This window comes from Sphingobacterium sp. NPDC055346 (assembly GCF_053645235.1).
This window is the reverse complement of the sequence record NZ_JBSHMI010000001.1, coordinates 616,847-674,517: the sequence shown is the minus strand read 5'-3', so window position 1 is coordinate 674,517 and position 57,671 is coordinate 616,847. Positions and strand designations below refer to the sequence as shown.

Here is a 57,671-nt window from a genome sequence, read left to right as displayed (position 1 = left end):
TTCATAAAGCTCCAATGGAAGCCCATCTGGATCGGTGAAAAAAGTAAATTTCTTATTGCTTGTTTCATCAATACGGATGGGCTCTGTTTTTATACCCGCCTTATTCAATTCTTCCACCTGTTTTTCTATATCCTCCACCTTGAAAGCGAGATGTCTCAGTCCTCTTGCCTCTGGATAACTTGGCCTTTCCGCAGGATTGGGGAAAGAGAACAATTCAATGATATATTCGCCCTGAAGGGCTAGATCCAATTTGTAGGAATCTCGCGCCTCTCTATAGGTTTCCTGTAAAATGGTCAGGCCTAACACTTCTGTGTAAAATGCCTTGGAAATCGCATAGTCGCTACAGATAATGGCAATATGGTGAACGCCCTTAAGCTCTAGCATTAGAGTACCTCCATTAATTTTTCAAAGGCCATACCTCTTGATGCCTTCAACAGAATCATAAAGTCTTCCAAAGGATGTTCCTGAAGATCTTTTTTCAGCTCATCTGTGCTAGCAAAGTAACTCGCTTCGTCATCCTTCAAAGCATAAAAGGCCTTGCCGACAAAGATCAAACGATCTAATTTCAGACTCTTTGCCTTTTCGATTACCTTTCGGTGTTCGATTTCACTCTGATCTCCCATTTCAAACATGTCACCTAAGATTGCAACTTTACGGTCAGCCTGGATAACATCCAGATTGCCCAATGCTGCAGCCATGCTGCTGGCATTTGCATTGTAATAATCTGCAATGATGGTATTCTTGTCTGTTTTGGTAATCTGCGAACGGTTATTCTGGGGAACGTAGTTTGCCAAACCATCATTGATCTGTTCGGTGCTCAACCCAAAGGTTTTTCCAAGCGCCACAGCGGCCAGCATGTTCTCTATATTGTAGGCTCCGGTCAGATGTGTCTTTACTTCCTGTCTATCCTCTTCCCCTTTCTTGTTCCAAAATATGGTCAGGTAAGGGTCGGCAACGACCAAACCACCCTGAACATCATTCCCTTCGGAAAAACCATAGTGGATGACGTTCTGAAGGCCTCTGTCTGCGGCCATCTGCATCAGGTATACATTATCGCCCTGAACGTAGATCTGGCCCTGATGGTCGCGAAGAAAATCATAGAGTTCACCTTTGGCTTTCATGACTCCTTCGAATGAGCCGAATCCTTCCAGGTGCGCTTTGCCGACATTGGTAATGAAACCATGGGTTGGTTGGGAAATCCCACATAAAAAGGCGATTTCACCCACATGGTTTGCTCCCATCTCCACGATGGCGATTTCAATATCTTCAGTAAGCGAAAGGATGGTCAAAGGCACACCGATATGGTTGTTCAGGTTGCCCTTAGTGGCATAGCTGTTGAATTTCTGCGAAAGGACACTGTTCAACAGTTCCTTGCTCGTTGTCTTGCCGTTGGTACCTGTGATGCCGATGAATGGTATTTTTAAATGTTTCCTGTGGAACCTCGCTAAATCCTGCAAGGTGCTCAATACATCATCTACCAAGATATAGGCCGGATCTTCCTTGTAAAAATTGCTGTCATCAATGATCACGTATTTTGCGCCAGCAGCCAAAGCTTGGTCCGCAAAACTATTGCCATTGAAGTTGTCGCCCTTCAGCGCAAAAAACAGACAGTCCTTGCTGATAAGACGGGTGTCTGTACAAACTTTTGGGAATTCTTTATAAATCTGGTAGAGTTGAGCTATTTGCATCACATTTAAATTTAAACAAAGGTAAGCATGCAGTTTTAAAATAAAATAAGGAATTAAAAATGAATATTAGACTTCGGGATTTCTTTTGGTCTTATTCGAGACACATTCGGAAAATTCGGAATGTGTCTCGAATAAGACCAAAGGAATACTTAAATAAAATTGCAGGTTTGTGCAAAAAAGAAGGGGTAGCTGTTCAAGCTACCCCTCTATTTTTTAGAATCATATCTTATAGAGATAGGATCTCTACGATACGAGTAAGATTCTCGTTTACTTTATCGATATGCTTGATGGCCTTGTTGAACGGTGTAAATTGGACGTTTCCGCAGATTAAGCCCGCCATTTCAGCCTTACGGCCTTCAATAAGCCCCTCTACGGCAGCAACTCCTAAGCGGCTTGCCAATACACGGTCCATACAGGTTGGTGAACCACCACGCTGGATGTGGCCTAAGATCGACAGACGTACATCGTAGGCCGGAAAGTTCGCTTGGATCTTTTCCGCTACGACCATTCCACCCTCTTTATCCCCTTCAGCAACAATGATAATTCGGGAAGATTTGTTTTTTCTGGTTTTGTCAAGGCGCTTCATGATCGCATCATAATCTACCTCCAACTCAGGGATTAGAACTGCTTCGGCACCTGTACTGATACCTGAACGCAAAGCGATCAGTCCAGAGTCTCTACCCATTACTTCCACGACAAATAGACGGTCATGGGATTCTGCTGTATCTCTGATTTTATCGACAGCCTCTACCACTGTATTGATCGCTGTGTCATATCCGATGGTAAAATCTGTACCGTTTAGGTCATTGTCGATCGTGCCGGGCATTCCGATGATCGGAATGTCAAACTCTTCGATAAATTTGGAAGCTCCGGTAAACGTACCGTCACCACCAATAACGACCAAAGCGTCGATATTATGTTTCTTAAGGTTTTCATAAGCTTGCTTCCTACCCTCTACGGTACGGAATTCATCGCTTCTTGCAGTTTTAAGGATGGTGCCACCACGTTGGATAATGTTGGCAACGGATTTAGCGTCCATTGGAGTAATATCTCCTTGTACCATTCCGTCATATCCTCTACGGATACCAAACATATTTTTACCGTGATAGATTCCTGTTCTGATAACTGCACGAATTCCTGCATTCATGCCGGGGGAGTCTCCTCCGGACGTCAATACTGCGATGTTGTTAATGTTGCTCATAGTTCAAATATACCGAAATACTTATTTTTTGTGTATTAAATTGTTAGAAAGCCTATTTCTTTGCCTTATAAGCATCAATTGCCGATTGCAGATATGCTCTGTAGCTTTCGATGTTATAGTTGGCACCACTGGTAGGAACCAATAGTTCTTCATTGTTATCTAACATTGCGTATAACGGTTGTGAGTTTGAGTTGAATTTAGAAATCTGGAAATCCGTGTTCTTTCTGCCGACGGTGTTGATTTTCTTACCTGTAGTTTCAGAAACGAACTGTTCAGCTTCAGGTAATTTCAAATCGTAGTCATCCACATAAAGTTCGGCAAGGATAAAGTTTTCATTGATCATTTGCTTGATCCCTGGGTCAGACCATACGTCAGCTTCCATTTTTCTACAGTTTACACAGTTCCAGCCTGTAAAGTCTACCAATAAAGGTTTGTCCTGCGCTTTTGCTGCGGCTAATGCTTCATCGTAATCATAATATGGATCCATTCCCTTGATTGTAGCACGGTCATGGAAGTGGTTGAAATATTTACGGCTTGTGGCATCTGCTGAAATAGCATGTCCTCCTCCAGCTTGTGTTCCAGCGGAGATGTCAAAATCCTGCGTACCGATTGGAGGTAAGAAAGCGGCGATTGATTTCAATGGCGCTCCCCACATGCCTGGGATCATATAGACCACAAAAGAAAAGACCAGGATGGAAATGACCGTCCTCGGAACGGACATGTATTTTAGATCGCTATCATGGGCAAACTTGATCTTTCCAATCAGGTATAGTCCCATCAATCCAAAGATCACGATCCACAGTGCCAGGAATACCTCGCGGTCAAGGAATTGCCAGTTGTAAGCTAGGTCGACATTTGAAAGGAATTTCAAAGCCAGGGCCAATTCCAAGAAACCAAGTACCACCTTTACGCTATTTAACCAACCGCCAGATTTGGGCATGGATTTCAATAGGGCAGGGAACATGGCAAACAATACAAATGGAATCGCCAATGCGAATGAAAATCCAAACATGGCAATGGCAGGGCCTAAGCGGTCGCCTTTAACGGCAGCATTTACCAATACCGTTCCGATGATCGGACCGGTACAAGAAAAGGATACCACGGCTAAACTGGCTGCCATAAAGAAGTAGCCGATCATACCACCTTTGTCGGATTTTTCGTCAATTTTATTGACAAACTTGCTCGGCAAGGTGATTTCAAATGCTCCAAAGAATGATGCTGCAAAGAAGACGAGCATCAAGAAAAAGAAGAAGTTGAACACCCCATTGGTCGAAAGGGCATTGAGTGCCTCAGGACCGAATGCGATGGTAATCAACATTCCTAAGGCCACATAGATGACAATGATAAACAAGCCATAGGTTAGGGCTTGGGATACTGCCTGTAATTTAGAGGCTGATTTTTTCGTGAAGAAACTAACGGTCAAAGGAACCATCGGGAAGATACAAGGCATCAAGAATGCCAAGAAACCACCTAGGAGCCCTTCGATGAAAATCCCCCACAGGGAAGTGCTTTCGGATTGTCCGTCTGAAGATACCACCGTTGGACTAACAGCTGTGCTATCCGTCGCAGATGCAGAAGTGTCAGTTCCATCGGAAAACTCTACATCACCTAAGTCCGTGATCAAGCTATCGCCTGAACTGCTTTCTTCTTGGCCAGAGCTAAATTCAACGTCTTCAATATTGATAAGTGTATCTTGGGAAATTCCTTTTAGGGGAGTTATTGCTATAAGAAATAGCCAACTTAAGGCTATTAAGGCATTTTTTAAGCTAAACATATTTGATTATTATCGGGATAAATTAAGAAAAAGGCAGGGGTTATCCTGCCTTTTGGTTTCTTTCTTTATTGATTTGTTACTTGATTGTAACTGCAAATTCGTACTCATCTGGTGGTAAACAACGCTCTTTATCACAAGCCATAAATGTTGCTACACCTTTAACCGTCGTTGGTTTGTTGTTTGCCAATTTTACTTTTTGTTGGAATACAACTTCTCCGTTATAGTAAGGGACATTCATTTTGAATACGTCCTCAAACTTCGTTTTTGGCTCTTTAGCTGCTGGTTTTCCAGTGATCTTTGCTCCATTTGCAGGAGTAAAGGTAAAGGAAGTAGAAATTGGGCCTCCGGAAGGTACGTTCAATCCGTAAATATGCCAGCCTTGTTCTACATTGGCTTTTAATAAGATAACAGCTTCATTGTTAGGAAGTTTCTTAAAGCCTACTGACCATTTTACAGGGTTTACCACCTGAGCAAATGTCCCAGATACGGCAAACACTAAAAATGCAATTAATAGATTTATTTTTTTCATAAATAACCGTTTTATTCTTATGTATGACTAATTTATGTCCATAAAGTTTAATTCAAAGTTAGTATTATCTCCAATATTTAATGTAGATGTAATGATTTTATTGCATTATAAATACAACTTCCTTGAAATAATAACGACGTTCTTCATCTTCGACATTCAGGATTAATCCGCCGTTTTCTTCCACCCTGAGTAAGGTGGCCTCAAAAACCTGATTATGGGCGGCATATTTTGCGGGCACTGCCCGTCTGAATAGCTGTTGGTTATATGCTTCCAATAGATCCGCATCCGTTATCTTATTGGATCGATACTCTTCCACTCTTTGCTGAATTTGTAACAAGAGGTTAATACATGCTGTTTTTAGGTCAGGAATAAATAGCCCGGTCTCATTAAATATAGAACTGGCGCTGTCCATGAGTTCGCCAAAAAATTGCTTTTGGTTGACATTCACGCCGATGCCTATTACTGACTGCTTGATTTCATGGCTATTGCTGCTGTTTTCTATTAAGATCCCTGTTACCTTTTTATCTCCTATCATGATATCATTTGGCCATTTGATACTGGCCTTGACCGAAAGGGATTTTAGCCAATCGACTATTCCTAGGCTGATTAACATGTTCAGTATGAAGTATTTTTGAAGATTTAGGAAGGTTGGGTACAGGACGAAACTGAAGGTGATATTGCTGTTTGGTTCGGATAACCAAGAGTTGTCGCGTTGACCACGGCCTTGGGTCTGGTTTTTTGCCATAATGGCAGTCCATTCGGCTAGTGGCTTGAAATTTGACAATTGAGATTTCAAATAATCATTGGTAGAGCCGATCTCGTCCAAAACAATTAGTGTTTGGCGTAGTGATTCTCCCGAAAATGTGTTATTTTGCAAAAGATATTATATTAAAAAATAGTTTGAAACAATTTATTAGTCAAAAGTATAATAAATCTTAATGAGTAAAAACAAAAAATCTTTGTTGTCAGAGAAGCTAGCAGATGTGGTGATCCATGGGATGCAGGAGAAAAAAGGCAACGAAATCGTGAGGATGGATATGCGAGAGGTGAACGGCACCTTGTCTGACTATTTTGTAATCTGCCATGCTGATTCTACGGTTCAAGTAAACGCGATAGCCAAGAGCGTTGAAGATGAAGTTTATAAAGCATTTGGCCAAGACCCATGGCATAAAGAAGGCCAGGGCAACGGCGAATGGATTCTGCTTGATTTTATCGATGTAGTAGTTCATATCTTTAAAACAGATAAGCGGGAGCATTATAGGATAGAGGACCTGTGGGGGGATGCGCACATGAGCAAATACCAGAGCGCATAATAATTGTTGTGAAACGTAGAATAAGAGTAATAAATGAAGAAAGTTCCGAGTAAGAAGATTACGCCAATGCCACCGAAATTTAATATGATCTGGCTTTGGATTGCGATGATCGTAGGGTTTTTTGGACTTCAATACTTGTTTAGTGGAGAGTCATCGAAGAAAATTACCTACAAGGAGTTCGAACAAACCATGCTTATCCCTGGGGATGTTGAAAAGCTCGTTGCCTATAAAAGCAATGACCTGATCGATGTCGAAGTTTATATAAAAAGCGATAGATTAGACCAAGAGAAATACAAAAACATTTCCAGTAGTCCTAACAACCTATCTTTTTCTAATTCGACAGGACCCCAATTTCAATTTACAGAACCATCAGCAGAGATTCTTGAGCAGAAGTTAAAAGCTTCTCAAGACAGTTTGGCAGTTGGTCAACCAAAAATTGGTGTGACCTATGAAGATAGAACCAATCCATGGGCAGGATGGTTTATTTCATTCATGTTGCCATTGCTGATCATTGTTGTGATTTGGATCTTCCTGATGCGCCGTATGAACGGTGGAGCAGGAGCTGGTGGAGGTGCCATTTTTAATATTGGTAAATCCAAAGCCCAATTGTTTGACAAAGAATCGCAGATCAATATCACCTTTAATGATGTAGCCGGATTAGAAGAGGCTAAGGAAGAGGTGATGGAGATCGTGGATTTCCTAAAGAATCCTAAAAAATATACTGATTTGGGAGGTAAGATTCCGAAGGGAGCCTTATTGGTAGGCCCTCCGGGAACAGGTAAGACTTTATTGGCGAAAGCAGTAGCCGGTGAAGCACAAGTACCTTTCTTTTCCTTGTCAGGTTCAGACTTCGTAGAAATGTTTGTCGGAGTAGGTGCATCTCGTGTACGCGACTTGTTCAAACAGGCGAAGGAAAAGGCTCCATGTATCATCTTTATTGATGAGATTGATGCAATTGGTAGGGCCCGTGGAAAGAATTCCATTATGGGTGGGAATGATGAACGTGAGAATACATTGAACCAATTATTGGTGGAAATGGATGGTTTCGGTACCAACGTAGGGGTTATTATCCTTGCTGCAACCAACCGTCTGGATGTATTGGACTCGGCTTTATTGCGTCCGGGACGTTTCGATAGACAGATCTCTATCGACAAACCAGACTTGATAGGTCGTGAACAGATCTTTAATGTTCACTTGAAACCATTGAAACTTGCCGAAGAGGTAGATGCGAAGAAATTATCGGCGCAGACTCCTGGATTCGCAGGTGCTGAAATTGCCAACGTTTGTAATGAGGCCGCTTTGATCGCTGCACGTAAGAACAAAAAAGCAATTGAAATGCAAGACTTCCAAGACGCGATTGACCGTGTTATCGGTGGTCTTGAGAAAAAGAATAAGATTATCTCTCCTGAAGAGAAGAAAATCGTGGCTTACCACGAGGCTGGACATGCGATCGCAGGTTGGTTCTTGGAACATGCAGATCCTTTGGTTAAGGTATCTATCGTTCCTCGCGGTGTTGCTGCGTTGGGATATGCGCAATACCTTCCAAAAGAACAGTTCCTATACACTACCGAGCAATTGATTGACAGTATGTGTATGACCATGGGTGGTCGTGTTGCTGAGGATATCACATTTGGTAGGATCAGTACCGGTGCGCAGAACGACTTGGAGCGCATTACTAAATTGGCCTATGCCATGACTGCGGTCTATGGTATGAACCATAAGGTAGGTAATGTATCTTTCAGGGACAGTTCTGGCGATAGCCAATTCCAGAAACCTTATTCGGATCAAACAGCTGAGCTGATCGATGATGAAGTAAGGGTATTGATCTCAGAAGTTTACGACAGAACGAAGCAGTTGTTGTTGGATAAACAAGATGGCTTAGTGAAGATTGCCGAGAAACTATTGGAGAAAGAGATCTTGTTCCAGACTGATTTGGAAGAGATCTTAGGAAAACGCCCTTTCAGCAATAAAACGACTTATGACGAGTTTGTCAATGGCGGTGCTGATGGTGGTGGGGTTCCACAGACTGATTTGCCGATTCCTACAACCGATAGAGAAGATGTTCAATCGTCTAACGAGGAGCCGAAACAATTAGATTCAGAATAAAAATTATTAAAATAAAGTAACAGACAGGACTTTCAGTCCTGTTTGTTTTTATAATATGAATATCAGGAATACGACAGCGAAAGAGAAAATGCTGAAGAAAATTCGGCAGGCACTTCTTCAAAAAAGGGAGAACCCTCATCCTATGTTTGAAGAAACGGCTTTGTACAAAGATGAAGAAGATTCATTGGATGTGACTTTTGCTAGGGAGTTCACCCAGATGTCCGGTAAATTCATTTACTGCGATGGGGAAATCAACTTGATCGAAAACCTGATTATCTTGGTGGAAAAGATCAATATCAGTAAGATCTTTGTTTGGGAGAAGCCGCTTCAACAGATGTTGGATCAATACGGATTCCCTTTCCGGAAGTCGCAGCAGGCTTTGGATGAAATTGAAGCGAGTATCACTACCTGTGAGTCTTTGATTGCCAGAAATGGAAGCATCATGATCTCCAATGCATCAGAGTCAGGCCGTAGACTGAGCGTATACCCTCCAGTACATATTGTCATTGCCAGGGCTTCCCAATTAGTTATGGATGTTAAACATGCCATGGCTCAAATCAAGGAAAAGTATGGCGATGAGCTACCAACCATGATTACCACCATTACAGGGCCAAGTCGAACCGCTGATATCGAGAAGAGATTGGTGTTAGGCGCACATGGACCTAAAGAGCTCTATTTATTTTTACTAGAAGACCGTTTTTAGATGATACTACATTCCCTTACCGCTACTCCTGTGGCTAGTTTGATTTTTGCCCTTACTATCGGTTTAAGTATTTATGTCTTTTCTAATCCGCAGTGGTTTGGAAAACTGATGTTACATCCCTATTCGGTTTCTCGAGATAAAAGTAAATGGTACCTGATCCTGACCAGTGGATTGATCCATAAGGATTGGATGCACCTGATCTTTAATATGATCACCTTCTATTACTTTGGATTTGGACTTGAGCAGATCTTTGTAGAAATAAGTGGTCCTATGGGGCACTTATTATTCGCCTTGCTCTATATTATATCATTGATCTTGAGCGATATCCCTACGGTCATTCGCCAAAAAGATAATTATGGCTACCATAGCCTGGGAGCATCTGGCGCAATCAGTGCCGTGCTGTTCAGTTATATTCTCTTCAATCCAAAGATGATGCTTGGTATCTTTATGATTATTCCAATGCCAGCCTATATTTTCGCTTTTGTGTATTTGGGATATTGTATCTGGGCTTCCAAGAATTCTAACGATGGAATCAACCATGATGCTCACTTGTTTGGGGCTCTAACGGGATTGCTGTTTACCATAATTGCCTATCCTTGGATCATTAAACATTTTATAGCACAGTTCTAAGGGTTTCTTCTACATGTTGTCCATCAATAGGACATTAAACTTGTGCCCATCAGGATCTGAGAATGCAAATCCATAATAGTTGTTTTCATCTCTTATAAGCGGTTGGATAATCTGTCCGCCAGCCTCCTTTACCATCCCTTCGAATTCCTGTACTTCTTTCTCCGTATCAGCCGAAAGTGTAAAAATAATACCATCGGTATTGGTTCCTGATGGGATATATTTGTCAATTTGACCGGTCCCCTCCTCGAAAAAATGTATGACAAAATTGTTCTCTCCAAAAAAGAAGCTGGCCAATTTAAGGTCCGTGCTTTTGGGAGGGGTATTGGATACAAAGCCTAGCCTGTTATAGAATTCATGCGTGCGTTTTGCGGACTTAACACTATAATTTGCCCATATAAGTTTTGGATTCATGGTTATGTTTTATTTAGGAACACATGGGAGGATTTTTCGTTTTTCACTATCCTAAATTCTTGTCATAGGGCAAGTTTTAGAAAGGATTAATCTGATAAATTAGATCATTAAATAAAAGAAGCTATGAAAGATACATTGGAAGCTAAGGTAAAGGTAAAAGGGAGTAAGGAGAAAGTTTGGGAGCTGTGGACAAAAGATGAGTATGTAAAGATATGGAACGTTCCATTCCAGGATTGGCATTGTCCCAAGGTAATCAATGACGTGCGAACAGGTGGGACTTTTGATTTCAGAATGGAGAAGAAAGATGGTTCGGAAGGATTTAATTATAAGGGCAGCTATACTTTGGTCATTCCATTTGGTCGGATTGAGCTCTTGCAGGTGGATGGCCGGAAGTCGACAGTGCATTTCACGGAGCAGGACGGGGATACTACTGTCATAGAGCAATTTGAACCAGAAGAAAAAACCGAACTAAGATTGCAACAAGAGTTTTGTCAATCCGTTTTGGACAAGTTTAAGGCTTTTGCGGAAGGGAATCTAAAGGGATAGGCTGGATTGGCCTAGCCCGTCCAATTTTCTCTATCCAAACTTCTTAACTGAATGGCTTCAGCTAGATGTTCATTACTGATTTCGATAGCTCCTTCGAGGTCAGCTATGGTCCTAGCGACCTTTAGGATTCGGTCATAGGATCTCGCTGAGAGATTGAGCCTTTCCATCGCCATTTTTAGGAGCCGTCTGCCGCCTTCGTCAATAATGCAGGTTTCTTGGATATTCCTAGCTCTCATCTGGGCATTACTATGGATATTGGGTTGCTTTTTAAAACGCTGCTCTTGAATTTTACGAGCTTTGATGACCCTTTCCCTTACATCCTCACTTTTCTCAGCAGATTTATGGCTACTCAGTTCATTAAATTCGACTGGGGTGACTTCAATATGGATGTCTATCCTATCCAATAAAGGTCCGGATATTTTACTGATGTATTTCTGTACAGCATAAGACCCACAAATACAACGTCTGCTGGGATGGTTGTAAAAGCCACATGGGCAGGGATTCATGGAAGCAATCAGCATGAAGGAGGCTGGGTAATCAACGCTGAACTTGGACCTTGAAATGGTAATAGACCTGGATTCCAAAGGCTGACGCATGACTTCAAGTACAGAACGCTTAAACTCTGGCAATTCATCCAGGAATAAAACCCCGTTATGCGCCAAGGAGATTTCTCCAGGCTGCGGATGCGATCCACCGCCAACAAGTGCGACATCGGAAATAGTATGATGAGGTGATCGGAAGGGACGGATGGTCATCAAAGAGGTTGAGCTAGGTAATTGACCTGAAACGGAATGAATCTTGGTGGTCTCCAGGGATTCATCAACGGTTAATGGTGGTAGGATCGTCGGCAACCTTTTTGCAAGCATCGTCTTTCCAGCCCCCGGAGGACCAATCAATATGACATTATGACCTCCGGCAGCAGCGATTTCCAATGCCCTTTTAATGTTTTCCTGACCCTTGACGTCCGCAAAATCCAAATCGTAACTGTTCATTAGCTTCTTAAAGCGATCGTTGATATTTACAAGGGTGGGGATGATAGGCAGGGTTCCTTGTACAAACTGTACAGCTTCATTAAAGGAACTTATTCCATAGACCTCGATTCCAGCAACAATTGCAGCTTCTTCTGCGTTTTCGATGGGTAAGATGATACCATGAAAGCCATCTTGCTTTGCCTGAAGGGCGATTGATAAGACCCCTTTAACCGGATGTATCTTTCCGTCTAAAGATAATTCCCCAAGAATGACATATTTATTAAGACGATCAGAGATTACTTGCCTTGAGGCTGCTAATACGCCCATTGCAATGGCTAGGTCATAGGAAGACCCTTCTTTGCGGATGTTTGCGGGGGCTAAATTGATGATGATCTTTTGCCGAGGCATATAGAAACCATTTGACAATATGGCGCTTTCTACTCTTTGAATACTTTCTTTGACAGCGTTGTCAGGAAGTCCGACGATATAGTAATTAATTCCTGGGGTAACATTGACTTCCACGGTTATGCTCGTTGCATTTATCCCGAAGACAGCACTGCAGTAGGTTTTTACCAACATTTTAGCGATATTTAATATCACTAAAAGTAAATAAATTATATATAAAACAAATGATGTTTGGTTAATGCTAACAATTTCTTAAATTTTACTGAATTACAATAGGTGTAATGTAGCCTGAAATTGACGGGATTGGCTAAATTTTTAATAAATAAAACGATTCGGTCTATTTTTTGTTATAATAGTATTAAATGAAATAGAAATTGGTTTAACAACTAAATTGCAGTATAAAATGAAGGATAACGGTAAAATTGTAACAGCGCTGTTGGCTGGACTAGCCGCAGGTGCAGTTTTAGGTATTATTTTCGCACCTGAAAAAGGAAGTGAGACTAGAGAGAAATTGAATGAATCATTAGCTGATTTAACGGATGCAATCAAAGAACGCGCAGAAGAACAATTCGATCAGTTGACTGATTTTAAAGATAAAATCGTTGCGGCGGTAAAATCTAAGCTAGGCAAAGCAGAAGACGCGATCGATGAAGAGATCGAAGAACACGCTTAGTGCTACAGAGCAAACCTTAGATTATTAAAAATTTTTAAATAATAGTTCCAGGACTATCTCCCGATAGTCTTGGAATCTATGATATGGAATTACGTGCATGGAAGAACAAAAATTTTCGTTTTCTGAAGTATTCGATAAATCTAAAGAATACATTGAGACCCAGATTGAATTAGCTAAACTGAAAGCGCTATCTAGATCCTCCAGGATCGTGGGCTCGCTGATTGTGGATGGCAGTAAGGTTTTATTGTCATTGCTGATTGTGTTTTTTGTTTCCCTGGCCTTAGGGTTCTATTTGGGGGAATTACTGGGGAGTTATTCCTTAGGGTTTTTAGCGACAGGAGGGATCTTTTTTGTTGTTCTGTTATTGATCAAGGCATTTGAGCCAAAGCTCGAAGAGAAGTTCATGAACATCTCCATTAAGCGCATTATGTCTAAGTGGGATGCCGATGATCATGACGATGAGATCGAAGAGATCAAGGAAGAGGTGCGTGAAGCCGTAAATGAAGTTGAGGAAGAATTAAAGGAAGAAAAAGAACGAGTTTAATCAGGATATGAGAACAAAGGTTACGAATTTTGATGAGTTGACAGCAGAGATTGCTCGCCTTAAGGTACAGAAAAAGGAGCAGGAAGCTTTTTTGTTGAATCAATACGAATTACTGAAACATAAGGTAGAAGCTCCGGCACGTATTGCGAATATGATCTTCAACCGTGTTCCTGGTGTTTCCACCGTAAAAGGGTTGTTTTCTGGAATCAGCCAAGTGACCAATAAGAACAACAAAGCGGATTGGTTGACCAAGACCCTGCAATTGGGACTTCCTTTAGTGTTAAACCGTACTTTATTGAAAAATGCAGGTTGGTTGAAGAAAGGTCTTGTGCTGTTCGGTTCCGAAACGGTGGCAAGCCAAGTGAACCAAAGCAAGATTACTGCGGTTATCGATAAGCTAACCTCTTTGATCAAACCAAAAAACAAGAAGAAGAAAAAGAAAAATGAAGAGCTAGTGGAAGCCGTTGCTGCGAACCCTATTCCTCCCAATCATCCTCCAATGATTACGGCAGAAGAAAGTGTTCAGGACAATGTATATGGTATTCCAAAGGACAGTGAAGCCTATTAATTGCTCTTAAGCTTCATTCTTTTTCAAGAAATCCCCATAAGCTAATTTAATGCCTTCTTTCAGGTTGGTCTTTGCTTTCCATCCTAAGCTGGTCAATTTGCTTACATCCATTAATTTTCTTGGAGTACCATCAGGTTTGCTGCTGTCGAATTCCAGTTCACCTTGGAATCCTACGACCTCTTTAATCAATTCTGCAAGCTCGCGGATACTGATGTCTTCACCTACGCCTATATTCACAAACTGAAGGTCATTGTAGTTTTCCATCAGGAATACACAGGCGTCTGCCAAGTCATCTGCAAACATAAACTCACGCATAGGCTTTCCTGACCCCCAGATATTTACAGTAGGACTGTTGTTGACCTTTGCTTCATGAAACTTTCTGATCAAGGCCGGCAATACATGGGAGTTCTCAGGGTGATAGTTATCGTTGATGCCGTAAAGATTTGTAGGCATGACAGAGATGTAATTATCATCGTACTGCATTCGATAGGATTCGACCATTTTGATGCCCGCGATTTTGGCAATGGCGTATGGCTCATTGGTCGGTTCAAGCGTCCCGGTCAATAAATAATCTTCCTTCAAAGGTTGAGGAGCCATCTTTGGGTAGATGCAGCTCGAGCCAAGGAACATCAGCTTTTTGACATCATTTTCATGGGAATAATGGATGACATTGTTTTGGATGGCTAAGTTCTCATAGATAAAATCAGCTCTATAGACGTTATTGGCCATGATGCCTCCAACTTTGGCCGCTGCAAGGAAAACATACTCGGGTTTTTCAGTTTCAAAGAATTCTTTAACGGCCTTTTGGTCACGAAGGTCCAATTCCTTGGAAGTCCTAACTATGATATTTTCATAACCTAACTCTTTTAACTTGCGGTAAATAGCCGATCCGACCATACCTCTATGCCCTGCTACGTAAATTTTCGCTTGTTTTTCCACCTGAAGTATTATTTATACAAATATAAGGTTAATTTTGCGACTTAATTATCAGCTATGGGTAAGGATAAACTAAGAAAATTCGCTGAAGTATCCACTTTTAAGAATGTGGTACAGCTGGATGCAGGAAAAGAATATAAGGGTAAATGGGCAAAGGATTTCTTCCAGAATGAGAAGCCTTTGATCTTGGAGTTGGCGTGCGGTAAGGGTGAATACACCGTAAACCTTGCGAAATTGTTTCCTGAAAAGAATTTTATTGGTATTGACTATAAAGGGAACAGGATCTGGCGTGGTGCTAAGACTGCCCTAGAAGAAGGCATTGATAATGTTGGTTTTCTGAGGATTCAGATTGAGACCATATTGGAACATTTTGAAAAGGGAGAGATCTCGGAGATCTGGATTACCTTCCCTGACCCGCAACCTCAGGATAGCCGTGAAAAGAAGCGCTTGACAAATCCGGTATTTTTGGAAAGATATAAAGAGATCCTGGTGCCAGAGGGTATCATGCACCTTAAAACGGATAACGATGGCTTCTTTGCTTATACATTGGAACAAATCGACCTACAGGGCTTGCCAAAACTGAAGGAAACCAAGGACCTCTATCATTCAGATTTAGTGGATGAGGTGCTGTCCATCAAGACCTACTATGAGAAAAAGTATTTGGCGGAAGATAAAAACATCAATTACGTGCAATGGAAATTCGCAAAATCATAGCGAATTAAGAATGATTTCGTAAATTCATTTATTATGAAAAGAATTTACCTAATCTGCCTTTTATTAAGTTATCAGTTTGCATCAGCACAAGATAATCTGAAAACCGACTTCCAGCGTATTTATGAAGATATCAATACCAATTCGGAAGCCTATGAACGTTTAAAATACAGTACCGAAAACCTAGGACATCGCTTAACGGGTTCTGAACAGGGCAAGAAAGCCGAAGAGCATGTGTTCAACCTCCTGAAGTCCTATGGTTATGAGGTCCAATACCAACCGTTTTCCGCGCAGAGCTGGGCTCGTGAATCGTTGCACCTCAAGCTCAACAACAGCGAGGTGCCGACCGTTTCTTTGGCGCATTCTCCTGTCAAGGTCGATATCACCGCGGATTTAGTCGATCTAGGCAATGGGCTGGAGGCCGACTATCAAAAGGTTGGCGATCAAGTCAAAGGGAAAATTGCCTTGGTCTACCTGCACATTCTCCCTAATTCTGGAGAGAACCTAAAAAACCTACACCGTTCCGAAAAGACAGCCTTAGCTGAGAAATATGGTGCTAAAGGGATTGTATTTATCAACAGTGTCAAGGGCAATGTGCTGCTGACTGGTACAGCTTCCATTACCGGGAAATTGATCGATATCCCAGCGATCTGTATCGGTTTGGAGGATGGTATGAAATGGAAAGAGACCTTAGCCAAAGAAAAGGTAAAGGCCGAAATCAATATGCGCAATAAGGCGGAGGAAGCAACGGCCAGGAATATTATTGTTTCCATTAAAGGTTCTGAGCTGCCCGAAGAAAAGATCGTTATTGGGGGCCACCTAGACAGTTGGGACCTAGCGACCGGAGCTATTGACAATGGTTTGGGATCCTATGCGATTATTGATATGGCAAGAACTTTCAAAAAGCTGAACCTAAAACCAAAGCGTTCCATTGATTTCGTCCTCTTTATGGGCGAGGAACAAGGTTTGTTAGGTTCAAAAGCCTATGTAGCTGAAGCCATCAAGAATGGGACCTTGGGTCAGATCAAATATATGTTGAACTTTGATATGACCAATGCGCCTACAGGATTCTCGACAAGTAGAGATGAAATGATGCCTTTATTGGACTCCTTTGGCGGAGTATATGCCGAAGTGGATACCGATTTTAAGAATAAAAATGCCTCAGGGGCAGGATTGCACAGCGATCACCAGCCATTTATGATGCAAGGGATCCCTACAGGATCTGCAACAGGAGGCAAGTTGCCTAACAATGCCGGCTTATATTACCATTCTGACAATGACGTTTTCAGTCTAGTGGATAAAAAGGGATTGGAGCAGACCGTGAAAGTAGGTGCAGCCTACCTATATGCCTTGGCCAATGCCAAAGCAATCCCAGCACAACGTTTTTCGGATGATGAAATTGTGAAATTCTTGGAATCTAAAGGGTTGAAAGAGCCTCTAATGATCTCAGGAGAATGGCGTTGGGGGAAATAATTAGATTAATGAACCCCCTGCCTGGATAAAGGTGTTTTTCTTTTCCATGAAAGCACCTTTATCTATCGCTTTTGTTGCCTTGGAAATAATGCTGGTCTTGAAACCTTCCGAAATAGCATCCATTGCCGTAAAGAATACGCAGAAGTCTGCCGCTAATCCACATACATGCACTTCGTCGATCTTTCTTGCCTTCAAGTAACCTGCCAGTCCCGTGTCTATCCTTTTGCCGTTATCATAGAAACCGCTATAGCTATCAATTCTGGAGTCCATGCCTTTTCTAAAGATGGCCTCAATTCGGCTGCTCTCTAGATCTTCAGATATCTGTGCGCCATAGCTTTCCTGCACGCAATGATCTGGCCATAGGACTTGTTCAAGGCCATCCAGATCAATGACCTCAAACGGCAATTTGCCTTCGTGTTTGCTAGCAAAGCTCAGGTGGTCTTGGGGGTGCCAATCCTGCGTTGCAACCACTAAATCGTAATCTTTTTGGATACTGTTTATAATAGGGAGGATTTCATCGCCTTTAGCTACTTCCAATGATCCGCCCGGTAAAAAATCGTATTGAACATCTACAATAATCAGTGCCTTCATAGTTCTAATGTAATAAAAATTAATCGACCGACAACATATAACCAACTCCACGAATATTGCTGATCTTGATCCGTTCATCCTGAGCGAGGTATTTCCGGATGCGGCTGATGAACACATCCAAGCTACGGCCGGTGAAATACGTGTCATTGCTCCAATAGGTACGGATAATTTCGTCTCGCGGGACAACCTTATCCTTGTTTTCGATCAATCTCTTCAACAGTTCAGATTCCCTATAGGAGAGCTTTTCGGTGGAATCCCCAATGCTGAGGGTGTTTTTTGCACTATCGAGGGTGTAATTTCCGAGGATCAATTTGCTAGGGGACATGCTTTGTCCCACCTTTTTGAGCGCAGCCTCGATCCGGACAATCAGTTCCTCGATTTTAAAAGGTTTCCGGATATAGTCGTTAGCTCCTAATTTAAAGCCCTTGACCACATCTTCCGTCTGCGTCATCGCAGTCAGGAAAATAATGGGTGTGAGGAGGTCGGTCTTCCTGATCTCCTTTGCCGTCGTGAATCCATCCATGATAGGCATCATCACATCCAATACAATAATATCCGGTTTGTACTTGTTATGGAATACAATAGCCTGCTGTCCATTCAGCACATGCCGAACTTCAAAACCATGTTCCTCCAAACTGTCAGAAACAATCATGGCCAGGCTTTCCTCGTCTTCTACATATAAGATGTTTGTCATTTCCCTAAATTGAATTGGCTCATCAAATTACATCCGTTTCCTTCAATCGAATTAGGACTGCTTTGGTAAATCTATAACAAAAGTACTGCCAACTGCCTCTTCGCTGCTCAAATCGATAGTCCCTTGATGTTGCTGTACGATTTGCTTTACATAGGCAAGGCCTAGTCCGAAGCCTTTCACATTGTGAATGTTGCCGGATGGCACGCGGAAGAACAGATCGAACACCCCTTTTTGATAGGCCTTAGGAATTCCTATGCCATTATCTTGTATGGAAAGTGTGTATCTGTCACCGTTTTCAGAAAGGGCGATATTTATTTTTACCTGATCTCCAGCATACTTGATGGCATTGTCGAGCAGGTTGTTGATGACATTTTTAATATGGGCTTGATCCGCAAGGATTTGGAAGGAGTCCCCGGTAATCGTTTTTTGGATATCTACTTCCTTTTTGGCAAACAGTTTAGCGTTCTCCATCGATTCATCGATCAAGTTGTCGAGATCAAACCAAGTCTTTTCGAGCAAGACGCCGTTAGTTTCAGCGACATCCACCTGCAGCACCCTTTCTATCATGTCAGAGAGATGCTCCAGTTCCTGACGGGAAATCGATAGGTACCTATTCATCCGTTCCTTGTCATCCTTTGCGCCATAACGCTGTATAGACTCTATGGCAGCCATTACCGTTGAGACAGGTGTCTTTAGCTCATGGGTCATGTTGTTCACAAAGGCCTTCCGCATCTTGGCCAATTGGTTCTGTTTGCGGATGGTCACCAACAGGGTCCAGAATGTTCCGATCAACGCAATGATCAAAATTAATGAGAAGAAAAGCTGCCAACCGATCTGCTTTAATAGGTAAACAGTAGGATTGATGTAATCCACTTCGAGATAAAGGTTTTCGCTTTGGTCGATTACAATGGGCCTAGATTTACTTTCCTTATAGCGTTGGTGGTAAAATTCCTTATTGCGCTCCTCTTCATTGGGCAGATTTGATATCTGCAATATAAAAGGCGAGTACATGTCCCTTTCCCTTAATGATTTTTCCAGGCGAATCTGCAAGGAGTCAATGGTAGCCTCGTTCCAATTGATGGTACGCACGACATAGGATGAAATAAAATGCCGGCTCATCTTGCTCTTGGAATTGCCTGTGGAGTCACTTACGTTTTGTCGATCGTTCTTGCGGTTGAAATTCTGGTTCTCGAAGATGCTTTTTATGGTATCTACATTTATTTGCGGATATTTTTCCTTAAAAGCAATGGATAGCCTATCAATTCTGTCCTTACGTTGATTTTGGTTTTCCTTCTGGATTTGCTCCTCGTTTTCGCTGTAAAAGTCCTGAACCACATCAAATAGCTCATGTTCGGTCATTCCCAAAAAGAACTGTTTATGGCCGAAATAACTTCCAAATAACCAAAAACCCAGCACAACGATAATCCCAGCGATTGTGAGAACAATGGAAGCGAGCAATATTTTATACTTTTTTAACATAATTAAAACAAATTTAAATTAGTAGATTTGCTCCGCATAAATATTGGTGGCCTTTTAACAAATTATAACACTGATTAACAAAGTGCTACTTAAATTGTCGCATTTCTGCTTAATAATACGTTATTTGCTCAATAGATTTATGCTGCTTACAAAAGATTTTTCATGGAAGAAGTCAATTTAGTCCATTAATCATGTTTTTGGATGTGTATTTTAACATTTAATAACATGGGATAAACTTCTGCAATCCATACTTTTGCTAGACTAATGATTTTATGATTAAACAATTACGAATTATTCTTTTTGCTACTCTTGGTTTAAGTGCACTCTTTACAGTAAGTTGTGATAAGGATATGTCAATCTCGTTGGATAACGACAATCTTGATAACCTAAACGTAACCTCAGATGATACGCTGAGTGCTACCGTTTCAACAGTGCAGATGCCAAATATCCCTACCTCAGGTAGCGGAGTGGTCTTGGTAGGTAAAGTTTCTCAACCAACCACTGGTAGTTTGAAGTCTACTTCATATTTCCGACTAAACCCTACAGGTATAACCAGTGATATCCCAACAAATGCCAAATTTGACTCCTTAAACTTAGTGTTGGTACCAAGTTATTGGAGGATTGCATATGGTGATACCACGAAACTTCAGACCATTTCTGCACACCGATTGACCCAATCTTTAGAAACAAAAACTATAGATAATTCATTCAATGGGCAGCCAAATCCATTTTATATCACTGGACCGGCTATTTTTGGCCATCAAAAGTTCAGCTATTCAGCAAATGAATTGGGTTCTGTAAAGTTCTTACCTAAGAAGTCTAAGAAGGATACGGTTTCCATGCGCTTGAATGATGCGTTGGGTACGGAGTTCTTCAACAAGATCAAAGCTTCTGATATCGCATTCAATTCAGCTTCCAATTTCCAAGAATACTTTAAAGGCTTGAGTTTGGTTTCTGCGGAAACGAATACAGCGATTATCGGTTTCTCTGACACCCTACAGGTTAAGGTTAACTATTCCTACCTAGGGTCGGATGGTTTCAAGAAGACCGGATCAAAGGTGTTGAACATGACCGAAAAGGCTTTCCAGTACAATCAATTTGACAAGGATGTACAGGGGACAGTATTTGAAGGATTGAGTTCAACCAAAGCCCTTGAAAGCAAGAATACGGCTGGAATCACCTATTTACAAGGTGGAACAGGTGTTGTTACTGAAATCAAGTTTCCTGCATTAAAGGAATTCTTGGCCCAACAGGGACTGGCTGTCAATAAAGCAGAACTGATTATTGAATTGGAAACCTTGCATACCGGTTATATGCCAGCTATTCCAAACCCAATATTAATGATTTCTGATAATAGGATTCCGCTTTCTTATGTGCATCAGCCATTTGGAAGGGACCCTCAATTTGCGCAATACATTAAATCAGATAATTTAGGAAAAAAAGGTAGGTATACTTTTAATATGATTGAGTATATTAAAAATACCACGGATGCAGAATGGGGTAATAAATCTTTATTCTTATCCATGTTCCCGACCGCAGGTCTAGGTTTTACACCTTATACCAGCGTTTTGGCGACACAAAACAATGAACCGAAAGTTAAATTAAATATCGTATATACAAAATTTAAATAGTCTATGAATAAGAGAAATTGGCTTGTACTACTTTTGATAGGAGCCTTCGCAATTACTACATTTAACTCATGTAAAAAAGAGGAATCAACAGATACAGATACTGGTCCAACTGAATGGGAAACATCTATCGTTCTTACAGGTAAACCAAGAAATGGTGCTGCAACATTTACAATTAATGACGTAGCTTATTTAGTGGGTGGACAAATGAAAAATAATGAGTTATTAAGTGACTCTTATTCATTCGACGGTACTTCTTGGACTAAAAAAGCAGAATTCACTGGCCCTAAAAGACATAGTGGAGTTGGCTTTGCAGTTGCAGGGAAAGGATATGTAGGATTAGGTTTTGGAAATGACGGTGTTACTTCCGGACCTCTAAAAGATTTTTATCAGTATGACCCTGCAACTAATGCATGGAAAAAAATTGCTGATTTCCCAGGTGATGCTCGTCATTCTGCAGTTGCATTTACTTTAGGTAATGCCGCATACGTAGGATTAGGTGGTAATAATGCTACCGATGAGACTTTCTCAGATTTCTATAAATATGATCCAGCTACAGACAAATGGACTGAAATTGCTACTTCATTCAGCAACAAGAAAATGGGTGCTTATGCATTCGTGATCAATAATGTAGCTTATGTAGGTGGAGGTATTTCCAATGGTGTTCCAACAAATGATTTCTATTCATTTGATGGTACTAAATGGGAAAAGAAAAAATCCCTTACTGAAGATAACAAAGATGCAAGACGCGTTAATGCAAGTGCATTTACTATTGGCAGCAATGGTTATGTAGTTTCGGGACGCTCTCAAACTGGTGTTGTAAGTACAGTATGGAAATATAACCCAGCTGAAAACGCGTGGTCTGATGGTAGCGAATCTATCCCTTCAGCTCGTGAAAAATCAGTTGCTTTCGCAATCAAAGGAAAAGGTTACATCAGTACTGGTAATTCTGGAACTGGCTCTTTCTTCGATGACACTTACGTGTTCACTCCAGTTAGATAATATTTTTATATAACGATAGAAAAGGGATGGCCTATAGGTCATCCCTTTTTTATTAAACTTAGCTTTTCACTCCCCATTGTTAACCAAGAAATGACCTATTTTCAGGGGTTCTTTTTTTGAGGGGTACATACTGGATAAAGTTTGGTCTCATTCGAGACACATTCCGAATTTTCCGAATATGTCTCGAATGAGACCAAAGCAATCCCCGAAGCCACAGCTCCATTTTTTTTGGATAATATGGGGTTCAAAACCTCCAGTAATGTCCGATTGAGTTGGCTATGGATAAAAGAAAAGTGGCAACCTTTATCGGGTTACCACTTCTCTTAAATCTTGAATGATCTAGTATTTTTTAGATAAGTCCTTTAGCAGATAAAAGTTCTGCAACTTGAACCGCATTGGTTGCTGCACCTTTACGAAGGTTGTCGGCAACTACCCATAGGTTCAATGTTTTCTCTTGGGTCTCATCTCTACGGATTCGGCCAACGAATACTTCGTCCTTACCGTGTGCATCTTTAGGCATTGGGTATTCTAGGTTGGCAGGATTATCTACCACCACTACACCTTCTTGCGCTTCAAGGGCTGCACGTACATCCGCCAAGTCGAATTCGTTTTCAAACTCGATGTTTACCGATTCAGAGTGACCACCGATTACAGGGATACGTACGGTTGTAGCCGTAACCTTGATGGAATCGTCGCCCATGATCTTGTTGGTTTCTTGGATCATCTTCATTTCCTCTTTCGTGTATCCATTGTCCTGGAATACATCGATATGAGGAATTACGTTCAGGTCGATCTGGTAAGGATAAGCTTTTTCGCCTTCCACGCCATTACGCTCGTTCATCAATTGATCAACAGCTTTTACGCCCGTACCGGTTACGGATTGGTAAGTAGATACGACAACACGTTTGATTTTATATTTTTCATGCAAAGGCTTCATCACGACAACCATTTGAATGGTTGAACAGTTTGGGTTTGCAATGATTTTGTCTTCAGCAGTCAATACATCGCCATTTACTTCAGGCACGATCAATTTCTTGCTCGGGTCCATACGCCAAGCGGATGAATTGTCGATAACGGTAATTCCAGCTTCCGCGAATAGGGGAGCATATTCCGTAGAAGTGCTGCCGCCAGCAGAGAAAAGGGCTACATCAGGTTTAAGAGCAATAGCTTCAGATGCAGTCACGACCTTATACTTCTTTCCCTTGAATTCGATTTCCTTACCCTTACTTCTTTCAGAAGCAACAGGAATCAATTCTGTAACCGGGAAATTACGTTCCGCTAACACTGTCAACATTTCTGACCCGACTAGACCAGTCGCGCCTACTACTGCAACTTTCATAAATAATATTTGCTTTAAATTTTAATTATTATTGATTTTCTTAAGGTAACAAACATACTAAATAAACCTGAACATTTTTGGAATATTTTCGCTTTTAATAATTGATTATCACTATGATGGAATAAAGTTCAACAAGATTTGTCTTTTGATGTAAAACGTTCAGGCAAATTGGGTTTTCGTTGACAATGTTTCATTGAAAAATTGGTTTTACAGAGCGTAAACGGCCGAATGCTTTTTGAATGTAAAAAATTAAATCATACGTTTGCGCAAAATGCTGGGAAACATCATATTCAGGCATTTAATTGGTAATTTCGCCATATTATTTTAGAAGTTCTTGAAATAACTAAATTTATAAAACTATCATTTCTATAATGAAAGAAGTCATATTGATGATCGGAGCCAATGGTCAGATTGGTTCAGAGTTAGCTGCAGCATTGCGAATCAAGTTCGGAAACGAAAATGTTATCACCTCAGATATACGCGAACCCAAAGAGATTGCCGAAGGTGAGATCTTTGAAACATTGAATGTATTGGACAAAGAAGCGATCAAAGCTTTGATCCTAAAATATAAACCTACCCAGATCTATTTATTGGCAGCGATGCTATCGGCTACTGGGGAGCAATACCCACAGAAAGCTTGGGACCTGAACATGAACGGTCTCTTGAATGTATTGGATCTAGCGGTGGAGTTGGGGATCAAGAAGATCTTCTGGCCTAGCTCGATTGCCGTATTTGGCCCACATTCACCAAAAGAGAACACGCCTCAATATTGTGTGATGGATCCAAATAGCATTTATGGAATCAGTAAATTGGCTGGAGAGCGTTTATGTGAATATTATCATAACAAATATGGTTTGGATATCCGCAGTGTTCGTTATCCGGGCATTATCTCTTGGCGAACCGAACCAGGAGGAGGTACCACGGACTATGCAGTCCATATCTTTTTTGAGGCAATCCGCCAAGGGAAATACACTTCCTTCCTGAATGCAGGAACTGAGTTACCGATGTTGTACATGGATGATGCGGTTCGAGGGACCATTGAGTTAATGGACGCACCATCAGTGGGTTTGACGATCCGTTCCAGCTACAATCTTGCGGGGGTTAGTTTTACTCCGACAGAAATTGCTGAAGAAATTAAAAAAATTCTCCCTAATTTTGAAATCTCCTATTCAGACAATGATCCGCGTCAAGCAATTGCTGATTCATGGCCAAAGAGCATCAATGATGATCAAGCAAGAGCAGATTGGGGCTGGAAGCCGACATTTGATCTGGCAGGGATGGCACAAGACATGCTGGAGAATCTTAAAACAAAACTAAAATAAAATGGGTAGAGCTTTCGAATTTAGAAAAGAAAGAAAATTTAAACGCTGGGCCAAAATGGCCGTTCAATTTACGCGTCTTGGAAAAGAAATTGCAATCGCAGTAAAAGAAGGCGGTCCTCACCCGGAGAACAATTCCCGCTTACGTACCGCAATCCAAAATGCTAAGGCAGTGAACATGCCGAAGGATCGTGTGGAAGCGGCTATTAAAAGAGCCTCTGAGAAGGATTCAAAAGGTTACGAAGAATTTGTATACGAAGGATACGGTCCTCATGGAGTTCCTGTATTGATCGAAACCGCTACTGATAATACCAACAGAACAGTAGCAAATGTTAGAAGTTATTTTACCAAAGCTGGTGGATCCCTAGGTAAAACCGGATCCCTGGATTTTATCTTTCAAAGGAAATCTGTATTCCGCTTTCCGGCTACCGATGAGCTCGATGTGGAAGAACTTGAGTTGGAATTAATCGACGGAGGTCTGGAAGAATTATATGTGGAGGCTGATGAGGAAGGAAACGATATTATCGTGGTACAAACTTCCTTTGAGGACTTTGGAAACATGCAACGCCTTTTAGAAGAAAAAGGGATTGAAGTTTCTTCCGCAAAAACAGAACGTATAGCTTTATCGCATACGACCCTGTCTGAAGAGCAAGCTGCTGACGTCCTAAAATTGATCGATAAGATCGAAGAAGATGATGACGTACAAGCGGTATATCACAACATGGACTAATCCAGATCAGGATATTAAAACATAAAAGAGGGCTCGCCCTCTTTTTCTGTTTTAATACGGGGGGATTTGAAGAAAGTTCAGTTCCTGTGCGTTTTTTGGTCTAAATGTATACATTTGTATATGCTTTCGTTCACCGAGTTTTTCACGAAAAAGAAAATTGACATCAATGCTTTGCAAAAAGCGAAGCCTGAACTTTATCAAGAATTTGATAGAGATTATGCTTTGATGGGTGAAAAGAGTTTTGATCACAGCAAGAAGTTCTGGTTCAATAGGCTAAGGAAAGATTACCTCTTGAAGGAGATCGAAATCTCGGAACCGAAGAAAGCCGAAATCAAAGCAGAAGCATCTTCTACAGCTGCACCTAGCAGCACTGCGCCAGCCGCTGCCAAACCAGCAGGATTCCGTCCTAAATTTAAAGCTGCTGTCAAACCTGTTGAAGAGAAGTCAACGGAAGAAACAGAGACCAATCCAGCTGCCAAAGCGCCGACAGGCTTTAAGCCTCGTTTTAAGGCCGCTGCTCCTCCCGAAAAACAGGATGGCCTAAGCGGTAGCAGTGGCGGGGATAAGCCAACTGAAGCGATTAAAGAGGCTGAGGAGACCGTAGCCAAGCCAAAAGGCTTTACGCCAAGGTTTAAAGCAACTAACCTACCTAAAAAGGTCGAAGAAGAAAAGCCGGAAGAAGCCCAAGCGGAGACATCGGCAGAAAATGCTGTAGAAAACAAGGAGGCTGTTGCTCCTGCGAAACCAAAAGGCTTTACGCCAAGATTTAAAGCAGTGAACCTACTTAAAAAAGTAGAAGAAGAAAAGCCGGAAGAAGCCCAAGCGGAAACATCGGTAGAAAATGCTGAGGAGAACAAGGAGGCTGTAGTTCCTGCGAAACCAAAAGGCTTTACGCCAAGGTTTAAGGCGGCGAACCTGCCTAAAAAGCTGGAGGAGAAAGAGGGCTCCTCTTCGGATTCCGAACCTAAAAATAAGCTACAGGAAGATCAACCTGCAACAGATGTTACAGAAGATCAACCTGCAGAAGAAAATACATCTAAGCCTACTGGCTTTAAACCAAGGTTTAAGGCTGGTGTTACCAAAACGACAACTAACCAGGAGGACAAGGATCCCCATCCTGAGCAATCAAGTGCTCCAACTGAAGAACCATCTACCCAAACAACAAAACCAGTAGGTTTCAAGCCGCGTTTTGTGGCTAGGAAATCATCAGATCAAAAAGATAAGGAGGATTAGAAAGAATATGGATAATCCCATTTATTTTATATTTTTAATTTCAAAAGCGCGTATAAATTATGTTAAAAGAAGAAAGGCAAGCCTATATAATACACCAAATCAACATACATAATAAAGTTTTATCCTCAGATCTGAGCGTTCAGCTGAATGTTTCGGAAGATACCATTCGTCGTGATTTGAACGAGTTGGCGGAGAGTGGTAAAGTTTTGAAAGTCTATGGAGGTGCATTATCTAAGTCTTTTCAATATCCCTTCCAAGAGGGGAATGTATATGCCAAAGAAGCTAAAAAAGAGATTGCTTCCAAGGCTATATCGTTGATTCAAAGTGGAATGACCATCTTGGTCGGAGGGGGAACCAGTATGATTGAATTGGCACGTTTGGTTCCAAAAGATGTTCAGTGTACCTTTTTCACGATCAGTCCTTTAGTCGCATTGGAGTTGGCGGAGAAGGAGAACCTAGAGGTCTTCCTTTTGGGAGGAAAGCTTTCCAGGAACACGAATGTTGTGTCAGGGTCGCAGGTAATCAATGAGTTATCAGATATCAAGGTCGATCTATGTCTGTTGGGGACGAACAGTCTTTCTGTAGAAGAGGGGGTAACCGATTCCGATTGGGAAGTTGTTCAGATCAAGAAAGCGATGATCAAATGTTCGCAGAAATTAGGGGTACTGAGTATTGTCGAGAAATTGAATTCCAACCAAAAGCTTAGGGTTTGCCCATTAAAAGATATTACTTATCTCATTACGGACTTAAATCCTAAACATCCAAGTCTAGAAGAATTCAGTAAACAGATAACCATTATTTAATTTGGTTTTTTTCCAAAGGTCTTTACACGAATGGCTCTCTCAACGAGCCATTTGTTGCTTTCGATAAAGAGGTTGTGCCAAAGCAGGTTATAGTTTATCCTGCGGTTGAATAGCGTTCTCTTTGCGTGTTTCAGTAGCTTAAAGACACTGTATCCCGCCAGACCGTTAAATGGTTTGGCATAGTAGGAAGCATGGTGTTTCTTCCATTCTTCAACAGCCTTTTTATTGACATATTCCACATACTCTTCATTTGCCAACTTGGCAGAGAGCGGCTTAACAAAGTCTGCGGACAATTTTTCGTCCTTCAATTCCACCAGATGCTTTTTCTTTTCTACAATATGGAGGAAGTGCTTGCTCAGCTTCTTGTTTTCGAATTCCAGTTCCAGTACGCCGCCTACGTTCCATTGCGGGTGATTTGCAGGATATTCAAAATAAAAGTTACCAAGGCTATAGGCGATCAATTTACCGTTATATTCTTCTATGCCCTGAACGACATGGGGATGGTGTGCGATGATGACATCAACACCTAAATCAATCAATTCCTTATAGCGTTCCTTCCATTCCGGAATAGGCACATCCAATAGTTCCACCCCAGCATGGATTTGTACGATCAGGATATCCACCTGTTTTCGGTATTGTTGGATATCGGCGTTTACCCGTTTGGCATTGACCCAAGCATGACCGACCAACCGGTCGCCATTCAATGCGCCATACCCATTTTCTCCATAAGCCAAGAAGCCATACTTTATGTCATCAAAAGTCCAGGTTTTTAAGCCATAAGCCTCTTCTTCAGAACCCACACCTAAGATTTCCTGACGGGGAAATAGATCAATCGTTTTGAGCAGGGCCTCTTCGCCAAAATCATAGATATGGTTGTTAGCTAATGAAAAGCAATTGAAACCGAGTGCTTGCAGCCAGGTTGGAGCGTTTTTGTTTTGGGCGACCAGGGGACCTGTTTTATGGATCGGCTGTCCAACGCCTTGGATAGGGGCTTCAAAATTGCATGATTTTAGGTCAGCAGATTTAAATAATTCCTTAAGGCTAGGAGAGAATTGTGGTGCTTTTTCACAGACAATATCTCCAACAAAGACAAACTTATGCTTGGATGTTGCTTGCATTTCTTTTTCTCAATAAAGTTTCAATCGGTTTGATTGTAATATAAGCAAAATAAGCTTCCAATAAATCGTTTTTAGCACCTAATAATTTCAAAACGCCCTTAACCTTAGGGGTATGCATCAAAGTTTGGAAGATTTTTTCCTTTCTACCGATATGCATGACCTTTTGGTTGATCCAGCTTAAATATTCAGGGTTCAGCCATTCCTTCAATAGATTTATATCTAAAGGGGTTAAGGTTTCGTTCAGCAGAGCGTAATAATTGAGTGAATTCTGATAGGTATATCTATGTTTTTCCTCTTCGAACAGGAGGTTGTTTTTTCTAAAGAAATCCCTTTGCCAAGCACGATTTTCCCTTCTTTCCTGGGGAAGGTTCAGCATGGAAATGGCAATGTCCTCATCGACGAAAGGAGAATAGCCTGGATAGCCCATTTTGGCCGGCACAGATATTAAATATTGCAACATCATCATCTTGGTCCGCATGGCGGTGATGATACGGTATTCAGGGGAATCTAAATATTCTTTCTGTCGATCATAAATAGGCTCGACAATTCCACTATAGTCAATATTCATGGCTAACTTGGAATCAGCGCTCATGCCATGGGTATACCCAAGTGTACGGTAAGAGGCAGCGCTATCTATCATGGGAACTTTGACGGCTCCTGCCCAGGCATCACCGATAATTCCGCTTAGAAGCTGCATTGTATTGCCTGCCTCCAATTGTTTGATCTTGTCATAGAATTCCATATGGTAAGTGCCAGAGGCAGCAACGGCAGGACCAAATTGATCATACCATTGATCCATATAGACATTGAACTTGCCTAGGGGAATCCTAATCCATTTTGTGTGCAATCTTTTGGAAAGCAGACCGGCATAAACGGCCTCGCGTGATTCGTCCTGATTTAAGGAGGTGCCATAGGTATAGGCATGGATCCTGTTCCTGTCCTTCAACAGGACATTCATCAGCCTTGAATCAAATCCACCACTGGTCGGAATCAAGATATCCTCCTTAAATCCATCCGCCCAATTATTTAATGCGGAGCTTAGTTTATGTAAGACATCATCCTCATGGGATTTCTTGCCAAGTAGCTTTAAGGTGTCATCATTAGTCTCTTTTATGGAGAGATTCCCGTTTTCAAGAATTAAAACCTGGTTGGGCAATAAGTATCGTACGTCTTTGACTGGGGTATGTCCAAATACGCTATAGCCAAAATCTAGATAAGCTGCTAAGCCTTCTGGGTCAATTTCCAGATTGGCATAATCAATGACCTCATTGATGTCCTGACTGTGTTTTCCGGTCTTAAGATTATAGAATACAGTTTGATAACCTACCCAATTTCCTTTTGCAACTTCCATTAAGATTTTTTCGCTAATTTCTTCTTTAACATGCCCAAGATTTCCAACCAGATGTCATTTTTGATCAGATGATTGGCTCCAACATAAATAACTACGAATATAAGGCTTTGTACTATGATGAGTAGCAAGTAATTCGGTATTAGGTTAAAAAAGAGCGGTAAATAAGCCACTCCAGCCGCTATGATGGAAATCAGGGTCGTCGGCAAAAGGTCTTTGACCTGCATGAACAGGTTGTAGCCATAAACCCTACCGCTCATGACTGCTGCAATAATATAGCAAATGATCCTGACGGCAACGAGTCCAAGAGCAATCATGACCAAACCATGTCTGTAGGTGAAAAACAGGGTAATGATGGCCAAGGAAACCTTGGTGATTTCCAAGATCAGGAAAAGTTTAGAGCGCCCCTTGATATTCAGGAAGTTCGCATTCAGATCGGTCAATGAAGTGAAGATACTGGCGAAACATAATATCTGGAACAGCAGTATCGATGATACCCAGGTGTCCGTTAGGAAGAAAACAAAACCTGGTTTAGCCACTGCAATGGCCAGAAAACTGATTGGCATCAAAGCGAATGCAAGGCTAGTCAATGTTTTTCTGCTGGCATTCAAGTACCTTGGGAGGTCGTCTTGGATAGGGGTCAAGGTAGACAGAGTCGTTCCCTGCAAAATAGCGGTAATGGTCTGCCCTGCTGTTTCTCCCCATTTATTACCTTGGTAATAGTATCCTACTTGGGCAGGAGTATAAAATTTGCCGATAAAGGAGGCATAAAAAGGAGAGAGTACCTTGCCCAACATGTTTGAAACCATAAAGGAAAGGGAGAACGAAAGATGCTTTTTTAAGGATGCTCCACTGAATGCGAAATTTACTTTCCAATCACCCCACATCCATAGCATTACCGTCCTGAACAGGGTGTACAAAAGGGGTTGTAAAATCAATGCCCATACTCCATAGCCCAATAGGGCAACAATGATCACAATAATACCGGCAAAAAGGACGGCCAATACATTGATCCTGGTCGTTAAATGGAATTGAAACTTCTTGAGGATCTTTACGTATTGTACAATACTAAAGGATTGGATAATAATCTGCAGGAACAAGACCCTAGCATAAAGGGCAAGGCCTGGGATATTGTAGTATCTTTCGATATATGGGGATGCAAAATAGAGGATCAGGTAGATAATGGCACTTACGGAGAGGTTGAAGATGAACATGGAAGAATAGTCCAATTCATCCACTACCTTGGTCCTGACCAACGAAGTCGCCAATCCACTATCTACAAAGGTAGTCGCAATAATGGAAAATATCGCCAGGGCAGCGATCACAGCAAACTCATCGGGGCTTATGATCCTGGCCGTAATGATCGCGACGATGGTAACGATGGCCTGATTGCCGAATCGATCCAAGGTATTCCAGAATAGCCCATTGATGGTGATGTTTTTCGTGTTTTCGCTCATGTATTGGATTAATCAACAAATTTAGGAAAGATTCTTGTACAGCATAAGAAAAAAGCATTATACTTAATGCATTACGAGATTTACTCATATATTTGATTTAGAATAGATTGATTTTCCTTTTCACATGCTAGCACCAATCGCTTTATTTGTTTACAATAGACCTGTTCATACCCGTAAGACATTATCCGCTCTTGAGGCCAACAGTTTGGCGGAGCAATCCGATATATACATTTTTTCAGATGGGGCAAAAACGGCCCAAGATATCGAGGCTGTCAACCAAGTACGTTCCATCATCCGTGAACCTTGGAAGTTTAAGCATATCTATATCATCGAACGCTCCCAAAACAAGGGACTTGCCAACAGTATCATCGAAGGGGTAACCCAGGTGCTGCAGAAACATGGAAGGATCATCGTTCTGGAGGATGACCTGGAAACCTCCAGTTTTGCCCTTCAATACTTCAATGATGCGCTCAACCATTATCAAGACCAGGAAAAGGTGATGGAGATTTCGGGCTATATGTATCCAGTGGATAAGCCCAAGAAACTGCCACAATCTTTTTTCTTCCGAGTAGCCAATAGTTGGGGCTGGGCAACATGGGATAGGGCCTGGCAACATTTCAATCCCGATATTGAGGAATTGACCAAGGATTTTACCCGTAAACAAAGGAAAGCCTTTAGCGTGGATAACTCCGAGAATTTCTGGAAGCAGGTCAAACAATTCAAGGCCGGCAAAATCAATTCCTGGGCAATCCGTTGGTACCTGTCGGTTTTCAACAAAGGTGGGCTGGTCTTGTATCCCCGGTTTTCATTTGTCCAAAACACGGGAACAGACGGATCTGGAACCCATTCGGATGTTGATAAGGTCTATCGGGTGGAGCTTTCCAAAAAGCCTGTCCGCAAATTTCCGGTGATCATCGAAGAAGACCCTTTGGCATTCCAGGCCATCAAGCATTTCTATAAAAATCGCAAGGGAACCTTTTTTGAAAGGTTAGCGAAATTCATAGAAAAGAAGATGTTGGAGCGTAAGATGCGTAAGCTGTAAGTTTATTTCTCTTCTAAATTCTTAAAGAATAAAGTCCTTTTGGTTTTTGCTACCAAAGCGTATCCTTTGTCGAGCATCAATTGAAAGACCTCAGATTTATCCAAGTCAGCAATGGAGAGTTCTTCTTCAACTAGGACAAAGCTAGGTCTAAACTGTTGCCAATCATTGCTGTTCAAGACGATCAGGTCAAATCCTTCGGCATCAACAGAAAGGAAGTCGATCTTTTTCCCTTTAGGAAGGTGCTTTTGCAAAACCTCTTTTAGAGGTAGTGTTGGTACGGGGATAGTCTTTATCAGGTGGTATTTTGCATTCAGGCCATCTCTTTTTTCAGATATTTCTTGGGAAAATCCGTTCAATGCGGGTTCGTTGAAGCAATAATAGGTCAATTCTTGAGGGCTTTCGCTGATGCCAATATTGAGGTTGACATCTTTGGTCCTAAACCATCTGAACCATTTCATGGCCTCAGGGGAGGGCTCAATGTTAATTCCACGCCAGCCTTTTTTGTAGAAGTACATGGTGTTGGAGAATCTATAGGGATGATGGGCACCTACGTCTACATAAAATCCTTTGTAGTTTTTTCGTCCTTCATAAAAACCTCTAAGGACCATGTCCTCGCCTTCCTGTGAAAATGAACGTGCATGGAAAAATTTATGGATCGGGAAATAGTTTAAGATAGCTTTCTTGATTTTAGACATTGGGCCAAAGCAATTTACAATTGTTAGTATTTTGCAATCAATGTACAATTATTTTTTTTCAGGTAGGTAAGACGGGTAAAAAATTTAGGAGCATTTAACAGTTTTGTGGATGAATGTTGATTCCTTTTGGAGGGTTCTATGTTACTTTTGAGGCCCAAAAGTAACCAAAAGGCTTCGGCTCATTTAAGATGGCTTTTTCGCACGGTCATCCGCACATGAAAAGAATGCCTTGTTGTCGGGAATATCTTTCAAAAGATCCTCCCATCCAAAGGGATGATCTTTTGAAAGCATTCCAAGGCCAATCCCATCGCACGGGGCAACGGCATTCTTTCCATTTTTCCGCCATTGGAAATGAGCCGGAGGCTAAAGGGCTTCCTCTGGAAGTATGATTTTTGTATTGAGAAACCTCCAACGGGGGTGAAATGTTTGTAGAAATTAGATGTTTGTAATGGCGAACCCACAGCGTGGGTGAAATGTTTTTCTATACCTTTCTGTGTCACCCTTCGGCGGGGCCTCAGGGTGACACAAAAGATGTTGATAAAGATTTCAGCCTCGCTGCGTTATTAACGTTCAAATGCCTATTTTTGCAAGGTTAACAAATATTAATAATACCCTTAAGCATGGCTTATCCTAAGGTTTCAATCATTACCATTGTTTACAATAATGTTAGGGATATCGGATTTACCCTAGCTTCTGTAGATCAGCAGACCTACCCTAATATCGAATATATTGTGGTGGACGGCAAGTCTACGGATGGAACCCTGGATGTCATTGCTGAGTATAAGGATTTGATCAATATCTTGGTTTCTGAAAAGGATAATGGCATTTACGACGCAATGAACAAAGGCTTGGCCCTTGCTACGGGCGATTATGTGCTGTTCCTGAATTCAGGGGATGAACTTTTTGCTTCCAATACCTTGGAGAAAATCTTTGGCAATGAAGACCATGCGGATATCTATTATGGAGAGACCAAGTTGATCAATGAGGACCGTGAGATTATTGGGGACCGTCGTCATAAAACGCCGGCTCATTTCGATTGGCAATCCTTTAAATATGGCATGAATGTCTGTCATCAGGCCATCTATATCAAGCGCAGCTTGACAGCTCCCTATGATTTGCAGTACAAATTGAGTTCAGATATAGACTGGGTGATCAGAGCTGCCCAAAAAGCGAACAAAGTCGTGAATGTGAAAGATTATGTTGCCAAATATTTGGTAGGTGGGATGTCACAGCAGCGACACAAGCAGAGTTTGAAGGAACGCTACGAGATCTTTAAGAAATACTATGGTTTTGTTCCTAACCTTATCAACCATGGTGTTATCGCCATGCGCCTACTGGTACATCGATTTAAGCATGGCAAAACAAGAGACTAATTTTTTAAATCCCAATCTTTTGGTTGAACTGGCCAACAGTAGGATGCCCTTTGGGAAATACCAAGGGTACCTATTGATGAACTTGCCGGAGCCGTATTTGGCTTGGTTCAAACAGAAGGGATTTCCGCCGGGCAAAATCGGGATCCTGTTGGAAACTCTCTATGAAATAAAACTCAATGGTCTGGAGTATTTATTAAAGCCATTGGTCAAAAAGTGATGAATATCAATTTTTGGTCGTCCAATTTTTTTATCTTTGCAGCATAATTTTAAACATTAAACGCCGTTTGCAGCGGTATCAATGAATATATGGCACAATATCAAACATTGCTGTACTATTGCTACAGCCCTATCGAGAATGCGGAAAAGTTCGCAGAAGATCATCTAGAATTTTGTAAATCACTTGGCTTGTTGGGACGAATCATCGTTGCTGATGAAGGTCTTAATGGTACGGTTTCGGGTACTCCGGAGGCTTGTAAGGCGTATATGGAGCATGTGCATGCGGATCCGAGGTTTGCAAAGACTGAATTCAAGGTGGACGACGTAGAAGAACTTTCATTCATCAAGATGCATTGTCGTTACAAAGAGGAGATTGTTCACTCAGGTCTGCGCAATCCATCTGTGATCGATCCAAACAAACAGACGGGAAAGCATCTGGAGCCTAAGGATTTCTTGGCGTTGAAAGATCAAGAGGATGTGGTTATCCTTGACGTTCGTTCAAATTATGAGCATAATGTAGGTCGTTTTAAGAACGCTGTTACATTGGATATAGAAAATTTCCGTGAGTTTCCGGAAAAAGTGAAGGAATTGGAACATCTAAAGGGCAAGAAAATCTTGACTTATTGTACAGGTGGTATCAAGTGTGAAAAAGCTTCTGCTCTATTGTTGAAAGAGGGTTTTGAGGATGTTTATCAATTGCACGGTGGTATCATTAAATATGGTAAGGAAGCTGGCGGGGAGGATTTTGAAGGGGAATGCTATGTTTTTGATAACCGTGTTACAGTTCCGGTCAATTCGGTTAACCCAACAGTTGTTTCAACATGTAAAAACTGCGGGAAAATTACTTCGAAAATGATCAACTGTGCAAACCCGATTTGCAATGAGCATTTTACGCAATGTGATGAATGTGGCTGGGAATTAGACGGTTGCTGTTCTGACGACTGTAAGTCGCATCCGAAGAAACGTGAGTATGACGGTACAGGCTATTATGTAAAAGTACCGCAGCCTGTCAATATTGATAAAATCTCAAAGCGTAAGCACAAGAAGTTGGTTAAAAATTAAAAGTTTATTAAAATATTTCGAAAAATCCATTTATCTTTCAATAGCTAAATGGATTTTTTTATTATACTCTTAATTGGAAATACGAAATGGATAGTCAGAAAGTAGACATGTTTTTAATGTCAAACAACAAGTTTTTTGAATCATATCAATTGATGGAGATCAAGGATCTATTGACGAGGTCGGATGAAAGTAAATACACGAATGTTCAGATCCAACAATATAAAGATCCAACTACTGTCTTGATCGTTTCCATTTTGGCGGGTTCCTTTGGGATTGACCGCTTTATGATTGGAGATACCGGTTTGGGAATTGCCAAATTATTGACCTGTGGAGGTTTGGGTATATGGACAATCATTGATTGGTTCCTGATCATGGGGGCAACAAAAACCAAGAATTTCGAAAAACTGATCACCTCCTTGAATTATTAATTCAATGCGGAATCCAAGGAGCAGACTGTATATTACTACGGGAATAGTTTGTTTCATTGGGATTATCTGGCTATTGCTGGATTATTATGCTTCCGCGAACATCACACTATGTCCAGTGAAACTGGTTACAGGCTATCCTTGTCCTTCCTGTGGGACGACAAGATCCATTTCAGCATTGTTTAATGGGCAGCTTAAGGATGCATTTATGATCAACCCTTTGGGGATCGTTTCGAGCATCATCATTATGGCTGTTTTGGTATTGATGCTGCTTGATTTGGTTACAAAGCGTGATTTTTATTATAAAGTTTATAATCAGGTTGAAAAATTTCTTCAGCAGCATAAGGCATTAAGTGCGATTCTGGTCATATTAGTTATTTTAAATTGGGCATGGAACATATCGAAGGGACTATAGCTTTTAATCCGAGAGAGATTACCGAGGATGAACGTGAATATGCATCAAATAGTTATTTGATGTCTTTGTTTGCTTTGTTTATTGGTTTACCGTTGCCTATATTCAATTTACTGGCAACTGTGATTTTCTATTTGGGCAATCGTAAATCCACTCGCTTTGTAAAGTGGCATTGTACTCAAGCACTTATTTCCCAATTTGCCATTTTCTTTTTCAATACCGCTGGATTTTGGTGGACCATGGCGATTATTTTTAATAGGAAGGAAGTGAGCGATGCTTATATCGCCTACCTGCTGTTGATTTTACTGTTGAATGGGATTGAAATTGTTTCCACCATCTATACTTCGATAAAAACGAGGAAGGGAATTCATGTACGTTGGTTCCTGTTTTCGGATATCACTGATAATCTGTTGAAACGATGAAGATTCTAGGCAAATTTCTGGTATTAGCTGCTGGAATTGCAGTCTGTTATCTACTGTTGTTGCAAGTGAATTGGACGAGTGTGTTTGAAGTCCAACAGAATCAGGATCGCTTGGAGTCAAAATTGGGTAAGTTGGTGCTGGAACAGGTGCGCGACCTGTATGATGTGATCGAGGATGAGCAGATCGACAGTACGTTAGATTCGTTATTTATTCCTCTATTAAAGGAAAACTATATCCCTACAAAAAACTATGATCTATTGTTGGTGGAAAGTGAAGAGGTGAATGCATTTGCCCTTCCTGACGATAAGATCATCGTGACGACAGCCCTAATCAATTTTTTGGATAGTGCAGAATATATGTCGGCCATCTTGGCCCATGAGATTGCCCATTGTGAGAAAAATCATGTGATGCGTTCATTGATCACTAATTTTGGTTTGGACCTATTGCTGTCAGGATCAGGAACCGGTGAAGTGACCAATTTCTTGACAGGGCAGGCCTTCTCAAGGAAGCTTGAAAAAGAAGCCGATGAAAAAGCCGTGGAATATTTGGAAGAGGCCCATGTTGATCCAAGTAGCTTGATGAAGGTTATGGAGCTGTTTGATGTGTATCTGAGTTCGGATGGGGATGTCAGCTGGATTTCTTCTCACCCTGTTCCTGCAGACCGCAAGAAATACCTAGAACAAAAGATCAACAGGATCAAGACGGACCCTAATACCTACAAAAGTCCCATTAGCTCCAAAAGCTGGACAGACCTGCAAGGTCTGATTTCCGAATATGCCAATCAGGATTAATCTCTGCCCGATCTTCCTCCAAAACTTCTTAAATTATAGTTCAGGCTCAATAGGAAATACCTGGTCAAGGTGTTTGAGGTGATGTTTGAAATAGAAATCTCGGACGCTCGGCGATTGATGTTTCGGGCATTGTTGAACAGGTCAAAAGCCTTTAAGGAGATTTCAGCATTTCTTTTCTTCAAGATCTTATATCCGATAGACGCATTCAGCAAGTTTGTTGAAATGGCCTCTGCACCCATTACACCCCCATTACGGTAGAAAGAATAATTATAACCCAAGGTCATGTTCTTAAAGAATTCCAGGTTCAGGGAATTGCTGATTCTATGGTTGGTAATCCGGTAGTGGGATATTTCACTCATTGGGTTATTGGTAAAGTTCATGTTCAGATTGTAATTGAATCCAATGATGATCTTTTTACTGAAATTGGTAAATATGCCCACATGCTGGCTAAAACCATAGCTGTGGTTTGGCATCAAGACTTTGTTGAGGATGGCATAATTACGGTTGTAATACATGTAATTGTTCAAGTTCAGGTTGAAGCCCAGTTTTTTTAACGGTAGCCCATAGTTGTTATTTGCTCGAAGTTGAAATACACCGTTGATGTTTTCAGGTACGACATATTGTCCACCGGCACCTAGGATAATATCTTCAAACAGGGTGATGGTGCTGTCGGTGGTCATGGTGGAGTTGATGATCTTATTGTTGGTGTAGTCAAAATTAAGGCTACTGTTGAAGCTCCGGCCATTGCTGCGGTTTACATCCCGATACTGAAGACGGAACCGATGGGTGTATTCCTGGCTCAGGTTTGGGTTTCCGTTTCGGAGAAACAATTCGTTTGAATTATCAATATAGTCCTGCAATTGATCGATGGAAGGGGTGTTTGTCGCGCCATTATAGTTGAATTCCAGGTGCCTTTCTTTGCTAAAGTAATAGGCCATGGTCAGTTCTGGAAGAAAAGCTCCAAAGTCTGCAGTGGTCCTCAGATTTATTGGGACGGTCCGGTTGTTTACCCGATAGCCATGTTCATAGTTCATTCCAATCTGGAACCTAAAGGTGTCCTGTTTATTGTATGAATAAGAAAGCCCTGCACTGTGATGGGTGAAATCATTTCGGAATTCATTGGATAATCGATCATTCAGTTCTTCAAACTGCCCTGTCTCGGCAAGAAACTCCATAGTTTTCCGGTCGGAATAGTTGCTGGTATTGCGCATGCCATAGTTGGCCTGCAATCTGGAGATCTTGGAGACATTGTAGGTGTAGGAAAGTCTTCCATTGTATCCATTTCCATATCCATAGGTCGTGCTTTCGCGATTGGCAGTGTCGATTCGGTCTAGAACTGCATCTTTATAGTATTGGTTGAAGGCTAAGGTTTTTCCCAACGCCTCGTTGCTGCTCTTGTTTCCGTCTAAACTCAAGGATATGGTCTGACCCGCTTTTTTGAATCGGTGCATATAGGTCAAGCCGCCACCAAAATTGAAGGCTTCATTATTGTTGTTGAAGTTTCGGTTGGAGTTGTTCAGGGGTTCTGTCCTATTCTTGCTCATGTTGCTGATTGAGCTATTGGCCAGATCACTTTTTGTATAAGAAAGGTTTGGATTGATATCGATGCGGTTCATGCTGTCGATATCCCATTTCAGTCGACCTCTCAGGTTATGGGATATGTTGCCATTGTTACCGGTTTGATGTTGGTTCTGGAATTGGTTGGCTCGGCTTCCTGTAATATACTCAATGTCTGATAGGGTATTGGTAAAAGTGCTGCTATTGCGGAACCTATAGTTTCCATTGACTTCCATCTTTTTGTCGAGGAATGTATTGGTATAGTTGGCTGCAGCCGCATAGGTGTCAGATAGACCTCGGTCGGTGTTGTTATTTCCTCTTCTGAACCCGCCTCTGCCTTGTTCGGAAAACTCTGTTTCATTGATGTTGTTGGCCATGATATTGATGGAGATTTTTTCATCTCCACGGAAAGCATTTACACCGGAGTTGATCGAGAATTTGTCGGCATCACCTTTACCAGCGTTGAACTTTCCAAAGAGTCCTTTTTTCTTGTCGGGCTTGGTTACGATGTTAATGACTTTGGACCTTTTACCATCATCGAATCCGGAGAATTTAGTCTGTTCGGATTTCTCATCGATGATCTGTAGCTTGTCAATGATGTCTGCCGGGAGGGTTTTTAGGGCCACTTTAGGGTCAGTGCTGAAGAACTCCTTGCCGTCCACCATGATCTTGGTGACCTCCTCGCCATGTGCAGTAACTTTTCCATCTTCATCGATGGTTACACCAGGGACCTGAGCAACCATTTCATCAGCATCGGCATATTCTCTAGTGGCGAAATTACGGGCATTGAATTCCATGGTATCCCCTTTGACGGCAACATTAGGTGCTGGAGCGATGGTAATCTCTTCGATTACGATTTCCCCAGGTTCTAAGCCAACCAGAAGCGTTTCCATCGAAGGCTTTACAACGATGTTTTTCTCGAACTTTTTGAAACCCAATAAAGTTCCGGTCAATTTATAATTGCCATTGGCTACCCTTGGGATTGAGAAATCTCCTTTGTCATTTGATTTGGCCGTACGGATGGTGGAATCTTTGAGGTTCAGGAGTTGGATGCTGGCATCCTGTAAGTTGCTACCCTTTGTTTTGTCCTGCACCTTTCCAGCGATATTGACTTGAGCCAATACATGGACAAAGCTTAATAAAACTAGGCAAAAGGTAAGCAGGTATTTCATGGTAAGGTTTGATGGATTTTTTTCAATTATATAGTTTTTAGACGATAACAGCCTGATAATCACAAAAAAGATACATTGTTGTTATGACAATCGTAAAAATCGGGAAATTGAAAAAGTTAGATTATCAAGAGGTTACAGCGGAAATGAAAATATTGAAAAGCGGAGTCGCATTAGAGATGTTACATAGCGGTCAAATTGCTTGGTCAAGGCAATTTCAGAAAAATTGGATATATTTGCTTATTACAATCAATGAAAGAAACGACACTCAGTAGGAAGGAAAAGATTCTGCAAACTGCCTTACAGTTATTTGCAATAAAGGGATACCTTGATACCTCGACCAAGGAGATTGCTGCCAAAGCTGGAGTTTCTGAAGCACTTATCTTTAAGCATTTCGGAAACAAGGATGCTTTGTTGGCCCATATCGTGAAGTCAGGTTATAGGAAGGTGCTGCTTCATCACAAGGGGATGATGACCTATAAGGGGGCGAAGGATTTTCTTAGGAACATGGTTCAGTTTCCGAGTAAATTGGTTGCCGATGATCCTTTGTTCTGGAAATTGCAAGAACGACTTTCACACCATAGTTTCTCCAAATCTCAACACGAACTCTTCATTAAGCCCGTTCAACCCATCGTTCATAAAGCGTTTGAAGAATTGGGTTATGCCAATCCCGATCTGGAAACTCAATACCTATTGCTGATCATTGATATGTTATGGAAGAAAGAGGCCTGTGGGGAGCTTGAAAATGCAGCTGATTTAGCTGCTTTGGTAGAGACTAAATACAACCTTTAGTATTGCGTGTTCCTGCGTGTTGTTTTTTAAAAGCGCAAAATATTTTAAAAAACAAGTAAAAATGCCGTATTTCGTGTAAACTATATTGTGATGATTAAGAAACTCTTCAGTTTTGGATTGCTATCCATGATGCTTATTTCTGCAGCATTCGCGCAGAACAAACCCAATTTCGTAGATTTTATCAATCAAAAGCATTCTTGGGTTGATTCCGTGTTCAGTACCTTGACACCGAAGCAACGCATAGGTCAGCTTTTTTTGGTGAGAGCACATACCAATTTGGGTCAAAAATATGTAGACTCCGTAAAGCAAGTGATTGAGAAGGAACAGTTGGGTGGTCTTGTCGTTTTCCAAGGTGGCCCCGTAAGACATGCCAATATGTTCAATCAATATGATAAAGTGAGCAAGGTCCCTTTGTTGATTACATTCGATGGGGAATGGGGATTGGGCATGCGTATGCCGGATTCGACGATCTCATACCCTTATCAGATGACTTTGGGTGCTATTCAGAACAATAATCTGTTATATGAAATGGGTAGACAGGTGGCACGTGATTTCCACCGTATGGGGATGCACTTTAACTTTGCGCCTGTTGTAGACATCAATAACAATCCAAATAATCCAGTTATTAACTTCCGTTCCTTCGGTGACAATAAGTACAAGGTGACTGAAAAGGCTAAAGCCTATATGGATGGCATGGTTCAAGGTGGCATCTTAGCATCGTTGAAGCATTTCCCTGGGCATGGTGACACCGATGTGGATTCACACCATGACCTTCCGCAATTGAAGTTTGATAAAGCGAGATTGGATAGCCTTGAAATGTATCCATTCAGACAGTTGATCAAAGATGGTGCTCCGTCTGTGATGGTGGCACACATGAATATACCAGCCTTAGACAATACGCCAAATATCCCTTCATCCATTTCCAAGAAAGTAGTGACGGATATTATCCGTAAGGAATTGGGATTTAGAGGTCTTACAGTCACTGATGCCATGGATATGAATGGGGTGAAGAAATTTTTCCCGAATGGGGAGGCTGATGTGATGGCCATTGAAGCGGGCCATGATCTTTTGGAAGTTTCTGAAAACAGCGGTCGTGCAATCGATCTTGTTGAAAAAGCGATCAAATCGGGAAGACTTTCCCAAGCTGATATCGATGCTAGGGTGAAAAAGGTCTTGGCAGCGAAATTATGGTTAGGCCTAAACCAAGTGAAACCGGTAAATACCAATAGACTTTATGAGGATTTGAATACGCCTGCAGCACAGAGTTTGGTGCAGCGCATTTCAGATGCTGCGGTGACCTTATTGAAATCAGACCGCGGGTTAAAAAGATTTGACCCGAAAAAATCAACTTCGATCGTGAGTGTAGGAATTGATCAAACTCAAGATTTTGAGAAAGGTCTGGCCTTGCAGCTGAACGATTTTGATCAGTTTTTTATCAAAGGAGATGAAACTGAAGAGCAGTTGAAAGATTTGATGAAGGAGGCGAAGGATAATCGCCAGATTGTACTGGTTATCCATGATAATCGTAGTAGACCGCGTAGTGAATTGGTTTTGAATGATGCTGCCAAAGATTTTATCGATAAGATTGCCGGTAGGAGAACGATTTCAGTGATGTTTACCAATCCATATGCGATGAACTCGGTGGATGTGATGCGCAGTTCCTCTGTTCTTTTAGGCTATCAAAATGACTTTTTCATGCAAAAAGCTGTTTTAAAGGCTTTGTTGAAACAAATTAAACCAGAAGGTAAATTGCCAGTTAGCATTTCTGAGGATTTAGAAAACGGAACAGGTTTGTAATCTAAGTTTGTTAACATAAAAATAAAGTAGCCAGTAAGTTTTACTGGCTTTTTTTATTCAAAAGAAAGACTAATTTTGCTATGTAGATTGAGAATTATGGCAAAAGAGCAGATTTCTATATTTGATATGTTTAAGATAGGGATTGGACCTTCCAGTTCACATACTTTAGGCCCTTGGCGTGCAGCCCAACGTTTCGTTGAAGCATTGCAGAACAGGGAGGCCTTAGATCATGTTGTGGAGGTAAAGATCCTTTTGTATGGCTCTTTGGCGAAGACGGGTGTTGGTCATGGTACTGATATCGCAGTGCTTTTGGGCATGAGTGGGGATGACCCTGTAACATTTGATGTCAATGATGTCCTTCCGAAGGTGAATCGCATCAAGGCTAATAAAAGGATGAGCCTGGGTGGTAAAAAAGAAATTGACTTTTCCTATACCGATGATCTGCTATTCCTTTATGATCAAAGTCTTCCATTTCACCCCAATGCAGTTACTTTTCAGGCATTTTTGGACAATGGGACTGCTATTTCTGAAACCTATTATTCAATAGGTGGTGGATTTGTAGTTCAGGAAAATGATACCGAAAGTGTATTGTCTGAGATTGATCTTCCTTTTCCAATTGATACCGCGCAGGAATTAATGGTTTCCTGTATGCGTACCGGACTGAAGATTTCGGAACTGGTGTTGGAGAATGAATGCTCTTGGCGTTCCGAACAGGAAACTAGGGATGGCGTTTTAAAGATCTTCCAAACCATTAAGGAATGTATCTATAAGGGTTGCCATACGGACGGTGTTTTGCCAGGAGGTCTGCATGTGGAAAGGCGTGCATCCAAACTGAACAAAAAGATGTTGAAAGGGCGTGAATATTCGGACTTTGACAGTTGGGTAGAGGCGATCCGTGCTGGAGGCAGGGATTTCGGATATATCCTTGACTGTGTAAGCTGTTTTGCTCTGGCCGTGAATGAGGAGAATGCTTCGTTTGGACGAGTGGTAACAGCGCCAACCAATGGTGCAGCTGGAGTGATCCCCGCAGTTCTGCAATACTATATCGTATTCCATGATTGTTATAAAGAGGATAAGATCATTCAGTTTATTGCTACGGCTTCGGAAATTGGATCTATTTTCAAAAAAGGAGCAACCATTTCTGCTGCCATGGGCGGCTGTCAAGCAGAGATCGGGGTTTCATCGGCTATGGCTGCTGGAGCACTGACCGAGTGTTTGGGTGGTTCGCAGAGGCAAGTGTTGATGGCCGCAGAGATCGCGATGGAGCATCATCTTGGCCTCACCTGTGATCCTATTGGTGGGCTAGTGCAGATTCCTTGTATCGAAAGAAATACCATGGGTGCTATCAAGGCCATTACTGCGGCTCAATTGGCCCTTCAGTCGAATCCTGATAAAGCGAAAGTAAGTCTGGATGCAGTGGTGAGCACGATGTGGGATACTGCTCAGGACATGAATGTGAAATATAAAGAAACGGCCGATGGTGGCCTGGCGATTAAAGTTCCGTTGAGTTTGCCTGAATGTTAGGTTCAAAAAAGAAATATGCAAATAGTTGGAGAGCTGTCCGTTTGGGCGGCTCTTTTATTTTCGATTTTTCTATCTTTGTGAAATGATTCGATACGCGGCATTAGCTTCTGGAAGTAATGGAAATAGCTATTATATTGCTAAGGGCAATACCTCCATTTTAATTGATGCCGGAATCAATAGCAAGCATCTGCATTTAAGGATGGCATCGTTGGGGATAAATCCGTCGAGTATCAATGCCATCTTTATTACCCATGAACATACCGACCATATTTCTGGCTTATCCGTTTTCCTGAAGAGGTATCAGATTCCAGTTTATCTGACTGAAGGGACCTATGAATCATCCAGATTGCAATTGCCGGGTTACCTGATCAATTTTATCAAGCCAAATTCGGTTGTTAATTTAGAAGATTTCTCCGTTTATGGTATTCCTAAATATCATGATGCGCAGGAACCTTGCAGCTTTTTGGTTTCTGATGGGGAGCTGAATATTTCGGTTCTTACCGATTTGGGAAGGATCTGTGAAAATGTGAAGAAAGCAATCCGCATTGCGGATATTCTGTTTTTGGAAGCTAATTATGATGAGGAAATGCTCTTGACAGGAAGATATCCTTATCATTTAAAGAACAGGATTAAGGGAGGGTGGGGCCACCTTTCCAATAAAATATCCTTGGAAGCCTTTATTGAGAATAAATCTGAGCGTTTAAAGCATTTGATACTGGGCCACCTTTCAGGCGAGAACAATTCTGTAGAGTTGGTTGAACGGGTCTTTGAACCCCATTGCCAAGAATTTAAGATGTCTGTAGCAAAAAGGACAGAATGTACTCCGCTATTTGAGATCAGCAAGCAGGTGCAAACGGAAATATATGTGGAAAAATATTCTTATCAATCCATTCAGATCATTACGGGGTAATCCCCTGTTTAAGATATAAAAAGGAAGGAGCTGTTATGATCATAACAGCTCCTTCCTTTTTGTTGAATATGTTTATTGGAGTTCCATTTTGAAAAGTGTTGCCAAGTGTGTCCTGAGTTTGGCTTTCACTTCTTCAACGTCAACTTTATGTCCTAATTCCCTTTCCATGGAAGTAACATCCTTGTCATCTATTCCGCACGGGACGATGTTTCCAAAATAGGCAAGGTCTGCATTGACATTAAAGGCGAAGCCATGCATGGTTACCCAGCGAGAAGCCCGTACGCCCATGGCACAGATCTTTCTAGCCTTTTCATTATCAGGGTCTAGCCAAACACCGGTATAGCCTGGATACCTTCCTGCCTCTATGCCGTAATCAGCAAGTGTCAAGATAATGGCTTCCTCTAGGGTCCGCAGGTAAAGATGGATGTCCGTGAAAAAGTTGTCCAGATCTAAGATCGGATAGCCGACAATCTGGCCGGGGCCATGGTAGGTGATGTCGCCACCTCTATTGATCTTATAGAAAGTTGCTTCTTTTTCCTTTAACCCTTCTTCATCCAATAACAGGTATTCCAAATGTCCACTTTTGCCAAGGGTATAGACATGTGGATGTTCGGTAAATATCAAAAAGTTCGGTGTTGGATCCTGCGCGTTATTTACTCGGTTATCATGTTTGATGGCGAGGGTCTTTGCAAAAATCGCTTCTTGTTTGTCCCAAGCCTCTTGATAATCCAATAACCCCCAATCAATAAACTTTACTTCTTTGTTTTGCATTTTGTTTTCCTAATACAACAGGTTGTTATATGGGTATCTGGCGTTGTGCATTTTTACAACGATATCATATACTTTTTCCTTGAATTCCTCGACGTTTGTTTTGTTGGTTGCAGAGATGAAAATCGCCGGATCGGCATTTTTTGCCATCCAAGAGTTCCGGAAATCATCTAAGGTTACTTTTATCTCTTCACCGTCCTCGTCCAGTTCAACCGGAGGCTTATAGGCGTCGATCTTGTTGAAAACCGTAATGATCGGTTTATCAACAGCACCGATATCCTTTAGGGTTTCATTAACCGCACGGATATGATCTTCGAAATAAGGGTGGGAAATATCCACCACGTGGATCAATACATCGGCCTCTCTGACTTCATCAAGGGTAGATTTGAAACATTCCACTAAATGGTGAGGTAGTTTGCGGATAAATCCAACGGTATCTGACAAAAGGAATGGGAGATTGTCAATAACAACCTTTCTAACTGTCGTATCCAGCGTAGCGAACAGTTTGTTCTCGATCAATACATCAGATTTTGAGATCATGTTCATGATGGTGGACTTACCAACGTTGGTATAGCCGACCAAGGCCACTCGGATCATCTCGCCTCTGTTCTTACGTTGGGTCTCGTTTTGTTTGTCGATGACTTTTAACCTATCCTTCAATAGGGAAATTTTATTCAAGATCATCCGTCTATCGCTCTCAATCTGGCTTTCACCCGGACCACGCATACCAATACCCCCGCGCTGACGCTCTAAGTGAGTCCACATTCGGGTCAATCTAGGCAATAAATATTGCAGTTGGGCAAGCTCCACTTGGGTCTTTGCCTGCGCTGTTTTTGCATGCTTTGCAAAGATGTCCAAAATCAAGTTGGAACGATCGAGTACCTTGATGTTGAAATACTTTTCTATGTTCCTTAACTGAGATGGAGAAAGTTCATCATCAAATACGACGATATCTATTTCTTCTGCTTGGATAAATTCCTTGATTTCATCAAGCTTACCTGATCCTACAAAGGTTGCACGATCAGGGAAAGCTAGTTTTTGGGTGAAAATTCCTTTGGTGACACCACCTGCAGTGGTCACTAAAAACTCTAATTCTTCTAAATATTCTTTGGCGGTTTCATCCGAAACATCAGGAGTGATTACACTCACCAATACTGCTGTTTCTGGCTTTACTGCCGTGTCATATATCTTAAATCTTGCCATTTAATGTTTTTAAATAGTGAACAAGCGTTCCAATGAAATGGTTTTTGCCTGTTTAAACCTTGTTTAAGTAGAAACAAGTTTACAAAGTTACGGTTTTTACGAGATTTTGTCCCATGAAATAGCAGGGGAGCTTTTGCTTAAATACTGGGCTAAGAGTTGATTGCGTTCTTCTTGCAGGTTTGGGTCCTCATTAAAGATCTGGATGACCAATTGTCTTGCCTCAGAAAGGATGGCTTGATCTTTAGCAAGATCAGCGATTTTCATTTCCAAAACACCAGATTGCTGCGTGCCAGAAAGGTCTCCAGGACCACGGAGTTGTAGATCCACCTCTGCGATTTCAAAGCCATCATTGGTCCGTACCATGGTTTCCAAACGGGTCCTGCCCTCTTTGCTCAGTTTATTGCTTGACATTAGGATACAGAAGGATTGTTCGGCTCCACGTCCTACCCGGCCACGGAGCTGATGCAGTTGGGAAAGGCCAAAGCGTTCCGAGTTTTCAATGACCATCACGGAGGCATTCGGTACATTTACTCCAACTTCAATTACGGTTGTTGCCACCATGATCTGTGTTTCACCCTTTATAAAACGCTGCATTTCGAAGTCTTTGTCCTTTACCGGCATCTTGCCGTGAACAATACTGATCCGGAATTCAGGCAATGGAAATTCTCGCATCAAGCCTTCAAGTCCGGCCTCTAGGTATAGAAGGTCCATCTTTTCACTCTCCTTGATCAACGGATATACGATATAGACTTGGCGACCTTTTGCGATTTCATCGCGCATGAAACCAAATACACGTAAGCGTTGGTTTTCGAAAAAGTGAACGGTTTTGATTGGCTTTCTTCCTGCAGGCAACTCATCGATAATGGAAATGTCAAGGTCTCCATACATGGTCATCGCCAAGGTCCTTGGGATAGGCGTTGCAGTCATCACCAACATATGTGGAGGAATGAGGTTTTTACGCCATAGTTTTGCCCTTTGTTCTACTCCAAATCGATGCTGTTCGTCGATTACCACAAATCCAATATTCTTGAACTTTACCTTATCCTCAATCAGGGCATGAGTCCCGATCAGGATATCGAGTGTTCCATCTTCCAATTCCTGATGGATGATCCTTCTTGCCTTTGCAGGTGTTGAACCTGTCAAGAGCTTGACGGTACAGATGTCATCTCCCAATAATTCCTTTAAGCCATTGTAGTGTTGGGTTGCAAGGATTTCCGTTGGGGCCATCATACAGGCTTGGTAGCCATTGTCGATAGCCAAGAGCATGCTCATCAACGCCACTACGGTCTTCCCTGAGCCGACATCCCCTTGCACCAATCGATTCATCTGGGCGCCCGTATTACAATCTATTCGAATTTCCTTTACCACTCTTTTTTGGGCATTGGTAAGTGGGAAAGGCAATCTCTCATTGAAGAATGTATTGAACTTGTCGCCAACTTTGTTGAATTGATGACCCTTGTATCGTTGGGTGTTCAACTGTTTATTTTTCAATAGGCGAAGTTGAATAAAGAAGAGTTCTTCAAACTTCAACCTATTTATTGCCGCTTTCATCAACTGTTCGTTTTGCGGAAAGTGAATGCTCAGCAGAGCCTGTTGAAGGGGTAAAAGCTTGTATTTATCAAGAATGTAGTTTGGCAATGTTTCAGCAACCGTTCTTAAGGTGGTTTCTAAGGCCGTTTGTTGCAGCTTTTGGATGCCTTTGGAATCCAGGTTGAACTTCTTAAGTTTTTCGGTGGAAGAATAGACCGGTTGCATGGTCATATTTCCAACCTTTTTGCCCTGTTGTTGGTAGAGCTCCATCTCTGGATGGGTAATGGAAATTGCACCGTTGAATTCTGTCGGTTTCCCGTAGATAATATAGGCAGCACCGACCTTAAGTCCTTTTCTTAACCAGGAAATGCTTTGAAACCAGACCAATTCCATCATTCCGGTATCATCCTTGAATTGGCCGACCAGTCGCCTTCCCCGTTTTTCGCCAACTTCCTGCAGGCTCATCAATCTCCCCAGAACTTGGGCACCAACCATGTCAGGGTGGAGCTCGCGGATCTTATGGAATTTGGTGCGGTCGATATATCGAAAAGGATAATCCTGCAAAAGGTCTCCAATCGTAAAGACCTGAAGCTCTTTCTTGAGGACATCCGCTTTCTGCGGTCCTACACCTTTGAGATATTCTATGGGAGTTATTAACGATAAATCTGCCATGGGATAGATAATCCCACTAAAATAATAAAAACTTTCAACTCAAGCTCCGATAACAACAAAAGCTCCTCAGAATCGAGGAGCTTTTCACTGTTTTATATAGATAGATTTAGGGTTAAATTATGGTGGTACCACCATCCACTGCCAAGTTGATTCCAGTGATGTACCGGGCATCATCTGAGGCTAAAAACAAGGCGGCTAAGGCGATATCCTCTGCGGTTCCATAGTCCTTCATCGGGATAATGGACATGAAATGGGGTCTGTACTGCGGGTTGTTGAGGTGTGCTTCAGCCATTGGGGTCATGATATACCCGGGATTGATTGCATTGACGCGTATTTTCAATTTCCCGAAATCTACGGCTGCTGCTCGGGTAATCGCAGAAACTCCACCCTTTGAGGCGGTGTAAGATCCTGGGCCAGACATTCCGGTCAAGGCTGCAATCGATGAAATATTCACGATACTTCCACCATTTTCCTTCATATGTGGAAGGACGGCCTGCATGCCCAACATCACACTGTTGATATTGATATCATAGGTCTTTTTCCAAAGGGCTTCATCTTGTTCCTCAAAAGGGGTTGGAACCGAGATCCCTGCGTTGTTGATCAATATATCTACTTTCCCAAAATTATTCAGTGCTGCAGGAATGACATCGTTGAACCAAGTTTCTCTGTTTGAAACATCATGTTTTACTGCTACGGCATCAAAGCCTTGAGCCTGAAGTTTCTCGACTATGGCATTCAATTTATCAATCTGAATATCTGTTGCTACCACTTTCGCGCCCTCGTTTGCAAACAAATAGGTCATGGATTCTCCCATGCCAGATGCTGCTCCCGTAATAATGGCTACTTTACCTGTTAATCTCATAGTAGTGTTTTTATGTGAATAAATATCTTAAGCTTCTTTCATTAAAAAAGTGACCTAGGTTACCTTCTTAAAATAAATGGTTGTTTTTCCGCTTTATAGGTATGGGTGAGTAACAGTTGAAAAGCAATACTGTTTTTCTTGATTGCAAATTTGTAGTAATAGGGAGGGTAGCGCCACAAAAAATGCCAACAATTAATTATTGTTGGCATCATATTGAAATAAGTTTCTTGTTGTTTATTATCCTTTCCAGGCAATAACGGAGATTTCCACATTAACCTCTTTAGGTAAGGTCTTTACTGCAACACATTCCCTTGCTGGTTGGTTTTCTTTGAAATATTCGGCATAGACCTCATTAACGGTTGCAAAATAGTCCATACTGCTTAGGAAGATCGATGTCTTAACCACATCTGAATAGTCATAGCCAGCGTTTTTCAAGATTGCTCCTACATTTTTCAATACCTGGTGGGCCTCGTCGGCAACTCCGGTAGTGATCAATTCCATGCTTTCTGGAATCAATGGGATCTGCCCTGAAACATAAAGGGTTTTATCTGCTTTTATCGCTTGGTTGTAGGGGCCAATTGCTGCTGGGGCCTTATCCGTATTCAGAATTTCTTTTTGTGCCATGATTTTATTGTTCTTTGATAATAATTCTTAAAAAATGAGGTTCTGATATAGGGTTGGAATCTCATTTCGCTGGTCTAATATACGATTAGGCACTTGGATTTTCAACAAAAGCCAACAATAAGTAACTTGCAGGATGAAACATAAACTTGCCCTCATCAACGGTAGGATTTTTACCGAATATCAAATATTTGAACAACATGCACTTTTAATCGATTCAGACCGAATTGCTGGTATTGTTCCTCAAGATGAACTGCCAGACGGTTTTGAGATACTGGATGTGAAAGGTGCCAATATATGCCCCGGGTTAATTGATTTGCAGATCTACGGGACAGGTGAAGACCTGTTTTCAGCGGAGTTGACCGTAGATTCCATCCATAGGATTGAACAAAATCTGTTGAAACAAGGCTGTACTTCCTTTGTGCTTACTTTGGCAACCAATACCTTGGAGCTATTCAACCAGGCTATTGCCGTTTTTGAGGAGGCAAAACCGAAAGTTGCCTTAGGCCTACACCTGGAAGGGCCATTCCTAAATGCGGCAAAGCGAGGAGCTCATCCAGCTGAATTGATCCAGAAAGCAAGCTTAGAGTTATTAGGGTCTGTCGTTGAGGGTAAGGAGCATATAGTCAAAATGATGACTATTGCCCCTGAACTGACCGATCAAGAGTGCATCGACTACCTGAACGACAAGGGAGTATTGGTAACGGCAGGGCATAGTGCAGCAACTTATAAGGAAGCGACGCATGCCTTTGATAACGGAGTTCCTGCTGTGACCCATCTGTGGAATGCCATGTCCCCACTCCATCATCGTGATGTTGGTTTGCCGGGAGCAGCATTTAACCATGATGAGGTCTGTGCTTCGATTATCGTGGATGGAATCCACTCAGACTTTGAGACAGTCAAAATCTCAAAGGAATTAATGGGAGACCGTTTGTTCCTTATCACCGATGCGGTTGCAAAATGTGACAAAGGGATTTATCAACATGTTTTTAATCAAGATCATTATACCATGCCGGACGGTACGCTTTCAGGGTCTGCCTTGACTATGTTGAAGGCCGTTGAAAACTGTGTCAAAAAAGTGGGAATCAGTTTAGAAGAAAGCCTTCGAATGGCCACATTGTACCTTGCAAGACTTTTTGGAAGGCATGACCTTGGCAACTTAAACTCCGGATCTATAGCGAATGTGTTAGTTTTTGATCAAGATTTCCAGGTTCAACAGGTTGTTTTTCAGGGAGAAAGTATTATTTAACATATAAAGAATAGGTTACAATTAGTAGGATAGCCCATAAAAGTCTTAATTTTGTGGGTTAAGAATGAATTTATGATGAGAAAAATCTTAAGTCTTTGTCTTTTTGTGCTGATGATGGTGATAGTTTTATCCTGTGGGTCGAAGAGAAGGCAAGGAAAAGTATTGCAGCAGCCAACCGCCACGGTGACTCAGGAAACTTCAACGGAAGCTCCAAAAACAGATGATAAACCTGTTGAAAAACCGGTTACCACGAAACCTGTAGGCGAAAAAGTGGCTGAAAAGAAGCCTGTAGAAAAGCCCGTATTTAAAGCGAATCTACCAAATGTTCCCCGCGAATTTAGAGCAGCATGGGTAGCCACAGTAGCCAATATCAACTGGCCCAGCAAAAACAACCTATCGACAGAACAACAAAAGCAAGAGGCCATTAACCTATTGGATATGTTGAAAAACAACAATTTCAACGCGGTTATCTTTCAAGTAAGGCCTTCTGCTGATGCCTTGTATAAATCCAGCTTAGAACCTTGGTCTTATTTCTTGACCGGAACTATCGGAAAAGCTCCAAGTCCATATTACGATCCATTGGAATTTTGGGTCGAGGAAGCCCATAAAAGAGGGTTGGAACTGCATGTTTGGTTAAATCCTTACCGTGCTCACCACAGCAATGGAGGCCAGGTGACCAGCGAGTCGCTAGTGCGCAAATCGCCAGAGAATGTGGTTAGACTTAGAAACGGAATGTACTGGTTTGATCCAGCTAGTCAAGAAACGCAAAACCATGCCGCTTCGGTGGTCATGGATATTGTGAAACGCTATGACATCGACGGAGTACACTTTGATGATTATTTCTACCCATATGCAACCTATAATGGTGGTGCAGATTTCCCAGACGACAAAACCTGGTTCGCCTATAAAAAGAACGGTGGTAATCTAAGCCGCCCGGATTGGAGAAGAGATAATGTCAATAAATTCATCAAGCGTATTTATACAGAGATCAAGAAAGAAAAACCTTCCGTTAAGTTTGGTTTAAGTCCTTTTGGTATCTGGAAGCCTGGTTATCCTTCTGGGGTAACTGGTTCCTCCCAATATGATGAACTTTACGCCGATGCTAAATTATGGTTGAATGAAGGCTGGATTGACTATTTCACGCCTCAATTATATTGGCCAATTGATCCGCCTAGACAAAGCTTTACCAGCTTGCTGAAATGGTGGCAATCTGAAAACAAACATAATCGCCACTTATGGCCAGGTCTGAATACGGTAGAAGTTAGAGCTGCCAATAGAGCGGATGAGATCAAGCGCCAGATTGCGGTTACTCGTGAAGTAATTCCGAATAGCGTAGGCGCAGTACATTGGAGTATTGCCGGTTTGACCAAAAACCCAATGTTGTTAAAAGCATTGCACGATGGACCATATTCGCAGAAGGCTTTGGTTCCTGCGTCCCCATGGTTGTCTGCCAATCCGATCTTGAAGCCAACTTTGCTGTTGACCAATCAACCGAGCAGTGTATTTGTGAAGTGGCTTCACAAACAACCTGAGCAAGTATTTAAATGGGTGACCTATGCGCGCTATGGAGACACTTGGGATATTCAGATCCTAGATGGTCCTCAGTCCGAATTGAGCTTGCCGAAGAGCAAAGACGGTCATAAATTAAACGCCGTTGCTGTAAAGCCTATTGACCGTTTAGGCAATGAAGGCGACTATGCTGGTGAAGCTATAGAATAGTATTTAAACAAAAATATTTTATAAAAAAGCGGGAAAGAACGTTCTTTCCCGCTTTTTTATTTTACAAATATTTACTGTAACGATAGTGTCACGCAAATGTTACTTATATGTGTAGTATTTACACTTCCTGATGCAATCGGTTGCGGAGCTAAATGCTTTAATCTGCTAAATTTCAAGGATTCCATTCAATTATTCATGCAGATTTTTACATCTCCATTTTCTGATTCATGCGTGTTTTGCGTTTTATTTTGCGGAATATGACAGATTTTGCTGTTTCATTTGCTTTATTGTGCGGTATTTGTCTTAATTTTATCCAGTTTTTATTGCGAAACTAATTTACCGAATCTTAATTAATGGGAAACATACTCTTATATTCTGCCGTTCTTGGTTTATTATTGACAAGTGCTTGTGGTTCAACAAAGAAGAATAGCTCTTCAAATGCTTCACAGCCTGTAGTTGAAACTGTAAAACAAGAAACCATTGTGCCTGCTGCCGATCAGCTTACTGCTTACTTGCCTTTGTTGAAAGGTAAGAAAGTCGGTTTGATGGGTAACCAGACCTCTGTAGTAGGTCCGCAAAAGGAACATTTGGTAGACGTGCTGTTAAGGGAGAAAGTAGACCTTAAATTTGGATTCGCACCTGAGCATGGATTCCGAGGTGACATCGAAAGAGGCGAGAAAGTCAGCAATGATGTTGATGCTAAAACTGGTCTTCCATTATTTACCCTATATGGTGGAAATGAAAAACAAGATTCAATCGTTCAGTCGGTTGATGTCATGATTTTCGATCTGCAAGATGTTGGTGCTAGATTCTATACTTACATAACCTCCTTGCACCGTGTCATGGAGCTTTGTGCAAAGCACAACAAAGAACTGATTGTACTGGATAGACCTAATCCATGTGGTGATCAGGTTGATGGTCCTGTTCGTAAGGACGACAAATTCAAATCCAACGTTTCTTATCATAAAATTGCCATGGTCCACGGCTTGACCGTTGGAGAATTGGCAAAGATGATCAATGGCGAGAAGTGGTTAGAAAATGGACGTCAATGCAAGTTGACTGTGGTTCCGGTTCAAGGATATACGCATGATAGCATGTACGACCTTCCAGTTATCCCTTCCCCAAGTTTGCCAAACCATTTATCAGTTCGCCTTTATTCTTCTTTATGTCTGTTTGAAGGAACTGATATTTCCGTAGGCCGTGGTACAGACTGGCCTTTCCAAGTGGTTGGTTTTACCGACCCTGTTTATGGAGACTTTACCTTTACTCCAGGTGAAAAAGCAGGTATGGCTAAACACGTAGAAGGAAAAGGAGCGACCAATTACGGTCTAGATTTAAGAGGTCTAGATGCCGACAAACAGAAATTTACTTTAAAATACATACTCGATTTCTATAATAAAATGCCAGACAAGTCTAAGTTTTTTGTGCGAGCAGAATTCTTCGACAAGCTAGCCGGAACGGATGAACTTAGAAAGCAAATCATTGCTGGAAAGACAGAAGATGAAATCCGTACCAGCTGGAAACCTGAATTGGATGAATACAAGAAAATGAGAACAAAATATTTGATCTACCCAGACTTCAAATGAAAAACAAGCATGTGAGGGCTCAATTTAATTGAGCCTATTCGCATAATGGGACATTTGATGCTGGAAAAACATTTTATCACGCAAACAAACTCGGTTGTTTCAGTTAGATGGGAATAAACCGAATTATGATAACAAAAATTATAAATTATTAATCTTAAAGCAATGCGAAGACTTATACTCTTTTCTCTCGCTCTGGGTTTAACAATGCCGACTTATGCGTCTTTTGAGGCAAACAAAGGTGTTGTTGCACTTGGAAACCATGCTAGCTGGACAAATGCTTCATCGGTGCTGCAAAATACCGTAACAGGTACGGTAAGTGGTCCGGACGGTCCCTTAGCTGGTGTTACTGTTTCGGTAGTAGGCTCCTCTGTGAAAGCCTCTACGGATGAATCAGGTAAATTCTCAATTTCGGCCGCTGTAGGTTCGACTTTAAGGTTCTCCTATGTTGGATACGAATCCAAAGAGGTTACCGTAGCTGGTAATACCATGAACGTAACGCTTCAATCTTCCAGCGACCTGTTGGATGAGGTTGTTGTCGTGGGTTATGGTACTCAAAAGAAAGGTAACTTAACAGGTGCCGTTTCAACAATCAGTGTAAAAGATAACTTAGAAGGTCGTCCTATCGCAGATGTGGGTCGTGGTATCCAAGGGGTTACCCCTGGTTTGACCGTGACGGTTCCATCGGGTGAGGTAGGTTCTGATCCTCGTATCAAAATCCGTGGTGCAGTTGCTTCATTGCAGGCTTCAGGAGATCCTCTGATCTTATTGGACAACGTGGAAATCCCAAGTATCCAATATGTGAACCCTGACGATATCGAATCCATTACGGTATTGAAAGATGCTGCTTCATCATCGATCTACGGTGCTAAAGCTGCATTCGGTGTAATCTTGATTACGACCAAAACCGGTGCTAAAGGTGAAAAAATCGATATTTCCTATTCCAATAACTTCTCGTTCCAAAACCCTTTCAAACAATATGAAATGGGAAGGATCAATGCGTTGAAATATACCAAAGATGCCATGGAGCGTATTGGATCAAACATCTCTGGTGCTTTCTATTATGTAACTCCAGAAGGTTATGAAATGGCGAAGGAATGGGATGACAAATATGGAACTACATTAGGTCCAAACGATCCTACTGTTTTCGGACGTGACTGGATTGTTGACCCAACCAATACTTCTCGTAAAATAGGTTTGAGAACCTATGATCCTTACGATTACATGGTAAGGGAATGGGCTCCAACTATTACCAACAATGCTTCAATCAATGGTTCTGTAGGTAGGACTAAATATACAGCCACTTTTGGACACATCTCTCAAAGCGGGATGTTGAAAGCTGGTGACTCTGATA

At 41.6% G+C, this 57,671-nt stretch carries 55 protein-coding genes (2 of these 55 running past the window's edge); 32 read left to right on the top strand and 23 right to left on the bottom strand.

The window, feature by feature from the left end; genetic code table 11:
* The 6 genes from gloA2 to ACWICE_RS02860 form a co-directional block, all read right to left on the bottom strand.
* Positions 1–384, bottom strand: the 5' portion of a protein-coding gene (gene gloA2, locus ACWICE_RS02885) for an SMU1112c/YaeR family gloxylase I-like metalloprotein (RefSeq protein WP_454297590.1). The gene continues 6 nt to the left of window position 1, outside the view; 384 of the gene's 390 nt are visible here — the first part of the coding sequence; the start codon lies at positions 382–384; its stop codon lies off the left edge, out of view.
* A complete protein-coding gene (locus ACWICE_RS02880) occupies positions 384–1,688 on the bottom strand; it encodes a UDP-N-acetylmuramoyl-tripeptide--D-alanyl-D-alanine ligase (protein WP_454297589.1) in 1,305 nt (434 codons plus the stop codon). Before ACWICE_RS02880 ends, gloA2 begins: the two co-directional genes overlap by 1 nt.
* A 226-nt stretch (positions 1,689–1,914) precedes the next feature.
* Positions 1,915–2,889, bottom strand: a complete 975-nt coding sequence (gene pfkA / locus ACWICE_RS02875; protein WP_185212936.1) for a 6-phosphofructokinase — start codon at positions 2,887–2,889, stop codon at positions 1,915–1,917.
* Between the two features lie 52 nt (positions 2,890–2,941).
* Positions 2,942–4,663, bottom strand: coding sequence for a protein-disulfide reductase DsbD family protein (locus ACWICE_RS02870; protein WP_313261091.1), 1,722 nt, complete (start codon positions 4,661–4,663; stop codon positions 2,942–2,944).
* Between the two features lie 76 nt (positions 4,664–4,739).
* Positions 4,740–5,192 carry a protein-disulfide reductase DsbD domain-containing protein gene (locus tag ACWICE_RS02865; protein ID WP_185212938.1) on the bottom strand — a complete coding sequence of 151 codons (453 nt, stop codon included), beginning with the start codon at positions 5,190–5,192 and terminating at the stop codon, positions 4,740–4,742.
* Positions 5,193–5,289: 97 nt separating this feature from the next.
* Entirely contained in the window at positions 5,290–6,069 is a 780-nt protein-coding gene (locus ACWICE_RS02860) for a biotin--[acetyl-CoA-carboxylase] ligase (protein WP_454297588.1), read from the bottom strand.
* 61 nt (positions 6,070–6,130) lie between these two features.
* Here ACWICE_RS02860 and rsfS point away from each other — a divergent pair, with 61 nt between their 5' ends.
* Genes rsfS through ACWICE_RS02840 form a run of 4 tightly spaced genes read left to right on the top strand, consistent with a single transcriptional unit; the run spans position 6,131 to position 9,944 of the window.
* Positions 6,131–6,505, top strand: coding sequence for a ribosome silencing factor (gene rsfS / locus ACWICE_RS02855; protein WP_093101305.1), 375 nt, complete (start codon positions 6,131–6,133; stop codon positions 6,503–6,505).
* A gap of 33 nt (positions 6,506–6,538) precedes the next feature.
* The gene (gene ftsH, locus ACWICE_RS02850; protein WP_313261089.1) at positions 6,539–8,611 is read left to right on the top strand and encodes an ATP-dependent zinc metalloprotease FtsH; all 2,073 of its coding nucleotides are present in this window, start codon (positions 6,539–6,541) and stop codon (positions 8,609–8,611) included.
* 55 nt (positions 8,612–8,666) lie between these two features.
* Positions 8,667–9,314 (top strand): LutC/YkgG family protein, encoded by a 648-nt coding sequence (locus ACWICE_RS02845; protein WP_185212941.1) that lies wholly within the window; start codon positions 8,667–8,669, stop codon positions 9,312–9,314.
* On the top strand, positions 9,315–9,944 hold the full coding sequence (locus ACWICE_RS02840) for a rhomboid family intramembrane serine protease (RefSeq protein WP_185212942.1): 630 nt from the start codon (positions 9,315–9,317) through the stop codon (positions 9,942–9,944).
* Between the two features lie 9 nt (positions 9,945–9,953).
* On the opposite strand, the gene ACWICE_RS02835 is transcribed toward ACWICE_RS02840, so the two are convergent.
* On the bottom strand, positions 9,954–10,355 hold the full coding sequence (locus tag ACWICE_RS02835; protein WP_454297587.1) for a VOC family protein: 402 nt from the start codon (positions 10,353–10,355) through the stop codon (positions 9,954–9,956).
* A gap of 123 nt (positions 10,356–10,478) precedes the next feature.
* On the opposite strand from ACWICE_RS02835, the gene ACWICE_RS02830 reads away from it, so the two are divergent.
* On the top strand, positions 10,479–10,901 hold the full coding sequence (locus ACWICE_RS02830) for an SRPBCC domain-containing protein (protein WP_454297586.1): 423 nt from the start codon (positions 10,479–10,481) through the stop codon (positions 10,899–10,901).
* An 11-nt stretch (positions 10,902–10,912) separates the two neighbouring features.
* Here the strand turns inward: ACWICE_RS02830 and ACWICE_RS02825 are convergent, their stop codons facing one another.
* Complete coding sequence (locus ACWICE_RS02825; protein ID WP_185212944.1) at positions 10,913–12,451, bottom strand: YifB family Mg chelatase-like AAA ATPase; 1,539 nt, start codon at positions 12,449–12,451, stop codon at positions 10,913–10,915.
* 229 nt (positions 12,452–12,680) lie between these two features.
* On the opposite strand from ACWICE_RS02825, the gene ACWICE_RS02820 reads away from it, so the two are divergent.
* The 3 genes from ACWICE_RS02820 (at position 12,681) to ACWICE_RS02810 (ending at position 14,062) form a co-directional block, all read left to right on the top strand.
* Positions 12,681–12,950 (top strand): YtxH domain-containing protein, encoded by a 270-nt coding sequence (locus ACWICE_RS02820; protein ID WP_093101163.1) that lies wholly within the window; start codon positions 12,681–12,683, stop codon positions 12,948–12,950.
* Positions 12,951–13,047: 97 nt separating this feature from the next.
* Entirely contained in the window at positions 13,048–13,494 is a 447-nt protein-coding gene (locus tag ACWICE_RS02815) for a hypothetical protein (RefSeq protein ID WP_185212945.1), read from the top strand.
* Between the two features lie 7 nt (positions 13,495–13,501).
* Complete coding sequence (locus ACWICE_RS02810) at positions 13,502–14,062, top strand: hypothetical protein (RefSeq protein ID WP_185212946.1); 561 nt, start codon at positions 13,502–13,504, stop codon at positions 14,060–14,062.
* Positions 14,063–14,068: 6 nt separating this feature from the next.
* Here the strand turns inward: ACWICE_RS02810 and fcl are convergent, their stop codons facing one another.
* The gene (gene fcl, locus ACWICE_RS02805; protein WP_454297585.1) at positions 14,069–15,001 is read right to left on the bottom strand and encodes a GDP-L-fucose synthase; all 933 of its coding nucleotides are present in this window, start codon (positions 14,999–15,001) and stop codon (positions 14,069–14,071) included.
* A 54-nt stretch (positions 15,002–15,055) separates the two neighbouring features.
* Here fcl and trmB point away from each other — a divergent pair, with 54 nt between their 5' ends.
* Positions 15,056–15,712 (top strand): tRNA (guanosine(46)-N7)-methyltransferase TrmB, encoded by a 657-nt coding sequence (trmB, locus tag ACWICE_RS02800; protein ID WP_454290621.1) that lies wholly within the window; start codon positions 15,056–15,058, stop codon positions 15,710–15,712.
* Between the two features lie 33 nt (positions 15,713–15,745).
* The gene (locus ACWICE_RS02795; RefSeq protein WP_185215807.1) at positions 15,746–17,182 is read left to right on the top strand and encodes a M28 family peptidase; all 1,437 of its coding nucleotides are present in this window, start codon (positions 15,746–15,748) and stop codon (positions 17,180–17,182) included.
* Here the strand turns inward: ACWICE_RS02795 and pncA are convergent, their stop codons facing one another.
* The 3 genes from pncA to ACWICE_RS02780 are packed head-to-tail and all read right to left on the bottom strand — an operon-like array spanning position 17,183 to position 19,946.
* Complete coding sequence (gene pncA, locus ACWICE_RS02790; protein ID WP_454297584.1) at positions 17,183–17,773, bottom strand: bifunctional nicotinamidase/pyrazinamidase; 591 nt, start codon at positions 17,771–17,773, stop codon at positions 17,183–17,185.
* Positions 17,774–17,792: 19 nt separating this feature from the next.
* Complete coding sequence (locus ACWICE_RS02785; protein WP_185215809.1) at positions 17,793–18,467, bottom strand: response regulator transcription factor; 675 nt, start codon at positions 18,465–18,467, stop codon at positions 17,793–17,795.
* A 51-nt stretch (positions 18,468–18,518) separates the two neighbouring features.
* Positions 18,519–19,946: a sensor histidine kinase gene (locus tag ACWICE_RS02780; protein ID WP_454297583.1), complete on the bottom strand. Its 1,428-nt coding sequence runs from the start codon at positions 19,944–19,946 to the stop codon at positions 18,519–18,521.
* A 272-nt stretch (positions 19,947–20,218) separates the two neighbouring features.
* On the opposite strand from ACWICE_RS02780, the gene ACWICE_RS02775 reads away from it, so the two are divergent.
* Both ACWICE_RS02775 and ACWICE_RS02770 read left to right on the top strand, forming a co-directional pair.
* On the top strand, positions 20,219–21,577 hold the full coding sequence (locus tag ACWICE_RS02775) for a DUF4270 family protein (RefSeq protein WP_454297582.1): 1,359 nt from the start codon (positions 20,219–20,221) through the stop codon (positions 21,575–21,577).
* A gap of 33 nt (positions 21,578–21,610) precedes the next feature.
* Complete coding sequence (locus ACWICE_RS02770) at positions 21,611–22,576, top strand: Kelch repeat-containing protein (protein WP_254526618.1); 966 nt, start codon at positions 21,611–21,613, stop codon at positions 22,574–22,576.
* Between the two features lie 349 nt (positions 22,577–22,925).
* Here the strand turns inward: ACWICE_RS02770 and ACWICE_RS02765 are convergent, their stop codons facing one another.
* Positions 22,926–23,915: an aspartate-semialdehyde dehydrogenase gene (locus tag ACWICE_RS02765; protein ID WP_185212955.1), complete on the bottom strand. Its 990-nt coding sequence runs from the start codon at positions 23,913–23,915 to the stop codon at positions 22,926–22,928.
* 371 nt (positions 23,916–24,286) lie between these two features.
* On the opposite strand from ACWICE_RS02765, the gene ACWICE_RS02760 reads away from it, so the two are divergent.
* From ACWICE_RS02760 to ACWICE_RS02745, 4 genes are all read left to right on the top strand, one after another.
* Positions 24,287–25,237: an NAD-dependent epimerase/dehydratase family protein gene (locus tag ACWICE_RS02760; protein ID WP_454297581.1), complete on the top strand. Its 951-nt coding sequence runs from the start codon at positions 24,287–24,289 to the stop codon at positions 25,235–25,237.
* Position 25,238: 1 nt separating this feature from the next.
* Complete coding sequence (locus ACWICE_RS02755; protein ID WP_093101186.1) at positions 25,239–25,964, top strand: YebC/PmpR family DNA-binding transcriptional regulator; 726 nt, start codon at positions 25,239–25,241, stop codon at positions 25,962–25,964.
* Positions 25,965–26,084: 120 nt separating this feature from the next.
* Entirely contained in the window at positions 26,085–27,197 is a 1,113-nt protein-coding gene (locus ACWICE_RS02750; protein WP_454297580.1) for a hypothetical protein, read from the top strand.
* 59 nt (positions 27,198–27,256) lie between these two features.
* Positions 27,257–28,000: a DeoR/GlpR family DNA-binding transcription regulator gene (locus tag ACWICE_RS02745; RefSeq protein ID WP_185212958.1), complete on the top strand. Its 744-nt coding sequence runs from the start codon at positions 27,257–27,259 to the stop codon at positions 27,998–28,000.
* On the opposite strand, the gene ACWICE_RS02740 is transcribed toward ACWICE_RS02745, so the two are convergent.
* Genes ACWICE_RS02740 through ACWICE_RS02730 form a run of 3 tightly spaced genes read right to left on the bottom strand, consistent with a single transcriptional unit; the run spans position 27,997 to position 31,923 of the window.
* Entirely contained in the window at positions 27,997–29,118 is a 1,122-nt protein-coding gene (locus ACWICE_RS02740) for a CapA family protein (protein WP_254526616.1), read from the bottom strand. The two genes, ACWICE_RS02745 and ACWICE_RS02740, sit on opposite strands and share 4 nt — an antisense overlap.
* On the bottom strand, positions 29,096–30,469 hold the full coding sequence (locus ACWICE_RS02735; RefSeq protein WP_454297579.1) for a hypothetical protein: 1,374 nt from the start codon (positions 30,467–30,469) through the stop codon (positions 29,096–29,098). The genes ACWICE_RS02740 and ACWICE_RS02735 overlap by 23 nt, the downstream gene beginning before the upstream one ends.
* Positions 30,469–31,923, bottom strand: a complete 1,455-nt coding sequence (locus ACWICE_RS02730; protein ID WP_254526614.1) for a lipopolysaccharide biosynthesis protein — start codon at positions 31,921–31,923, stop codon at positions 30,469–30,471. The genes ACWICE_RS02735 and ACWICE_RS02730 overlap by 1 nt, the downstream gene beginning before the upstream one ends.
* Positions 31,924–32,047: 124 nt before the next feature.
* Between ACWICE_RS02730 and ACWICE_RS02725 the strand changes: the two genes are divergently transcribed.
* Positions 32,048–32,965, top strand: a complete 918-nt coding sequence (locus tag ACWICE_RS02725; RefSeq protein WP_454297578.1) for a sugar transferase — start codon at positions 32,048–32,050, stop codon at positions 32,963–32,965.
* Positions 32,966–32,967: 2 nt separating this feature from the next.
* Here ACWICE_RS02725 and ACWICE_RS02720 read toward each other — a convergent pair whose 3' ends face one another.
* Positions 32,968–33,660: an FkbM family methyltransferase gene (locus ACWICE_RS02720; protein WP_214649507.1), complete on the bottom strand. Its 693-nt coding sequence runs from the start codon at positions 33,658–33,660 to the stop codon at positions 32,968–32,970.
* Positions 33,661–34,280: 620 nt separating this feature from the next.
* Here ACWICE_RS02720 and ACWICE_RS02715 point away from each other — a divergent pair.
* From ACWICE_RS02715 to ACWICE_RS02685, 7 genes are all read left to right on the top strand, one after another.
* A complete protein-coding gene (locus ACWICE_RS02715) occupies positions 34,281–35,033 on the top strand; it encodes a glycosyltransferase family 2 protein (RefSeq protein ID WP_454297577.1) in 753 nt (250 codons plus the stop codon).
* Positions 35,014–35,250, top strand: coding sequence for a DUF3820 family protein (locus tag ACWICE_RS02710; RefSeq protein ID WP_093101203.1), 237 nt, complete (start codon positions 35,014–35,016; stop codon positions 35,248–35,250). The genes ACWICE_RS02715 and ACWICE_RS02710 overlap by 20 nt, the downstream gene beginning before the upstream one ends.
* 89 nt (positions 35,251–35,339) lie before the next feature.
* Positions 35,340–36,311 (top strand): oxygen-dependent tRNA uridine(34) hydroxylase TrhO, encoded by a 972-nt coding sequence (gene trhO, locus ACWICE_RS02705; protein WP_254526611.1) that lies wholly within the window; start codon positions 35,340–35,342, stop codon positions 36,309–36,311.
* A gap of 116 nt (positions 36,312–36,427) precedes the next feature.
* A complete protein-coding gene (locus ACWICE_RS02700; RefSeq protein ID WP_236736578.1) occupies positions 36,428–36,739 on the top strand; it encodes a TM2 domain-containing protein in 312 nt (103 codons plus the stop codon).
* A gap of 4 nt (positions 36,740–36,743) precedes the next feature.
* Positions 36,744–37,151 carry a DUF2752 domain-containing protein gene (locus ACWICE_RS02695; protein ID WP_454290627.1) on the top strand — a complete coding sequence of 136 codons (408 nt, stop codon included), beginning with the start codon at positions 36,744–36,746 and terminating at the stop codon, positions 37,149–37,151.
* Complete coding sequence (locus tag ACWICE_RS02690) at positions 37,127–37,570, top strand: DUF4870 domain-containing protein (RefSeq protein WP_454297576.1); 444 nt, start codon at positions 37,127–37,129, stop codon at positions 37,568–37,570. Before ACWICE_RS02695 ends, ACWICE_RS02690 begins: the two co-directional genes overlap by 25 nt.
* On the top strand, positions 37,567–38,361 hold the full coding sequence (locus tag ACWICE_RS02685; RefSeq protein ID WP_454297575.1) for a M48 family metallopeptidase: 795 nt from the start codon (positions 37,567–37,569) through the stop codon (positions 38,359–38,361). The genes ACWICE_RS02690 and ACWICE_RS02685 overlap by 4 nt, the downstream gene beginning before the upstream one ends.
* On the opposite strand, the gene ACWICE_RS02680 is transcribed toward ACWICE_RS02685, so the two are convergent.
* On the bottom strand, positions 38,358–41,090 hold the full coding sequence (locus ACWICE_RS02680) for an outer membrane beta-barrel protein (protein WP_454297574.1): 2,733 nt from the start codon (positions 41,088–41,090) through the stop codon (positions 38,358–38,360). The genes ACWICE_RS02685 and ACWICE_RS02680 overlap by 4 nt on opposite strands.
* A gap of 249 nt (positions 41,091–41,339) precedes the next feature.
* On the opposite strand from ACWICE_RS02680, the gene ACWICE_RS02675 reads away from it, so the two are divergent.
* The 4 genes from ACWICE_RS02675 to ACWICE_RS02660 all read left to right on the top strand — a co-directional run bounded on the left by ACWICE_RS02675 (position 41,340) and on the right by ACWICE_RS02660 (position 46,110).
* Positions 41,340–41,879 (top strand): TetR/AcrR family transcriptional regulator, encoded by a 540-nt coding sequence (locus ACWICE_RS02675; protein ID WP_185215824.1) that lies wholly within the window; start codon positions 41,340–41,342, stop codon positions 41,877–41,879.
* Between the two features lie 90 nt (positions 41,880–41,969).
* Entirely contained in the window at positions 41,970–43,676 is a 1,707-nt protein-coding gene (locus tag ACWICE_RS02670) for a glycoside hydrolase family 3 N-terminal domain-containing protein (RefSeq protein ID WP_454297573.1), read from the top strand.
* Between the two features lie 96 nt (positions 43,677–43,772).
* Entirely contained in the window at positions 43,773–45,200 is a 1,428-nt protein-coding gene (locus tag ACWICE_RS02665) for an L-serine ammonia-lyase (protein WP_454297572.1), read from the top strand.
* A gap of 82 nt (positions 45,201–45,282) precedes the next feature.
* Positions 45,283–46,110, top strand: a complete 828-nt coding sequence (locus ACWICE_RS02660; protein ID WP_454297571.1) for an MBL fold metallo-hydrolase — start codon at positions 45,283–45,285, stop codon at positions 46,108–46,110.
* Positions 46,111–46,182: 72 nt separating this feature from the next.
* Here ACWICE_RS02660 and lipB read toward each other — a convergent pair whose 3' ends face one another.
* The 5 genes from lipB to ACWICE_RS02635 form a co-directional block, all read right to left on the bottom strand.
* The gene (lipB, locus tag ACWICE_RS02655) at positions 46,183–46,881 is read right to left on the bottom strand and encodes a lipoyl(octanoyl) transferase LipB (protein WP_454297570.1); all 699 of its coding nucleotides are present in this window, start codon (positions 46,879–46,881) and stop codon (positions 46,183–46,185) included.
* Positions 46,882–46,890: 9 nt separating this feature from the next.
* Complete coding sequence (gene hflX, locus ACWICE_RS02650) at positions 46,891–48,081, bottom strand: GTPase HflX (RefSeq protein WP_185215828.1); 1,191 nt, start codon at positions 48,079–48,081, stop codon at positions 46,891–46,893.
* 96 nt (positions 48,082–48,177) lie between these two features.
* Positions 48,178–50,283, bottom strand: coding sequence for an ATP-dependent DNA helicase RecG (gene recG, locus ACWICE_RS02645; protein WP_454297569.1), 2,106 nt, complete (start codon positions 50,281–50,283; stop codon positions 48,178–48,180).
* 112 nt (positions 50,284–50,395) lie between these two features.
* Positions 50,396–51,145 carry an SDR family NAD(P)-dependent oxidoreductase gene (locus tag ACWICE_RS02640; RefSeq protein WP_185215830.1) on the bottom strand — a complete coding sequence of 250 codons (750 nt, stop codon included), beginning with the start codon at positions 51,143–51,145 and terminating at the stop codon, positions 50,396–50,398.
* A gap of 237 nt (positions 51,146–51,382) precedes the next feature.
* Positions 51,383–51,769 carry a RidA family protein gene (locus ACWICE_RS02635; RefSeq protein ID WP_093101229.1) on the bottom strand — a complete coding sequence of 129 codons (387 nt, stop codon included), beginning with the start codon at positions 51,767–51,769 and terminating at the stop codon, positions 51,383–51,385.
* A gap of 133 nt (positions 51,770–51,902) precedes the next feature.
* On the opposite strand from ACWICE_RS02635, the gene nagA reads away from it, so the two are divergent.
* The 4 genes from nagA to ACWICE_RS02615 all read left to right on the top strand — a co-directional run.
* The gene (nagA, locus tag ACWICE_RS02630) at positions 51,903–53,015 is read left to right on the top strand and encodes an N-acetylglucosamine-6-phosphate deacetylase (protein ID WP_454297568.1); all 1,113 of its coding nucleotides are present in this window, start codon (positions 51,903–51,905) and stop codon (positions 53,013–53,015) included.
* 72 nt (positions 53,016–53,087) lie between these two features.
* Positions 53,088–54,734, top strand: coding sequence for a glycoside hydrolase family 10 protein (locus tag ACWICE_RS02625; protein WP_454297567.1), 1,647 nt, complete (start codon positions 53,088–53,090; stop codon positions 54,732–54,734).
* Between the two features lie 353 nt (positions 54,735–55,087).
* Positions 55,088–56,320, top strand: coding sequence for an exo-beta-N-acetylmuramidase NamZ family protein (locus ACWICE_RS02620; protein WP_454297566.1), 1,233 nt, complete (start codon positions 55,088–55,090; stop codon positions 56,318–56,320).
* 162 nt (positions 56,321–56,482) lie between these two features.
* A protein-coding gene (locus tag ACWICE_RS02615; protein WP_454297565.1) for a SusC/RagA family TonB-linked outer membrane protein crosses the window boundary here: on the top strand, positions 56,483–57,671 show its beginning. 2,282 nt of this gene lie beyond the right edge of the window; 1,189 of the gene's 3,471 nt are visible here — the first part of the coding sequence; the start codon lies at positions 56,483–56,485; its stop codon lies beyond the right edge, outside the window.

Coding starts and splice junctions, on each gene's coding strand:
- ACWICE_RS02880 (WP_454297589.1), bottom strand. CDS start 1,688: ATGCAAATAGCTCAACTCTACCAGATTTATAAAGAATTCCCAAAAGTT.
- pfkA (WP_185212936.1), bottom strand. CDS start 2,889: ATGAGCAACATTAACAACATCGCAGTATTGACGTCCGGAGGAGACTCC.
- ACWICE_RS02870 (WP_313261091.1), bottom strand. CDS start 4,663: ATGTTTAGCTTAAAAAATGCCTTAATAGCCTTAAGTTGGCTATTTCTT.
- ACWICE_RS02865 (WP_185212938.1), bottom strand. CDS start 5,192: ATGAAAAAAATAAATCTATTAATTGCATTTTTAGTGTTTGCCGTATCT.
- rsfS (WP_093101305.1), top strand. CDS start 6,131: ATGAGTAAAAACAAAAAATCTTTGTTGTCAGAGAAGCTAGCAGATGTG.
- ftsH (WP_313261089.1), top strand. CDS start 6,539: ATGAAGAAAGTTCCGAGTAAGAAGATTACGCCAATGCCACCGAAATTT.
- ACWICE_RS02845 (WP_185212941.1), top strand. CDS start 8,667: ATGAATATCAGGAATACGACAGCGAAAGAGAAAATGCTGAAGAAAATT.
- ACWICE_RS02840 (WP_185212942.1), top strand. CDS start 9,315: ATGATACTACATTCCCTTACCGCTACTCCTGTGGCTAGTTTGATTTTT.
- ACWICE_RS02835 (WP_454297587.1), bottom strand. CDS start 10,355: ATGAATCCAAAACTTATATGGGCAAATTATAGTGTTAAGTCCGCAAAA.
- ACWICE_RS02830 (WP_454297586.1), top strand. CDS start 10,479: ATGAAAGATACATTGGAAGCTAAGGTAAAGGTAAAAGGGAGTAAGGAG.
- ACWICE_RS02825 (WP_185212944.1), bottom strand. CDS start 12,451: ATGTTGGTAAAAACCTACTGCAGTGCTGTCTTCGGGATAAATGCAACG.
- ACWICE_RS02820 (WP_093101163.1), top strand. CDS start 12,681: ATGAAGGATAACGGTAAAATTGTAACAGCGCTGTTGGCTGGACTAGCC.
- ACWICE_RS02815 (WP_185212945.1), top strand. CDS start 13,048: ATGGAAGAACAAAAATTTTCGTTTTCTGAAGTATTCGATAAATCTAAA.
- ACWICE_RS02810 (WP_185212946.1), top strand. CDS start 13,502: ATGAGAACAAAGGTTACGAATTTTGATGAGTTGACAGCAGAGATTGCT.
- trmB (WP_454290621.1), top strand. CDS start 15,056: ATGGGTAAGGATAAACTAAGAAAATTCGCTGAAGTATCCACTTTTAAG.
- ACWICE_RS02795 (WP_185215807.1), top strand. CDS start 15,746: ATGAAAAGAATTTACCTAATCTGCCTTTTATTAAGTTATCAGTTTGCA.
- pncA (WP_454297584.1), bottom strand. CDS start 17,773: ATGAAGGCACTGATTATTGTAGATGTTCAATACGATTTTTTACCGGGC.
- ACWICE_RS02785 (WP_185215809.1), bottom strand. CDS start 18,467: ATGACAAACATCTTATATGTAGAAGACGAGGAAAGCCTGGCCATGATT.
- ACWICE_RS02780 (WP_454297583.1), bottom strand. CDS start 19,946: ATGTTAAAAAAGTATAAAATATTGCTCGCTTCCATTGTTCTCACAATC.
- ACWICE_RS02775 (WP_454297582.1), top strand. CDS start 20,219: ATGATTAAACAATTACGAATTATTCTTTTTGCTACTCTTGGTTTAAGT.
- ACWICE_RS02765 (WP_185212955.1), bottom strand. CDS start 23,915: ATGAAAGTTGCAGTAGTAGGCGCGACTGGTCTAGTCGGGTCAGAAATG.
- ACWICE_RS02760 (WP_454297581.1), top strand. CDS start 24,287: ATGAAAGAAGTCATATTGATGATCGGAGCCAATGGTCAGATTGGTTCA.
- ACWICE_RS02755 (WP_093101186.1), top strand. CDS start 25,239: ATGGGTAGAGCTTTCGAATTTAGAAAAGAAAGAAAATTTAAACGCTGG.
- ACWICE_RS02750 (WP_454297580.1), top strand. CDS start 26,085: ATGCTTTCGTTCACCGAGTTTTTCACGAAAAAGAAAATTGACATCAAT.
- ACWICE_RS02745 (WP_185212958.1), top strand. CDS start 27,257: ATGTTAAAAGAAGAAAGGCAAGCCTATATAATACACCAAATCAACATA.
- ACWICE_RS02740 (WP_254526616.1), bottom strand. CDS start 29,118: ATGCAAGCAACATCCAAGCATAAGTTTGTCTTTGTTGGAGATATTGTC.
- ACWICE_RS02735 (WP_454297579.1), bottom strand. CDS start 30,469: ATGGAAGTTGCAAAAGGAAATTGGGTAGGTTATCAAACTGTATTCTAT.
- ACWICE_RS02730 (WP_254526614.1), bottom strand. CDS start 31,923: ATGAGCGAAAACACGAAAAACATCACCATCAATGGGCTATTCTGGAAT.
- ACWICE_RS02725 (WP_454297578.1), top strand. CDS start 32,048: ATGCTAGCACCAATCGCTTTATTTGTTTACAATAGACCTGTTCATACC.
- ACWICE_RS02720 (WP_214649507.1), bottom strand. CDS start 33,660: ATGTCTAAAATCAAGAAAGCTATCTTAAACTATTTCCCGATCCATAAA.
- ACWICE_RS02715 (WP_454297577.1), top strand. CDS start 34,281: ATGGCTTATCCTAAGGTTTCAATCATTACCATTGTTTACAATAATGTT.
- ACWICE_RS02710 (WP_093101203.1), top strand. CDS start 35,014: ATGGCAAAACAAGAGACTAATTTTTTAAATCCCAATCTTTTGGTTGAA.
- trhO (WP_254526611.1), top strand. CDS start 35,340: ATGGCACAATATCAAACATTGCTGTACTATTGCTACAGCCCTATCGAG.
- ACWICE_RS02700 (WP_236736578.1), top strand. CDS start 36,428: ATGTCAAACAACAAGTTTTTTGAATCATATCAATTGATGGAGATCAAG.
- ACWICE_RS02695 (WP_454290627.1), top strand. CDS start 36,744: ATGCGGAATCCAAGGAGCAGACTGTATATTACTACGGGAATAGTTTGT.
- ACWICE_RS02690 (WP_454297576.1), top strand. CDS start 37,127: ATGGAACATATCGAAGGGACTATAGCTTTTAATCCGAGAGAGATTACC.
- ACWICE_RS02685 (WP_454297575.1), top strand. CDS start 37,567: ATGAAGATTCTAGGCAAATTTCTGGTATTAGCTGCTGGAATTGCAGTC.
- ACWICE_RS02680 (WP_454297574.1), bottom strand. CDS start 41,090: ATGAAATACCTGCTTACCTTTTGCCTAGTTTTATTAAGCTTTGTCCAT.
- ACWICE_RS02675 (WP_185215824.1), top strand. CDS start 41,340: ATGAAAGAAACGACACTCAGTAGGAAGGAAAAGATTCTGCAAACTGCC.
- ACWICE_RS02670 (WP_454297573.1), top strand. CDS start 41,970: ATGATTAAGAAACTCTTCAGTTTTGGATTGCTATCCATGATGCTTATT.
- ACWICE_RS02665 (WP_454297572.1), top strand. CDS start 43,773: ATGGCAAAAGAGCAGATTTCTATATTTGATATGTTTAAGATAGGGATT.
- ACWICE_RS02660 (WP_454297571.1), top strand. CDS start 45,283: ATGATTCGATACGCGGCATTAGCTTCTGGAAGTAATGGAAATAGCTAT.
- lipB (WP_454297570.1), bottom strand. CDS start 46,881: ATGCAAAACAAAGAAGTAAAGTTTATTGATTGGGGGTTATTGGATTAT.
- hflX (WP_185215828.1), bottom strand. CDS start 48,081: ATGGCAAGATTTAAGATATATGACACGGCAGTAAAGCCAGAAACAGCA.
- recG (WP_454297569.1), bottom strand. CDS start 50,283: ATGGCAGATTTATCGTTAATAACTCCCATAGAATATCTCAAAGGTGTA.
- ACWICE_RS02640 (WP_185215830.1), bottom strand. CDS start 51,145: ATGAGATTAACAGGTAAAGTAGCCATTATTACGGGAGCAGCATCTGGC.
- ACWICE_RS02635 (WP_093101229.1), bottom strand. CDS start 51,769: ATGGCACAAAAAGAAATTCTGAATACGGATAAGGCCCCAGCAGCAATT.
- nagA (WP_454297568.1), top strand. CDS start 51,903: ATGAAACATAAACTTGCCCTCATCAACGGTAGGATTTTTACCGAATAT.
- ACWICE_RS02625 (WP_454297567.1), top strand. CDS start 53,088: ATGATGAGAAAAATCTTAAGTCTTTGTCTTTTTGTGCTGATGATGGTG.
- ACWICE_RS02620 (WP_454297566.1), top strand. CDS start 55,088: ATGGGAAACATACTCTTATATTCTGCCGTTCTTGGTTTATTATTGACA.